This is a genomic window from Parvibaculum sp. (assembly GCF_046297875.1).
Taxonomy (GTDB): Bacteria; Pseudomonadota; Alphaproteobacteria; order Parvibaculales; family Parvibaculaceae; genus Parvibaculum.
Window position 1 is genome coordinate 334772 of record NZ_JBKBHD010000001.1, and the last position, 55689, is coordinate 390460.

Consider the following 55689-nt stretch of genomic DNA (forward strand, 5'->3'; position numbering starts at 1 on the left):
AGACCAGTTCGGCGCGGTCTCGGTCAATTTCGCACTCTAGGGCGGCGCAGGAATCATCTTGTCTTTGCGGCGGCAGGCCGCATGATGGGCCGGACAGCCCTTCATTGCGGAACAAGAAAAACATGACCCTGCCGCTCATCTCCGCCGACAACATGTTCGGCCTGATCTTCGTCTTTCTCGGCCTTGCCGCTTTCGGCTTCTGGTCGGAACGGACGAAGCTCGGGCAATGGCTTTCGGGCGTGGTGCTGACGATCCTTGCGGGCACGGCGCTTGCCAATCTGCGCATCGTGCCTTTCGCCTCACCCTTCCATGACATGGTCTGGGTCTATGCGGTGAGCCTCGCCATTCCGCTGCTGCTCTTCCATGCCGATATTCGCAAGCTCGTCAGCGAGGCCGGCATGATGATTGCTGCCTTCGCGATCGCAGTCGCCGGCACGGTGGCGGGCGTGCTGGCGGGCTTCTGGCTCATCGACCTCGGACCGGACGCCAACCGCATCGTCGCGACGCTCGGCGCAAGCTGGATCGGCGGTTCGATGAATTTCGCCGCCGTCTCCCAGGCGCTCGGCCTCAACGAGAACGGCTCGCTGATCGCGACGATGGCGGCGACGGATGCGGTCGTCATGGTGATCTTCATGGCGGCGATCCTCTTGATGGCGGGTTCGCGCGCGCTGCTGCGCTTCATCCCGTCGAAGATCATCGCGGCGGGCGATGACGGCGTCGAACACAAGGAAGAGGAAAAGCCGGTGCTCGACATGGGCGCGCTCGCAACGCTGCTTTTCCTTGCGGCGGGGTGCGCCTTTGGCGGGCGGCTCATCGGCGAGGTGCTCGGCATGCAAGGCTATTCGGTGCTGTTCATCACGCTGCTGGCCCTCGCGCTCGCCAATATCTTCCCCGCCTGGCTTGCGAAGCTCCGTGGCGGTTTCGATCTCGGCATGTTCTTCATGTATGTCTTCTTCGGCGTGATCGGCGCCGGCGCCGACATCGTGCTGATGGTGCAGACGGCCATGCCGATCTTCTTCTTCGTCGTGGTGATGGCGACGGTGCATCTCTGCGTCGTGCTGGCGGGCGCCAAGATTTTCCGCATCGATCTTGCCGAAGCCCTGATCGCGTCGAACGCGGTGGCGGTCGGCCCGGCGACGGCGGCGGCGATGGCGGCGAGCCAGCGCTGGCGCCTCCTCGTCACGCCCGGCATCCTGCTCGGTGTGTTCGGTTATGCGGTGGCGAATTTCATCGGCGTGGGGCTTGCGGGGCTCTTGGGGTAGGCCCGTTTGCCCCCCTACCCGCGACCGGCTAGAACAATCGCAAAAGAAATTTCATTTCCGGGAGGAAGCCCCATGTCCGAACCTGTGATCCATGTCGAGAAGTCCGGCGCCGTTGCGACCGTCACGCTGAACCGCCCGACCGCCATGAACGCGCTGTCGCGGGAACTGCGCACCGCCATTGCCGAGATGTTCGAGGCGCTGGAAGCCGACAAGGATATTCGCGTGGCGATCCTCACCGGCGCGGGCAAGGCCTTTTGCGCCGGGCTCGACCTCAAGGAACTCGGCTCCGACACGGGCGGCATCAATGCGACAATCGGCGACAAGGATCCCGTGACCTCGATCGGGCAATTCTCAGGCCCCGTCATCGGCGCGATCAATGGCGTTGCCATCACCGGCGGCTTCGAACTCGCCATTGCCTGCGACGTGCTGATCTGTTCGGAGAATGCGCGCTTTGCCGACACGCATGCCCGCGTCGGCATCCTGCCGGGCTGGGGCCTCAGCCAGAAGCTCTCGCGTGCCATCGGCATCTACCGCGCAAAGGAACTCTCGCTCACCGGCAATTTCCTCTCCGCGCAGCAGGCCGCCGACTGGGGCCTCGTCAACCGCGTGGTGCCGGCAGACGAACTGCTCCCCACGGCCCGCAAACTCGCCGACGACATGCTCTCCGTCGTGCCGGAATGCCTGCCCGCCTACAAGAAACTCATCGATGACGGCTTCGCCGAAGATTTCGGCACCGCGCTCAAGACCGAACGCCGCACCTCAAGCGCCGCCAACGAGGCGGTGACGCCCGACGCCGTCGCCGAGCGCCGCAAGGGCATTCAGGAACGCGGGAAGCAGCAGGCGGGGTGAGGCTCTAGATGAATCATCGATCACAGTTCGCAAATGATCTTGCCTTTGGCTTGAGCGGATGGTTGCAGCTACAAGTAGCGCAAAAGCTCGGTGATTTATCCGGCGAAGATTCGGCCCGGCTCGTTGCCGCCCAGATCGTCAATGCACAAGGACAATTTCGACCTGAAATTAGTCAGGCACCTGCAAATTGGGGAAGCGACAGCAAAAAGCGTGTCGATATTGCTCTCAAAGCTAGGTCGGAAAATGCATCGACATGGTACGGGGCAATTGAAATAAAGTGGCCGGGTAGAGCGTTTGACGTGGCGCAGACACGTACTCAGATCGTTCAAGATGCCATGAGGGTTGCATTGGTGCCTACCAATGGGACGAACGCCCATTTTCTGGTGTTAGGAGGATCATCTGAATCGCTATACCGACTTTTCGACAAGCCGCACAAAAAGAAAGAATTGGAAGCCGGAAGGTCAGATTTTTCAAACCTTCTGGTCCGCAATAAAATTGATGAAACCGGTGAGATGCCTTACGACATCTGGTCGTCAACGACATGGTGTGCCGCTGATCGCGTTCCAGTCGCTATGAGATCCAATATTAAGGGCAAATTGACGGCAACACTTCTTGCTGCGGCGCAAGCAAGCATTGGCAACAAAGTCGAAGGGCACGTTTTCGTTTGGCAATGCAACCGGACAAGGGGCCCCAAAGCCTCTTAAGGTTCGTTCTTTCTTTGATGCCCCTCCCCCGCCTGCCCCTTTTCCGCTATCCTCCCTCCCAAAGCCATTCAGAGCATTTCCGGGAGGGAGACCCATGAGCCATGACATCGTGATCCGCGGCGGGACCGTGTTCGACGGGACGGGGGCGAAGCCGCAAGAAGCGGATGTCGCCATTTCGGGCGGGCGGATCGTGGAAGTCGGCAAGGTCGCGGGCGCGGGCGCCGAGGAGATCGACGCGAAGGGTCAGATCGTGACGCCGGGCTTCGTCGACGTTCACACGCATTATGACGGCCAGGTCACCTGGGACCCCTATCTCCAGCCCTCGACCTTCCACGGCGTCACCACCGCCATCATGGGCAATTGCGGCGTGGGCTTTGCGCCCTGCAAGCCGGAGCAACGCGAATGGCTGCTCGGCCTGATGGAAGGCGTGGAAGATATTCCGGGTACGGCGCTTGCCGAAGGCATCAAGTGGAACTGGGAGAGCTTCGCCGAATATATGGATGCGGTGGAGGCATCGCCGCTCGCGCTCGATGTCGGCCTGCAGGTGCCACATGCCGCCGTGCGCGCCTATGTGATGGGCGAGCGGGCGCCCGCGCTCGAGCCTGCCACCGAAGCGGAGACCGCCGAAATGGCGAAGCTCGTGGTCGAGGCGCTCGAGGCCGGTGCGCTCGGCTTTTCCACCTCGCGCACGGTGAAGCACAAGGACGTGAAGGGCGGCTCCACACCGACGCTCAAAGCCGAAGCGATGGAACTCCACGGCATTGCCCGCGCAATGGGCAAGGCCGGAAAGGGCGTGCTGCAGCTCATTGCCGATTTCAAGCAGACGGATGAGGAATTCGCCATGCTGCGCGGCATGGTGGAGCTTTCGGGTAGGCCCATGTCGATCACCATCGAACAGGACGACCGCTGGCCGACTGTCTGGAAACGCGTGCTCGACAATATCGCCGCCGCCAATGCGGACGGGCTGCCGATCCGCGGCCAGGTGCCGCCGCGCGCGACTGGGCTGCTGCTCGGGCTCACGGCCTCGCTCAACCCGTTCATCATGCACCAGACCTTCCGCCAGATCTGGGGAGCGCCGCTTGAGAGTCAAATGAAGGCGCTCCGCGATCCCGAATTCCGCGCGAATCTCCTCGCCGAGGAGCCCGCCTACCCGGCGGGCGAGATCATCGAGATGCTCTGCGTCGCCTATCACAAGATGTTTTCGCTCGGCGAGCGGCCGAACTACGAGCCGTCGCCGGAAGAAAGCGCGAAGGCGGTGGCGGAGCGCACCGGCAAGCATCCGCGCGAAGTGGTGCTCGACTGGATGATGGAGCGCAACGGCAAGGCGCTCATCTATTTCCCGCTGATGAACTACACTCACGGCAGCCTCGCCGATGTCGAGACCATGCTCACCCATCCGAATACGGCGTTCGGCCTGTCGGATGGCGGCGCGCATTGCGGCATCATCTGCGATGCGAGCTTCCCGACGACGCTCTTGACCCATTGGGGCCGCGACCGGACGAGGGGCCGAAAGCTCCCGCTCGAATGGCTGGTGCATGGGCTTACGGGCCGCAACGCCGCGCTGGTCGGGCTTCAGGACCGGGGCGTGATCGCGCTCGGCATGAAGGCCGATCTCAACGTGATCGACTTCGACCACCTCACGCTCTATTCGCCCCATATCGTCAACGACCTGCCGGCGGGCGGAAAGCGGCTCATCCAGAAGACGGATGGCTATACGGCAAGCATCGTTTCGGGCGCCGTCGCCTTCCGCAATGGCGAGCCGACGGGTGCGCTTAACGGCAAGCTGGTGCGCGGCGCGCAGAAGCGGCCGGACGGCGTGCGGATTTCCGCGGCGGCGGACTGACGCCCGGGTTCCATCCCGGAAATATTTGCGGCCGGTCCCGGCATTCCGGAACATTGCCCTAATTTTGTCATGGTGCGAGACGAGAAGGGCAGCGTTCCGCCGGGCTCCCGATGCGGGACGGGCGGGGCTGGGCCGCCTGCACAACGCATTGTCGCGCCGTATTCCCAGTTTCTTCCCGACGGACCGGTAAATGGACAATAGCGAGAGCCCGACACCCGAACCCGAGACCAATGGTTCCGAGGCGAAGAAAAACCCCCGGTCCTGGCAGAACTCCACCTTTGTGCGCCAGGCGATCTTTCTCTTCATCGTGCTGCCGATCGTCATTGCGGCCAATCTGGCGGTCTGGGCGGCGCTGAACCGCCCTTATGAACCCGAGGCCTGGACCGGCGAAATCGTCGGCCTTTCCTACAGTCCCTACCGGCAGGGGCAGGACCCGCGCATGAACCGGCACCCCTCCGCCGAGCAGATCGAGGAGGACATGAAACTCCTCTCAGGCACGGTGCAGGCAATCCGTACCTACAGCATGGTCTATGGCCAGCAGCAGATTCCCGAACTTGCCGCGAAATACGGGCTGTCTGTGGCAGCGGGCGCATGGATCGGCCCCAATCTTGAACGCAACGAGGTGGAACTCGAGCGGCTCATTCAGGCCGCGCCGCGGCGCAATGTCGTGCGTGTGCTGGTTGGCAATGAAACGATCCTGCGCGACGACATGCCGGTGGATGAACTCATCTCCTATATCCGCCGCGCCAAGCAGAAGATCTGGAAGCCGGTCTCGACGGCGGAACCGCCGCATATCTGGCTCAATAATCCTGAGCTCGCCAAGGAAGTGGACTATATCGCCGTCCACCTGCTTCCCTATTGGGAAGGCATTCCGATCAACGAAGCGGTGAACGCCGTGTTCGAGCGGCTCGCGGAACTGGAAGCCGCTTTTCCGGGCAAACCCATCGTCGTCACCGAAGTCGGCTGGCCGAGCCGCGGCAAGGTGATCCCGCGCCGCCCCTATCCCGGTATTGCCGAAGCGGAACTCAGGACCGAAGCCGTCGCCTCGCTCGTCAATCAGGCGACCTTCATGCGCGGTTTCCTCAACCGCGCCAAGGCCGAAGACCTCACCTATTACGTGATGGAAGCCTTCGACCAGCCGTGGAAGGCGTCCGAGGAGGGTGCCGCAGGCGCCTTCTGGGGGCTCTACAATGCCGACCGGCAACCGAAATTCCCGATGGCGGGCAGTATCAACGAGGCGCCGGAATGGCGCTTCTGGGCGTCCCTTGCGGCGGGCCTTGCGCTCGTGCCGGCCATGCTCTTCATGCTCAGGCAGCGCCATGTGCGACCGATGGGCGTCATCATATTTGCGGTGCTGACGCAGGTTGCGGGTTCTGCCATCGCCTGGGCAGGGCTCTCGGTCACCGGGCTCTATTTCACCTGGGTCGGCATCACGATCTGGAGTTTCCTCTTCTTCGCGCAAGGGCTGCTGCTCATCGTGCTATTGGCCGAGGCAGTGGAATTCGTCGAGGTGATCTGGACGCGGCGTGGCGAACGCCATTTCGAGCCGTTCGACGAACATGCCGTCATGCCGGGCCGCAAGGTCTCGATCCATGTGCCGATCCATAACGAGCCGCCGGAAATGGTGCGCGAAACGCTGGCCGCGCTCGCAAAGCTCGACTACGAGAACTTCGAGGTTCTCGTGCTCGACAACAACACGACCGATCCTGCCGTTTGGGAGCCAGTGCGCGATGCCTGCGCGCAGCTAGGACCGAAGTTCCGTTTCTTCCATCTCGAAAACTGGCCTGGCTTCAAGGCGGGCGCACTCAATTTCGGCCTGGAAAAGACGGCGGAAGATGCCGAGATCATCGCCGTCATAGACAGCGACTATCAGGTGGCGGCGAACTGGTTGCGCACGCTCATCCCCTATTTCGACAAGGAAGATGTCGGCTTCGTGCAGGCGCCGCAGGATTATCGCGACCGGCACGAGAGCATGTTCAAGAATATGACCTATTGGGAATATGCCGGCTTCTTCCATATCGGCATGGTGCAGCGGAACAATTTCAATGCCGTTATCCAGCACGGCACCATGACGATGGTGCGCAAGACGGCGCTGAAGCGCGTGGGCGGCTGGGCGGAGTGGTGCATCTGCGAGGATGCGGAACTCGGCATCAAGCTCTATCGCGCGGGCTATGACAGCGTCTATGTGAACCACTCCTTCGGCCGCGGCCTTACGCCGGACACGCTGTCGGGTTATATCAGCCAGCGGTTCCGCTGGGCCTATGGCGCGGTGCAGATCGTCAAGCATCACTGGGATGCGCTGGCGCCCTGGGCCTCGTCGAAGCGCGGCCTTTCAGGCGCGCAGCGCTATTACTTCCTTGCGGGCTGGCTGCCCTGGTTCGCGGACGGGCTGGCGCTGCTCTTCACCACCGCGAGCATCCTGCTTTCCGCCTGGGCGCTTTATCAGCCTCACGCGGTGGCCTTGCCTGTCGCGGCCTTCCTCATCCCGACCATCGGCAGCTTCGCCTTCAAGTTCATCCGCTCGCTCTGGCTTTATGCCGTGCGCGTGCGCGACTGCAGTTTCATCGAAAGCCTTGGTGCGGGCGTCGCCGCGCTCGGGCTCACGCACACCGTTGCGAAGGCGATGCTCAACGGCATGATCACGACGAGCAAGCCCTTCATCCGCACGCCGAAATGCGAGGACAAGCCGCCGCTTGCCGCCGCCTTCATTCAGGTGCGCGAGGAGACGGTGATGCTGGTGCTGCTCTGGGGTCTCACTGCCGGCTTCCTGATGAGCGATCATTTCGCCGACAGCCATTCGCGGCTCTGGGTGGGCGTGCTGCTGGTGCAGTCCGTGCCCTACGCCTCGGCGGTGCTGCTCTCGCTCATCAACGTGCTGCCGTCGCTCTTCCGCCGCGACCGCAAACCCGGACCGGCGGGCGCCCTTTCGCCCGCCGAGTAAGGCCCGTCAGAACCAGAAGCGGATGCCGATGCGTAAGGCGGCCTCGTCGGTGCTTTCGCCTGCGGCGCGCGCCTGCGACGCCGTTTCGCCAAGGGCGCGCTCCCATGTGAGCGCCGCATAGGGCGCGAACTTGCGCGTGATCTCGTAGCGAAGCTTCAGGCCAAGCTCCACGTCGGAGAAGCCGGCGCCGATGCCGCGTTCGGGCATGTCCTGCGCATAGGCGTTCACCTCGATGTAAGGTTCGGCGATGAGCTTTTGCGTCAGGGGAATATCGACGCTCTGCTCAATGCGCAGCGCGGCATCGCCATCCGTTGACAGGAATGCCGTTACGTCCGACTCGAAGAAATAGGGCGCAAGGCCGGTGACGCCCGCCGCCGCCCATGTCTTGCTGTCGGGCTCCAGATCCTGCCGGACACCGACGAGCACATCCCAGAAGGGATGCACATTGCGCCCATAGAGAAGCTGCAGCTCCGCCTTCTCCACATCTCCATCCTCGATCTTGCCGGCGGAGCGAATCCAGACGCGCTCCACATCGCTGCCGATCCAGCCGTCAACATGCCAGCGCCACTGGTCACCATCGCGCGCCGCGTAATCAACCTCGGTCACGACCTTGTGGAAGATACCGGGACCATGATCCATCGCAACGACCGTGCCGGGCTCTGCACTCGCGGCGACGAGCGAGGCCAGAAGCAAGGGAATCGAAAGAAACAGGGCTCGCTTCATCAGATGCCCCCATGCCCGGCATGGCCGCCATGATGCGCCGCGCCGCCTTCATGCGAAACAGCGAGTGGCACGATAGCGCCATTGCGCGTGACAGCGGCTTCGGCCGTTTCCGGCGGCTCGACGATCAAAGCGGTCATCATGCCGGAGACCATGTGATAGAGGAGATGGCAGTGAAGCGGCCAGGCGCCCACTTCGCGCGCCGTCAGGATCACGGAGACGGTTTTGCCAGGCGGCACGATCACCGTGTCCTTCAACGGGCGATGTGCGCCCGACCCGTTTTCCAGTTCGAAGAACATGCCGTGAAGATGCATCGGATGCGCCATCATGGTTTCGTTCACAAAGTTGATCCGTACGCGCTCGCCATAGCGCACGCGGATCGGCGATGCTTCCTGAAAATGCCGCTCGTTCAGTGTCCAGACATAGCGTTCCATGTTGCCCGTCAGGCGAAGCTCGACGGTGCGGTCCGGTGCGCGGTTGTCGGCATGGGCGTGATGGCGGCGCAAGTCCTCATAGGCGAGAACTTTCGCGCCGGTCGGAAAGCCGGACGCCCAGCCGATGGGACGAACCGTTTCCGGGGCGGTGACGCCTTTCGCTCCGTCATGCATGTGGCTGCGGTGATCGCCCTGCCCTTCATGTCCCTTGTGCTGGTGATGATCGTGACCGGGATGCTCTCCGGGGCCGTGGTCCATGTCGTGGCCATCGTGGCCATCGTGATCCTCCATCCTGTGACCATCGCCATGATCCATGTGGTGCCCGTCATGGTCTTGATGACCATGCCCACCCGTATCATGATTCATGTGGCCTTCATGAGGATCGCTCTTCGGCTTCCCATGATCGCCGTGGGAGCCGTGATCATCGCCATGCACCATCCCCATATCGGCCATGCTGAGGAGAGCACGCGGGCGGAGAGACGGGATCGCCGCTTCCATACCGGGCGCCGTGGCGAGCGTCGCGCGCGCATAGCCCGAACGGTCGATGGCTTCCGCAAACACCGTCAGCGGCTGGCCGTCCGCCGGTTCCACGATCACATCATATCGTTCGGCGACGCCGATGCGCAGTTCATCGACCGTGACGGGATGGACGTCGTTTCCATCGGCCGCGACGACTTTCATCTTCGCGCCGGGAATCCTCAGATCGAAGATCGTCATGGCGGAGCCGTTGATGAAACGCAGCCTCACCTTTTCGTCCGCCGAGTAGAGGAAGGTCTCGTTTTCCTGCGGCGTCTTGCCGTTCATCAGAAATGAATAGCCGGTGACGTCGGCAAGATCGGTCGGGTCCATGCGCATTTCGCCCCAATCGGCGCGGTCCCGCAGGGCGGAGCCCAGACCGTCGCGGCGCGCATCCCGGAACAGATCGCCAAGCGTACGCTTGCTGTAGTTGTAGAAACCGGGATCGGCCTTCAGATTGCGCAGCACCTGATCCGAATCTTCCGGCGTGATATCGCTCATCAGCACAACATAGTCACGGTCTGCCGCGACGGGTGACGGCACAATCGGATCGATGACGAGTGCGCCGAGGACGCTCTGGTCCTGCGTACCGGAATGGCTGTGATACCAGTAGGTGCCGCTCTGCCTTATGTCGAAGGTGTAGGTGTAGGATTCGCCGGGAGCGATGCCCATGAAGCCATTGAAACCCGGAGAACCGTCCATCATGCCGGGCAACAGCAACCCGTGCCAATGCACGGATGTCTTTTCGCTTGTTTCGTTGGTGACGGTGATCGTTGCCTGTTCGCCCTCGGTGAAACGCAGCACCGGGCCGGGGATAGTTCCATTGATCGTCATTTTGTCGGCGGTGCGGCCATCCACTTCGACAGCCGCGGTCGACACGGTGAGGTGATACTCGCCCGCATCGGCGGGTGCGATGGTGATAGCGGCGGTCAGCAGCGCGCCAGCGGCGGCAGCCAGATAGAAGCAATCAGACATGATCTCTCTTTCCTCTTTGCCGGAATAAAAGCGCACAAAGGCACCAGACTTCGGAGGAAGAGCGATCTAGATCAGCAGACGCGCGGAACGCCCGTGGATGCCGTCATAGAATGTAGTGAAAAGCGATTGCCGCTCCGGCGGTTGGCTCCGTTGGGCAATCTGGAATTGGGCAAGACCCGCGAGCGGTCCCGCGCTATCGGCTGCAAGCGCAGCGCCTGCCGATTCATCGCGCGGCTTTGCTACTGCCGACTGCAACTTGCCTGCAGCGCCTTCGCAGCCGCACAGGGCTTCGCCCGAATTACAGGGGGTCGCCGGAGTGACATGCGCGTCATGTTCACTGTGAAGCAGGTGGCCCTGATGCGCAGGGGCGGCAGCCTCATGCGTGGCGGCGTGGCTCGCACAGGGCAAGGCGCCCGCAAGCAGGATGCTTGCAAGATAGAGGACCGGCAGCTGTAGCCTGAGCCAACGCATGGGTGAAGTATGCACCTTCCAGCGGGTGGAAGGTCAAGCCCCGGTCCGGCAGCGCCTGAACCGGGGAAAGCCGTGTTACATCGGGCCGCCGCCGTCGATGTTGATCTTCTGGCCGTTCGCGTAAGGGTTTGCATCCGACACGAGATAGACGACGGCTGCCGCCACCTCCTCCGGTTCGCAGACATGGCCGAAGGGCTGGCGCGCGTCGAGCTCGTGGATATCCATGCCCTTCTTGCCGGCTCGGGCGGCGGCGAGGCGGGAGCCCATGTCGGTGGCGGTGAGGCCCGGCGCGACGATATTCGTGCGGATGCCATGCTGCCGCTCTTCCTTGGCGAGCGTGAGGGCGAGGGCTTCCGCCGCCGCCTTGCCCATATTGTAGGGACCGCCATTCGCCGAGTGGGTAAGCGTTGCAACCGACGAGATGATGATGATGTCGCCGCGCTTTTCCTTGCGCATATGCGGCAGGACGAGCTTCGACATGAAATGCGGCGCCATGGCATGGACGCGCAGCACTCGCTCAAGCTCCAGCGGGTCGGTGTCCGCCACGGTCTGGCCGCGCGAGGCGATGCCCGCATTGTTGACGAGGATACCGATGGAGCCGAAATCCTTCAGCACGTCCGCAACCATTTTCTGGTCTTCCTCGAAATTTTCGACCGATGCCGAATAGGCGCGCGCCTTGCGGCCGAGCTTCTCGATGGCGGCAACGGTTTCCTGCGCGGCGTCTTCGTCGCGGCGGTAGTTGACGGCGATGTCCGCGCCGGCTTCGGCGAGTGCAATCGCAATGGCGCGGCCGATGCCGCGGCTTGCGCCGGTGACAAGCGCCACGCGGCCTTCCAGTGAAATCATCATGGGGCGTCTCCTCGGTCGTTCTATGGAGTGTTTTTGTGACGCCGAGCATAAAGAAGCCGTCCGGGATTTCCATGCCCGGACGGCTTTTTCAGTTTCGGCCACGCTGACGCTGCGGCAGATCAAGGCTAAATCAGGCCGCGTCTTTCGAGTATTTCTTCATGTCCTCGCGGAGTACGGTTTTCAGGATCTTGCCGTTCGGATTGCGCGGCAGCGGCTCGTGGCGCAGCTCGATCTTGACCGGCACCTTGAAGGCGGCCAGCAGCTTGCCGACATGGGCCTTCAACTCTTCCTCGCTCACCTGTTTGCCGGGTGCAACCTGCACGATGGCGCCGACTTCCTCGCCCAGCACCTTGTGCGGAATGGCGACAACGGCAGCGTCCATCACGGCGGGATGCGCATAAAGCGCGTCTTCGACTTCGACGCAGTAGATGTTCTCGCCGCCGCGGATCAGCATGTCCTTGGCGCGGTCGAGAATATAGACGAAGCCTTCATCGTCCATGCGCACGAGGTCGCCCGAATGGAACCAGGCGCCTTCGGTAATGGCGGCGGCGGTTGCTTCTGGCTTGTTCCAGTAGCCCTTTACGACATTCGGGCCCCTGATCCAGAGTTCACCCACCTGGCCGCGCGGCAGCTCGTTGCCCTTCTCGTCCACGACCTTGATATCGCAGACCGGCACGGCGACACCGGCACTATCGGGCCTTGCCACATAATCTTCGGCGAGGTTTTGCGTGGTGATGGCCGACGTTTCTGTGAGGCCATAGCCGTTCGAAGGCTGACACTTCGGAAACTGCTTCTTGATGCGCGCGACGAGATCGGGCGCGGACGGCGCACCGCCATAGCCGATCGACTCGACGCTCGATGTGTCGCGCGTGGCGAAGTCGGGCGATTCCAGCACCTGCCAGACCATCGCCGGCACGCCGCCAAAGCTCGTGACCTTTTCGCGCTCAATGAGTTCGAGCGCCTGTTCGGGATTCCATTTGTGGATGATGACGAGCTTGCCGCCGCTCGCATAGGTGCCGACGAGGATCGAGTGGCAGCCTGTCGCATGGAAGAGCGGCACGGAAAGAAGCGTCACGCGCTGCGGCGCATTGGGATCGGCCGCGGGCGGCACTTCGCCCCGGCGCAGAAAGGATCGCGCGCCGCCAAGCAGCGCGTTCATCAGGTTGGTGCAGATGTTGCGCTGCGTGCCGAGCGCGCCTTTCGGCTTGCCCGTCGTGCCCGACGTATAAAAGATCGTGGCATCGTCTTCCGGCTGGAGACCCGGATCGGGCAACGCATCGGCGGGGAGATTTGCATAGTCACCCGGCTTGCCGACCAGCGTTTCAAAGGCTTCTGCAACGCCGAGTTCGGCATCGGGGGTGCGCACCGCGACGAGGCCATTGAGACCCAGCGCCGCCAGATGCGGACGGATGCGATCAAGCCGATCATGGTCAACGATGACGACCTTCGAGCCCGAATCCGTGATGCCATATTCGAGTTCCAGGCCCGTGCCCCAGGCATTGAGCGGCACGATGACGCCGCCGATGGCCGCAATCGCCCAGAAGACGACCGACCATTCGGGGAAGTTGCGCATGATGAGGGCGACGCGGTCGCCCTTCTTCACGCCATATTTCTCCTTCAGCACGCGGCCGAACGCTGTGGCGGCGCGATAATGATTTTCGTAAGTGAGGCGCTCGCCCTCATAGACGATGAATTCCTTTTCACCGTGGGCGCGGCCGAGGTCGAAAATCGCACGGAGCGAAGGCGGCGTTCCCTTGTAGGTGCGGATGGGAACACCGCGGATATTCACAGTCTCCATCTCGAAGGGCGTGCCCGGCGCAGTGAGGAAGGCATGTGCCTCCTCGATGGTCATGGCGGGCCATTTGCTGGCGTTCTCGGCCATTTTTCGTCTCCCTGAATATCATTATGGACGGCGCTTGCCGTCGCGTTTTCCGACACATAGCCCTTTTCCGGGCGGACGGGAAGCGGGAGGCTCAGAGGCCGAATTTCTTGAGGAGCCCGGTCTCTTCCTCGATGCAGGCGGCGAAGGAGGGGCGCGCATGGATCGCGGCGAGATAGCGGGTGAGGTTCGGGTAGGCCCCGGCGTCTGGCCGGTAGCCCGCATGGTTGAGGTTCACGAAATGGGTCGCGACCGAAATATCGGCAATCGAGAAGGCGTGGCCCGCTAGGAACTCCTTCTCGCCGATTTCCTTTTCGAGCCAGGCGAAATTGCCGGAGAGCTTTTCGGTGAAGGTCTTGTCGGCGGTGGCCTTGTCGGCCTCCTTGCCCATCAGCCGGCTCACGACCATCGGCCGGAAGACGCCCATGCCGACGGCGCCGGCGAGGTCGGAATCGGCATATTCCTCGTACCAGAGCGCCTTGCCATTGGCGAAGGCCTCGGCCGGATAAAGCGCGGGCGAGGGAAACTTCTTTTCGAGATAGCCGCAAATGGCGGAGGAATCGGGGAGTGTTGCATCCGCGCCGACGCTCTCGTCGCGCAGCACGGGGATGCGCTTCAGCGGCGAGATTTCGACGAACCAGTCCGGCGCGGGAAAGATGTTCACCTGCTCGAGCTTGTAGGCCTCGCCCTTTTCGGCGAGGAAGACGCGCACCTTGCGCACGAAGGGGGAAAGGCTTGCACCATAGACCGTGAGCGTCATCGTCGTTTCCTTCCGGGCAGTCTTGCCGGTTTCTTGGGGGAACCCGTTTTCAATGGCGCAAGAAAACACCGCCGCCCGCGCAGGGGCAAGGGCGAAAGGAAGGACCGGAGAAAAGGGGAAAATGGTACAGCCGCCCCGGATCGAACGGGGGACCTCTAGATCCACAATCTAGCGCTCTAACCAGCTGAGCTACGGCTGCACGGGGACCGCGGCGAGGAAAACCACCCGCGATGGCCGGGAACCTAGTGCAGCGCCGGGCGAATGACAAGCCCGCGAAAGCACCCCCGGCAAATTTCCGGGAGGCTCCCAAATCCGCGTTACATCAAGACGTTAGCCACGAAGATCGAGACCACGCCGAAGGGGGCGATGTAGCGGAGCGCAAAGCGCCAGAGGCGGAACCAGGGCTTGTCCCCGGCATGAAGCGCTTGCGCGACCTGCGGCCCCGAAAGCACCCAGCCGGCAAAGAGCGCGATCATCAGGCCGACCGTCGGCATGATGAGGTTCGCGGTGGTGAAATCCAGCACATCGAAGAGCGTCATGTTCTCCATCACGCCGAAACGGGCGAGCGGGTGGAACTCCGACCAGAGGTTGAAGGAGAAAACGGTGCCGAGGCCCGCGACCCAGGCGAGCGCGCCGATGATGACGGCAAGCCATTTGCGCGAGATATTCACTCCCTCCTCCACCCAGGCGACAATGGGCTCCAGCAGCGAGATGGCGGAGGTGACGGCGGCCACCGAGAGCAGCACGAAGAAGGCGCCGCCGATCAATATGCCGCTGCCGATAGTGCCGAAGGCAATGGGAAGCGTGATGAAGGTGAGGCCGGGGCCGGAAGACGGTTCGAGCCCGTAGGAGAAGACGAGCGGGAAAATCGCGATGCCCGCGAGCAGCGCCACCACCGTGTCCAGCACGGCGATGAAGACGGCGGACTGGCCGATGGAGACATCCTCATCGAGATAGGCGCCATAGGTCATCATGGCGCCGAGCGCGATCGACACGGAAAAGAAGCCCTGGCCGATGGCGGCGAGAACCGTATCCGGTTTCACTTCGGAAAAATCGAAAGCGAACATGAAGCGCATTGCGTCGCCGAAGCCCGGCATGGTGACGGCATAGGCGGCCATCGCCGCAAGCAGGACAAAGAGGAGCGGCATCAGCATCACGACCGCGCGCTCGATACCGCCGGTGACGCCTGCCGCGACGATGAAGATAGTGAGGGCGAGGAAGATCGTCTGCCAGAGGATCAGCGTACCGGGATTGCTCACCACCGCCGTGAAATGTTCGGCCGCAGCCGCTTCCGTGTCGCCCGCGAAGGCGCCCGTTACAGCCAGCTCGATATATTTCAGCGCCCAGCCGCCGATCACACTGTAGTAGGAGAGCACGATGAAGGCGCCGACGATGCCGCCCCAGCCGATCAGCAGCCAGAAGCGCGCGGCCTTGTTTTCCCTGACCAGCGCCTTCATGGCATTGATCGGGCTTTGCTTGCCCATGCGGCCTAGCATGATTTCCGAGATGAGGATGGGGAGCGCGATGGCGAGCGTGGTCGCGGCATAGATCAGGATGAAGGCGCCGCCGCCATTTTCGCCCGCGAGATAGGGAAATCGCCAGACATTACCCAAGCCGACGGCGCTGCCCACGGCGGCCATCAGAAAAGCGAAGCGCGACGACCAGTGACGCGGCGCAAACGGAGTAGTCATTCGGCTTTTCCCCCTGTCACGGAACGGCCCGGACCCCCGCCCTGTCGGCCGCCTGCCCCGGATTGTGCTGAGACAATACGGAAATCGTCAGCTTCTGTCAGGCCCGGCTGGCGGAAATCCGCCGATCCGGGGCTCACTATGCGCCGGAATCGCCTATAGTCGCGCGCAAGAACAAAAACGGGGTTCCCCATGAGCGGCAATGAAATCAGCACGGCTTATGTCGAGGCGAACGGCCTCGCCTTTGAAGTCGATATGTGCGGCGAGGGCGAAAAGCTCGCCCTGCTTCTGCATGGCTTCCCGGAGAGCAAGTTTTCCTGGCGCTTCCAGCTGCCGCTTTTCGCCCGGCTCGGCTATACGGCCTGGGCACCGAACCTGCGCGGCTATGGCGGCACCTCGCGGCCCCAGGGGCGCGACGCCTACAGGCTCGACCTGCTGCTCGACGACGTGGCGGCACTGATCGACGCGGCTCGCGCGCGTGGCGTGACGGGGCCCGTGACGCTTGTTGCGCATGACTGGGGCGGCGTCATCGCCTGGACATTCGCGCTGAAGAAAGTCCGCCCGCTCGAACGCTTCATCGTGATGAACCTGCCGCATCCGGCCTGCTTTGCGAAGCGCGGACGCACATGGGCGCAGCTGAAGAAGAGTTGGTATGTATTCTTCTTCCAGATCCCGTGGCTGCCCGAAAAGCTGTTCCTCGCGCGCAATGCCGAGGCGATTGCCCGTGCCTTCTACAACATGGCGGTGGACAAGAGCCGCTTCCCGAAAGATGTGCTCGACCATTACAGCAAGAATGCGCAGCTGCCCGGCGCCATGACGGCGATGATAAACTATTACCGTGCGCTGATGCGCGGCGAGCGGCCGAAGGAATGGGACGAGCCGCCGCAGCTCGACACGCCGACGCTGATGATCTGGGGCGAGGAAGACGCCGCACTCGGCAAGGAACTCACCTATGGCACGGAAGAACTGGTGGACGATTTCACGCTGCGCTATCTGCCGCAGGTTTCCCACTGGGTGCAGCAGGAAGCGCCGGAGACCGTGAACGCCATGATCCGCGCCTGGATCGAAGGGCGGCATGTGCCGATGGCCGGGCTTGGCGGACGGCTGCTGCTGCCCGACGCCGACTAGGACTGCAATTCCGGCAGATCGCGGTAAAGCGCCAGCGCCTCCGGGTTTGCCAGCGCCTCCCGGTTCTTGACTTCGCGGCCATGCACGATGTCGCGCACGGCAAGTTCGGTGATCTTGCCTGATTTGGTGCGTGGAATGTCCGCCACGGCGACGATCTTCGCAGGCACATGGCGGGGCGAGGCACCTGAGCGGATCCTGTCGCGGATGCGCTTTTCCATTGTCTCGTCGAGCGTATGGCCTGCGCGCATCACCACGAAGAGCACCACGCGGACATCGCCCTGCCAGTCCTGGCCGATGGCGAGCGCCTCCTGCACTTCCGGCAGATGCTCCACCTGCGCATAGATTTCCGCCGTGCCGATACGCACGCCGCCGGGATTGAGCGTGGCGTCGGAGCGGCCATGAATGACGATGCCGCCATGCGGCGTGATTTCCGCGAAATCGCCGTGGCACCAGACGCCGGGGAAACGCTCGAAATAGGCACCGCGATATTTTGCGCCGTCCGCATCGTTCCAGAAGCCGATGGGCATGGAGGGGAAAGGGCGGGTACAGACGAGTTCGCCCTTCTCACCGGTGACGGGGCGGCCCTCCTCGTCCCAGACCTCGACCGCCATGCCGAGACCCTTCGCCTGTATTTCGCCGCGCCAGACGGGAAGCATTGGCGAGCCGAGCACGAAGCAGGACAGGATGTCCGTGCCGCCGGAAATCGAACAGAGGGCAGCGGCGCGCTTCAGATCGTCGTAGACGAAATCGAAACTCTCCGGCACGAGCGGCGAGCCTGTGGAGAGGATCATGCGCATGGAAGCGAGAGAATGCGTCTCGCGGGGCTTGAGGCCAGCCTTCTTCACCGCGTCGATGAATTTCGCCGATGTGCCGAAGACATCGATCTTCACAGCGTCGATATAGTCGAAGAGAACGCGCTCCGAAGGATGGAAGGGCGAGCCGTCATAGAGCGCGAGCGTGGCGCCTGCGGCGAGACCTGAAACGAGCCAGTTCCACATCATCCAGCCGCAGGTCGTGAAGTAGAAGAGCGTTTCGCCCCGCTTCAGATTGCAGTGGAGCCGGTGTTCCTTCAACTGCTGGAGCAGCGTGCCGCCCGCCGAATGGACGATGCATTTCGGAATGCCGGTCGTGCCGGACGAATACATGATGTAGAGCGGATGGGCGAAGGGTAGCCGCGCGAAGGAAAGCTCCGCATCCGGTGCGGTGGCGAGAAGAGAGGTCCAGTCTTCTGCTTTTGCGAGTCCTTTTAGACCTTCGCCGATGAACGGCACGACTGCCACATGTTCGAGACCGGGGAGTCCCTCAATGATCTCCGCAAGCTTGTCATGCGCCGGGAGTACTTTCCCCGCGTAATGGTAACCGTCGCAGGCGACGAGGACCTTCGGCTCGATCTGACCGAAGCGGTCGAGTACGCCCTTGGCGCCAAAATCGGGCGAGCAGGAGGAGAAGACCGCGCCGATGCTGGCCGTGGCGAGCATGACGACGATCGTCTCCGGACAATTCGGCATGAAGGCGGCAACGCGGTCGCCCTCGCCCACGCCCCATGATTTCAGTACGGCGGCAAAACGTGCGACATCGCGGCGGAGTGCGGCGCGCGTTACGGGTTCGCGCATCTCGCCTTCATTGTTGAAATGGAGTGCGATATCGCTGCCTTCGCCGCGCAGCAGGTTTTCCGCGAAATTCAGCCGCGCATCGGGGAAGAATTTGGCGCCCGGCATCTTGCCGCTATCGGCGAGGATGCGGGTGCCCTTCTCGCCGATAACGCCCGTGAAATCCCAGACCGCGTCCCAGAAAAGTTCTGGATGGGCGACGGACCAGCCATGCAGCGCGTCATAGGTGTCGAGCGCGACGCCGTGGCGCTCCCTCGCGAGCGCCGCGAAGGCCGCCATGCCGGAGGCGGCAACGGCCTCCGGCGACGGCGCCCAGAGCGGCTTCTCGTTCTTGTCGTCATGCTGCATGGGGCCGCTCCTCCTCCGCCGGAAACGGCGGAACCTTAGGAGCGGCCCGGCAGCGGTTCAAGTGCCCGATCGGGCTATGCCCTGTCGGCCAGCACATTGCGGGCGGTGGAGAGCTGCGTCGCCTGCAGCCGGCGGAAGACGCCTTCCTTCCGTGCCATCAGTTCTGCATGGCTGCCCTGCTCCACGATCCGGCCGCGCTCGAACACCAGAATGCTGTCCATGCGGCGGATGGTGGAAAGGCGATGCGCGATGACAAGCGTCGTGCGGCCCTCCATCAGCCTTTCGATGGCATCCTGGATATGCGCCTCGGTGACGGAGTCGAGGCTCGAGGTTGCCTCGTCCAGCACGAGGATCGGGGCATCGGCGAGGAAGGCCCGCGCGATGGCGATGCGCTGGCGCTCGCCGCCCGAGAGCTTCACGCCCCGCTCGCCGACCAGCGTGTCGAAGCCTTGCGGCAGGCGGGCGATGAACTCATCCGCATGGGCAAGGCGCGCGGCCTCGACGATTTCCGCCTCCGTCGCATCGGGCTTCGCATAGGCGATATTCTCGCCGATGGAGCGATGGAAGAGCACCGGCTCCTGCGGGACGAGTGCTATGGCCCGGCGCAGGCTTGCCTGCGTGACGCCTCCGATATCCTGACCGTCGATCAGGATGCGGCCGCCATCCGCTTCGTAGAGCCGCTGCAGCAGCTTCACGAAGGTCGACTTGCCGCTGCCCGACTGGCCGACCAGCGCGAAGCGGGCGCCCGCCGGTATGTCGAGCGAGAGTCCGCGATAGAAGGCCCCATTGCCGTTCGGATAGCGGAAATCCACATCTTCGAAACGTACGGCGCCGCCCGAGACGCGGAGGGCGGGAAGCCCGGCATCGGCACGTTCCTCGGGTTCGGTGTCGGCATAGCGGATCACGTCCTCGATCTCGTTCATGCCCTGTTGCAGGTTCTGCATGTGGAAACCGATGTCGCGCAGATAGCCATTGATGAGCAGATAGCTCGTCATGGCATAGGCGACATCGCCCGCCGTCGCCTCGCCCCGCGTCCAGAACAGGATGACGAGGCCGATAAGACCCGCCTGCATCGCGAGCAGCACGCCGACCTGCGCGAGCATGGAGAGGTCCATGGCCCGCCAGGCGCGGCGCGCTTTCCGCGCCCAGTCGAGCGTGAGGTGCGAGAGGCGGATATCCTCCCGCGCTTCGGCGCCAAATGACTTCACCACCGGGTTGCAGGTGATGGCATCAGCGATGGCGCCGCCCATGGCGCTGTCGGCGGCGACGTTCAGCCGGTTCTTCGGCGCAACGTAATATTTCACGAGCAGGACGGTGAGCGTGAAATAGAGAACGATGTCGGCGAAGACATAGAGCCCTACCAGCGGCCAGTGGAAGGCGATGGAAATGACCACGCCAATGAGCACGAAGACCGTCGGGAAGATGCCGATGAAAAGCGTATCGGCGAGTGTGTCATAGGCCCACATGCCGCGCGTTATGCGCCGCACCGTCGCGCCTGCAAAGCTGTTCGAGTGCCATTCCGCCGAATAGCGCTGCACGCGATGGAAGGCCTCCGTCACGATATTGCGCATGACGCGCGAGGCAAAACCCGCCCAGACAAGCATGGCGGCGCGGCGGGAGACGTGAAAGCCAACGCCCTGACCGAGAAACAGGAGCAGAGCGAGAACGGCGAGATTCACGTCTTCCGGGGCAGGCGGGAAGCCGGCATTGGCCACCGCATCGACCAGCCTGCCCGAGACGATCGGGAAGGCGACGTCGAAGGCCACCGACAGAAGCATGAGAAATATCAGCAGCGCCACAAGGCCGGGAAAGCGCCGCCAATGGGTCCAAAGGAACGCAGCCGTGCGCCGCGCGGTGATTTGTTCGTTCATCTGACTATGACCGCGCGGGCGCGCCCGTCGCGGTATCCCTGAAAAGTGCTGGAAACAGGCGCAATGCGCCGCAACCGGTTGTTCGAGGAACCGGGACCATCGAAATGACGTCAGGGCGGCGCACGGGGCGCGGCATGACGGCGTCTTTTCGGATGAAATATTGCCCGGCGGGTTACCCGGGCGCGGCGTTCGGCTTAACAGCGGTCCGGGAGAAGGTGCGGATATGAAGGCATTGCTACGATATGCATTCCGCTCTCCCTGGTTGCCTTTGTGCCTGAGACTAAAATGAAGTCCTGAAACGGACGCGCGCCGACTCATGCGGCCCGCGACCGGCACTATTGATACATCGGTTTTTCGGAGCTGAAAACCCCCGGTTGACGCTGCGGCAGCCGAAGGCGAAGATTTCAGCCTGTCCTGTTGCCGAAAGCCCCGGCGCGTACCGGCCCGGCGGCCTGTCCGTCTCGCGCATTTATCATGCTGCGGCCATAATTCAAGTTCAGTTTCGAGACACACAAAACTGCCGGAGCGCGCCCATGTCCCGCCTGATTGCCATTCTTGCCGGTCTTCTCATCCTGATCGTCGCAATTATCGTCGCGGTGCCATTTCTCATTCCGATGGAGACCTACAAGAATCAGGTCGCCAGCATCGTGAAGGAGCAGACCGGGCGCGACCTGCGCATCGAAGGCGATATCGGCCTTTCCTTCTTTCCGAACATCGCGATCTCCATCGAGGATGTGGGCCTTTCCAACGCCAGCTGGGCGAAGGAAAAGGAAATGGCCGCGATGAAGGAAATGCGGGCGGCGCTGAAGCTGCTGCCGCTGTTCAGCGGCAATGTGGAGATCGACAGTTTCGTGCTGATCGATCCGGTGATCCGTCTGGAGGTGCGGCGCGACGGGACGCCGAACTGGCAGTTCGAGACGGCCACGGCGGCAGCCGCGCCCGCCGAGCCTGCCGCTGGCGGCGGAAGCGGCAGCAGCGGTGCGGGCGTGAGCGGCTTCAGCCTCGGCGAAGTGTCCATCAAGAACGGCAGGGCGAGCTATACCAATGCGCAGACGGGCTCCGCCTTTGAGGCCAGCGAGGTCAATGTCGATCTCGCCTTGCCGGGGCTCGACCAGCCATTCCTCGCCGACGGGTCGCTGGTCTGGAACGGCGACCGGATCGCCATCGATCTCAAGGCCGACCGGCCGCGCGCGTTGACCGAAGGCGGCGAGACGCCGGTGGTTCTCGCCGTCCAGACGCCGAAGCTCAAATCCAACTATGCCGGCGCGCTGAAGGCACTGGGCGGGCTCGCTTTCGCGGGCGATGTGAAACTGGATGTGACGTCGGTGCGGGAGCTTGCGGCCTGGGCGGGCAACCCGATGCCAGCCGGTGACGGCTTCGGCCCGCTTTCGCTTGCCGGCAAGGCGAGCGGCAGCGGCAATACCTACCGATTCACGGATGCGAGGATCGCCTTTGACGGAATGAACGCGACGGGCAATCTGACCGTCGACACGGGCGGTGCGCGACCGAACCTCAGGGGCAATCTCGATGTCGACCGGATAAATGTGAACACCTATCTCGGCGAAAGCGCCGGCGGCGGCTCGGGCGGCGGAAGCGGCGGCGGCGATGAAGGCTGGAGCACGGAGCCGATCGACCTTTCGGGGCTCAAGGCCGTAGACATGGATTTCGATTTCTCGACGAAGGAAATCCTTTTCCAGCAGATCAAGATCGGCGAGAGCGCGCTGAAGCTCAGGCTCGCGAACGGTGTTCTGAACGCCAATCTCTCCAGGCTCAATCTCTATCAGGGTGCGGGCGCGGGCACGCTGACCGTGAACGGGGCGGGCGCGACGCCGCAGATCGCGGCGAACTTCAAGCTGGCGGGGCTGGCCGCGGAACCCTTCCTGACCGATGCGGCCGATTTCAAGCGGCTTCAGGGGGCGACGGCGCTCGACCTCGCGGTGACGGCGGCCGGCCGCTCGCAGCGCGACATGGTATCGGCGCTCAACGGCAATGGCAGCGTCAAGTTCACCGATGGCAAGATCAAGGGCATCAACATTGCGCAGCTTGCGCGCAATGTGTTCAGCGCGGCGACCACGGGCTGGCAGTCGGGCGGCGCGCAGGACACCGACTTCTCGGAAATGGGCGGCACCTTCACCATCACCAATGGCGTGTTGAAGAATGACGACCTCCGGCTTCTCTCGCCGCTGATCCGCGTGACCGGCGCGGGCACAGTGAACATGCCGCCGAAGACGCTCAACTACCGCGTGGAGCCGAAGCTCGTCGCCTCGCTGGAGGGACAGGGCGCGAGCGGCGCGGCACAGGGCATCGAAGTGCCGATCCTGATTACCGGCTCGTGGTCGACCCCCCGCTTTGCGCCGGACCTCGCCTCGATGATCCAGAACCGCGACAATATCGAGAGCACCATCAAGTCGATCCGGGAGGATGGCGGCAGGGGCCTCATTCGCGGGCTGATGGGCCAGCCGGCGGAAAGCGGAACCGGCACGGACGGCGAGACCACCACCGAGGGCGAAACGGCACCTGCGGAATCGCCGCCCGCCGAAACGAAGCCCCGGCCGGAAGACGCGCTGCGGCAGATATTCGGCCGCTGAGACTTCGGCCCGGCCTTTGTGCCGGGCCCCCGTCCCGTCTAGACTGGCGGCAACTGATTCGCCGGGGACCGGACGGGCGCCTTCATGATCCTGAACGCCTTGTCGACGCTGCTGAAATTCTTCATCGGGGCAGTCGCCGTGGGGGCGTTGCTCAGCGCGTTCGACATCACAGCCGAAGAAGTGCTGAGGGATATCGGGTTCACGCCCGAAGCGATCCTCGCCTTTGTGCGCGAGGGGATCGGCTGGGCGCTGCCGCATTTTCTGCTCGGCGCGCTGGTGCTCATTCCCATATGGCTGGTGATCTTCCTGCTGAAGCCGCCGGGATTCCGCCGCTGACGGCACACCGCCACCCTGCCCTTGCGGAAGGCCCATCCGCCCCATAGAGTTATGGTTAACGGCGACGGGATGACTCTTTCGCCGTTCTGTTTTTCCCTGGGGAGGTATCAATGAAAAAACTCGCAATTGCTGTCGCTTTCGCCGTTTCGACCTTTGCCGGTGCCGCATACGCCAATGTGGGCGCGGGCCTTGTCGGCAACACGGTGACGCTGACCGGCGCCGATGGTGGCGTGATGAAGATCTATTACCCCGATGCGTCCAACATCGTGGTGAAGGGCGCCGATGGCGCGGAAGTCGCCGGCACCTGGCGCGTCGACGGCAACAAGATCTGCACGACGGTCGGCAGCAACCCCGAAAACTGCACCGACGCCGTGGACGAAGCGCCGACGGTGGGCGCCTCGGGCACGATCGAAGGCGAACAGGGTGCCGTGCAGTGGGCGGTGAGCGAAGGTAAGGGTTTCTGATCCGGCCGCAACGCCGCTTTTCATCTGTTCCCGGCGCATTTCCCTTCCTAAGATCGCGCAACTGAAACGCGAAGCGGGAGATGCGGCATGGGACGGCTTTCTGGAAAGCGGGCAATCGTTACGGGCGCTGGCAGCGGCATTGGCCGGGCCAGCGCCCTTCTCTTTGCGCGGGAGGGGGCGAGCGTCGTCGCCGTCGACCGCGTGGAGGACGCGGTGGACGAGACGGCCGCGATGATCCGCGAGGCGGGGGGCAAGGTTTCCTCCGTCGCTGCCGATGTGAGCGACGAGGCGGCCGTGAAGGGCTTTGTCGATCACTGCATCAAGGAATTCGGCGGGCTCGATGTCGTCTATGCCAATGCAGGCATCAGCGGCGGGATGGTGCCGCTGCAGGAGCAGACCGTCGCCTATTGGCAGGAAATCCTCGCCGTCAACCTGATCGGGCCGTTCCTCGCCATCAAGGCGGCGAGCCCGCACATGATCGCCCAAGGCAAGGGCTCGATCATCTGCACGGCATCGGTCGCCGGGCTGCGCGCCAATGCTGGCGGGACGCCCTATAGCGCGAGCAAGGCCGGCGTCATCAGCCTCGTGCAGACCGTTGCCAACGAACTCTACGGCACCGGCGTGCGCGTGAACGCCATCTGCCCCGGCCTCATCGAGACCGGCATGACGAAGCCCATTTTCGACGGGGCGCGGGCGCGCGGGAGCGACGACAAGATCGGCCAGTTGAACCCGCTGAAGCGATACGGGCTGCCGCCGGAAATCGCTCAGGCGGCACTTTTTCTCGCAAGCGACGATGCGTCCTATGTGAACGGCCAGGCGATTGCCGTGGATGGCGGGCTGTCGAGCACGCATCCCTTCGCCGGGCGCCGGTAAGCCCGCCATCAGATACGCGCCGAAATGCTCGTGCCCTCGCCCGCTCCCGCAATCGTTGCGCGGAGGCGGCAGGGGCCGAGCGCGAAGGCGGCAACGCCCTTCTCCGTGAAGTGGACAGCCTCGCCGACGGCGAACCATGTGTCGCCATCGGGGCTTGCCTCGAGCGCGACGCTGGCGCCGCCGAAATCGCCCCAGGCCCAGAAGGTGCCCGTGCCGCCCTGCCACTCGACGGGGGCGGAACTGCCGCTTTCGGCGGCCTCATCGAAAAACCTGCTCATGGAAATCTCCCTTTGTCCGGTTACGGAGGGAGAGCATCACCCCGCTACAGGGGGGCGGGGATAAGTTGCCCGAAAATACGCAAAAAAGGTCGGTTTTCTGCCAATCCAGAAGCCAGTGCTTGGCCTATCGAAGAAGCCTCGATCATACGGTTCAGGCTTATGATTTCTCGGACGAGAATGAAAAGACTATGTATCCGACGCTTTAGGCGTTAATGCATCGCGCGGTCGTCACGCGTGCGAATGCTCGACGGACTTTATCACCTCAAATGGTGATTCAGGTTCGGTGACAACATCGGGCCGAAACGCCCAATGAATTCAAATGCCGAAAAAGGGAATGGTGCCCAGGGGCGGGATCGAACCACCGACACTGCGATTTTCAGTCGCATGCTCTACCAACTGAGCTACCTGGGCGGAAGCTCCGGGACGGGCGAAAGAGGCGCCGTTCCGGCGAGGCCCGCGGTTTATAGGCAATAGAGTCCGGCCTGTCCAGAGGGGCTGGGCCTTGCGGTAAAGATCAATTCTGACCGTGGGTTAGGCGGGAACGGCTGGTGGGAAAACTCCCGTATCCCCTGATCGTCATGGCCCGGTTCAGCCGGGCCATGACGGGTTTTGTGTGATGGATGTCTTGCGACCCGTGTGGCCGCTTCTGGATGGCCGGGTCAAGCCCGACCATGACGTGCTTTTGGGGAGAGCGTGGCTCTAACGCTCGCCGTCGTCATCCGGGGGGCGGGACTGGGAGGCTTCGTCCCATTCGTCCGGTGGCTCAACGGCGGGGATGGCGTAGGTGCCTTTCAGCCAGCGGTTGAGGTCCACATCGGCGCAGTGCTTCGAGCAGAAGGGGTGGAACTTCTGCTGCGAGCGCTGACCGCAGATGGGACAGGGGCGCGGCGGCTTCAGCGTCACGACCTTTGCGGCATCGTCGCTCATGATGCGGCCTCGACGCTATTGCAGCGCGCCGACATCGATCTTCTCGCGCGAATAGGCGGGCTCACCGATGAGGCTCACCTCCGCCGGCACGCGGCGGCGCAGGCGCTCCACGAGATAGGGATTGCCGCGCTCAAGCCAGTCCACCACTTCGGGCGAGGCGCGGCCGACAAGAGCGCGGCCGGGCGCGGCGGCGGCCTCGCGCGCGATCTTGCGCAGGAGATCGTTCGCCACGGTGGCGCAGGTTTTCCGCCGCGGGCGGCCATGCGGGAAGGCGGGCTCGGTGAGCAACTTGTCGAGCGGCTCGCGCACGCGCTTTCGCGTCATCTCGACAAGGCCGAATTCCGACATGGCGGAGATCTGCGTCGGCACGCGGTCCTTCGCGAAGCCGGTGTTGAGCGCATCCAGCACCTTCTGGATGTTCTCAGGATTGTTCAGATGGATGAAGTCGATGACGATGAGGCCGCCGGTGCCGCGCAGGCGAAGCTGATAGACGATCTCTTCCACGGCTTCGAGGTTGATCTTGACACTTGTTTCCTCAAGGCCGGTTGCCGCCGTGTAGCGGCCGGAGTTCACGTCGATCGCGGTCAAGGCCTCCGTTGTTTCGATAGTGATCCAGCCGCCCGAGGGAAGCTCGGCGCGGGGCTCGAGCGCAGCCTCGATCTCGCCGTCCACATCGTAAAGCGAGAAGAGATCGCCGGGGCCGTTGAACAATTGCACACGGTCCAGCATTTCCGGCATGGCGCGGCGGCAATAATTCTGCGCTTCGCCGAAGGCATCGGCGCAATCGATCAATACGCGGGAGGTCTGCGAGCTGACGCAATCGCGCAGCGTTTTCGAGACGGGGTCGAGGTCGTGGAAGACGACGCTGGGCGGCACGGATTTCTTTTCGATCTCGCGGACCTTCCGCCATTCCTCGGCAAGCTGGCGCGCATCGGCGGCGATGTCTTCCGACGTTGCGCCGATGGCGGCGGTGCGGACGATGAAGCCTGCGGGCTCGCCGGTGACGCCCATGGGATTGAAGCGCGCGACCATTTCCTCGACAAGGGCGGTGAGCCTTGCGCGCTCATCCTCATCCTCGATGCGGCGCGACAGCGCGACGCCGGACTGGTTCGGCACCAGCACGAGCAGGCGGCCGGGGATGGTGACATTCGCGGACAGGCGCGCGCCCTTGTCGCCGATCGGATCCTTCACGGCCTGCACGAGAATGGCCTGACCTTCATGGACGCAGGCGCTGATAGGCGGCAGCGTGCCTTCATCGAGGCCCGTCAACTCGCAGAGGCAGCGCGCCTCGCGCGCGCCGAGGAAGCCCGCGCGCTCGAGCCCCACTTCGACGAAGGCGGCCTGCATGCCCGGCAGCACGCGCTGCACGCGGCCGAGAAAGATATTGCCGATGAGCGAATGGCCGGCGCGGCCCGTCTTCGCCTTCAGGTCGTCTTCCATGGTCCGTTCAAGGAACAGTTCCACGGGACGCCCATCCTCGACGATGGCCACCCGCGTTTCGCCGGGGCCTACATTGATAAGCACTTCTTCGGACATAGAACCCCTGGCTCGCAATCGCCGCGCCCCCACGCAGACGAATGCTCCCTTTTCACCCTCGATCGCTCCGGATCACCTTGTTGATGAGCGATCCTAACACTGTTGTAAGCGATGATGATAGGCGCGTCAGCCCGCCGAGGCGAGGCTATATCCCGCGCCTGCGAGTAGCTGGCCCACCTCAAAGAGCGGCAGGCCGACCACGGCGGAGTGGGAGCCGGAGAGCGCGCGGACGAAAAGCGCGGCGCGGCCCTGAATGGCATAGCCGCCGGCCTTGCCCTGCCATTCGCCACTTGCGAGATAGGCGGCGATTTCAGCGTCCGAGAGGCGCTTGAAGGTGACGCGAGTTTCGCTGATGCGCGAGATGGCGCGGCCGGGCGCGACAAGATGAATGGCGGTGAAGACGCGGTGCGCGCGGCCCGAGAGCAGCGCGAGGCAGGCGCGGGCCTCGGCCTCCGTTTCCGTTTTCGGCAAGATGCGGCGGCCGCAGGCGACCACCGTATCGGCGCCGAGGACGAGCGCGCCGGGATGCAGCGTGGCGACCGCCTCCGCCTTTTCGCGGGCGAGGCGCGCGGCATGGAGGCGCGGCAGCTCGCCCTTGAGTGCCGTTTCGTCGATTTCGCTTGCGATGACCTCGTCCGGCTCGACGCCGATCTGGCGGAGCAGGGAGAGCCGGCGCGGCGAGGCGCTGGCGAGAATGAGGCGGGGTTTCGCGCCCTTTACCGGCACCGGGGCGTCACTTGAACCGGTAGGTGATCCGGCCCTTTGTCAGGTCATAGGGCGTCATTTCCACAAGCACCTTGTCACCCGCAAGCACACGGATGCGGTTCTTGCGCATCTTGCCGGCGGTGTGGGCGATGATCTCGTGTTCGTTCTCGAGCTTCACGCGGAACGTGGCGTTGGGCAGCAGTTCCGTCACCACGCCCGGAAACTCGAGCATTTCTTCCTTGGCCATTCACTATCCTTTGGAAATTTGGCCGGAAGAATGGTCAGAAAGCGCCGGGAAATCAAGAGCCCGGCCCGCGAAAAGACACGCGGACCGGGCCCAAATGTTTGATTTTCCGGCCTTTTTGGCTCAGTCGACCAGCAAGTAATCCACGGTCGAGACGACGCGGACGGTTTTCATGATCTGCTCGCTCTCCTGGGCGCCCGGCGTGTCGTCGCGCGGCAGGATCGAGAACTGGCCCTGCCAGGCGCGGCGGATGCCGCCCAGGCGGGAGCCGGAATCGGCGGCGAAAGTTTCCGCCGCCTCACGGGCGCGCAGCGTGGCCTCCTCGAGCATTTCGGGCTTGATGTCCGCAATACCGGTGAAGAGATAGGAGGGGCGGACCGGGCCATATTCATTGGAGAGGACCACGCCCTGCTCCACCAGCGTACTGGTGCCGCGATTGGCGACGGCGACCTTGTCCACATCTGTGGTGCGCAGCACGATCTGCTGGGCGATGATGAAGCGGGTATTGAACTCGCCGCTCGAATACATCTGGGCGAGGCGGTCTGTTACCTGCGGCGCCTGCAACTCGATCTCCTCATCGGCGAAACCGTGGCTCTTCAAGAAGCCGTTGACGATATCGGCGTTGCGCTTCACATCGGCCTGGGTAGTGGCGAGATCGTTGCCGGTGACGACGAAGCGGAGCGCCCAGAGCGCGAGATCGGCTTTCACCTCGCGTTCCGACAAGCCCTTCACGGAAATGGAACGGTCGCCGAGACGGGACTTTACGAGCCCGTCGCCCGCGAGATAGCCGCCAAGCGCGATGCCGAGGCCGAGAACCAGCGCAGCGGCCAGTGCGAATATGGATTTCATGGGCAATGCCCTCCCCGTCAAATGTTGCGGCACTCTTATATCATCCAGATTGCGGCAGATTGATGGACGATCCGTCCCCGCACGGAAGATCAGCCGGTGGCGGCGCCCGCGCGGCCGAACCGGGCTTCAATATAGCGGCGCAGGGTATTCCTGAGCTCCCGGTAGGCGGCGAGACGGCGATCACGATTGCCGCCAGTGGGGGCGGCGAGCGGGTCTTCGACCTCCCAATATTCGACATCGGTAGCGGAAGAACGGGTCAGCACCTCGGCCTTGGCGCGGGCTTCGGGCGTCAGCGCCACGATGAGATCGAAGCTCGTTTCGTCGAGATCGTCGAAGCCCTTGGGGCCGCTTGCGGACGGTGTGAAGCCTTCCTCGCGCAGTACTTCGGCCGTGAAGGGATCGGGCTCTTCGGCGGGGGCGACGCCCGCCGAATCGACATAGATGCGATGGCCGTGGAGTTTCTTCAGGATCGCCTCGGCCATAGACGAGCGAACCGTATTGAGATTGCAGGCAAAGAGAACGGAGCCCGGCAGTACCGGCTTTCGCTCCGCGTTGGCGCCCGGCTTCGTCACGTCGCTCATCCCTTGATATGCAATACGCAGATCAGCGTGAACAGACGCCGCGCCGTGTCGAAATCCATTTCGATCTTGCCCGCGAGGCGGTCCTTGAGCGTTTGCGAGCCTTCGTTGTGGAGGCCGCGGCGGCCCATGTCGATCGCCTCGATCTGGGCGGGGGCAGCCGTCTTGATTGCGTCGTAGTAACTTTCGCAGATCAGGAAGTAGTCCTTGATGATCTTGCGGAAGGGCGTCAGCGAAAGCAGCACCTTGCCATGCGGTACATCGCCTTCGAGGCGGATGTCGAAGACGAGGCGGTTTTCCTCGATGGCGAGATGAAGGACATAGGGACCGCCGTCGCTGCCGACCGGGGCGAATCGGTTTTCTTCCAGGAGATCGAAGATCGCCACTTTCCGCTCATGCTCGACATCGGGGCTGCGGCGAACGACGGAATGCTCGTCCAGCACGAGATCGGCAATGCGGTAATGCTCGCCTTCCGGCATCGCCGGGGCGCCGCTTGCTTCATCATCTGCTGCACGGTCTGACATGGTGGCGCAGTTTAAGCCGATTTGGGCGAAGGAAGCGAGCGCTTGAAAAGCTGAGACGGCACGCGTTCTCGACAGCTTTTCCCTTCATCCCCCGACATGTCACCCCCGGGCTTGACCCCGGGGGTCCAGAGCGGGAAGCCCGGAGCGACAGCACATCCAGAAGATTCTGTGAGACGAGACGCCGCTTGCGCGGCTTCCGGATTGCCGGATCAAGCCCGGCAATGACATTTTTGATTAGAGATTCAGTCTGATCGCCACCGAGCGGAGATGGGCGTCGAGGCCTTCGGCTTCGGCAAGCGCGATGGCGGCGGGGCCGATGGCGCGGAGCGCATCGGCGTCGCAGCGGACGATGGAGGTTCGCTTCATGAAGTCGAGCACATTGAGGCCGGAGGAGAAGCGCGCCGAGCGGGCGGTGGGGAGAACGTGGTTAGAGCCCGCCACATAATCGCCGATCGCTTCGGGCGTGTAGCGGCCGAGAAAGACGGCACCCGCATTCGCGACTTTCGCAAGCAGGGCTTCCGCATCATCGACCGCGAGTTCGAGATGTTCGGGTGCGAGACGGTCGACGAGCGGCGCGGCATCGTTGAGCCTGTCCACGACGATGACGGCGCCGAAATCGGCCCAGCTTTTCGTGGCGGTCGTCTCGCGCGGCAGGGCCTGCAACTGGCGCGCAACTGCCTCTTCGACGCGGGTAGCGAATGCGGCATCGTCCGTTATCAGGATCGATTGCGAGCTTTCATCATGCTCGGCCTGCGACAGGAGATCGGCGGCGATCCATTCGGGATCGTTCTTGCCATCGGCGACGACGAGAATTTCCGACGGGCCCGCGATCATATCGATGCCGACCTGACCGAAGACCTGGCGCTTGGCGGCGGCAACATATGCATTGCCGGGGCCGACGATCTTGTCGACGGGCGCAATCGTCTTCGTGCCGTAGGCGAGCGCGGCGACGGCCTGCGCGCCACCGACGCGATAGACCTCGCTGACACCGGCAAGTTTCGCGGCGGCAAGCACCAGCGGGTTCACAATGCCGTCGGGCGTCGGCACCACCATGACGATGCGCTTCACGCCCGCGACCTTTGCCGGGATCGCGTTCATCAGCACGGAGCTTGGATAATTCGCGGTGCCGCCCGGCACATAAAGGCCGACGGCGCCGACCGCCGTCCAGCGATGGCCAAGCTCGACGCCTTGCGCATCGGTGAAGCGCGCATCTTCGGGGCGCTGGCGGATGTGATAAGCCTCTATGCGGGCGGCGGCGAGCTTCAGCGCATCGAGCGTTTTCGGCGCGCAGGACGCGGCGGCGGCATCGAGATCCCTTTGCGGGATGGCGAGCGTTGCCGCCGTCAGATCGGGAAGGCGGTCGAAGCGGCGGGTGTACTCGACCAGCGCCTCATCGCCGCGCGTGCGCACATCCGCCACGATCTTCGCGACGGTGTCGTTGACATCGACGGAGGCCTCGCGCTTGCCGGTGAGCAGCGCGGCGAAAGCGTCCTCGAAATTTGCGTCTCTTGCGTTCAGGCGAATGGGCATTTCAATCAGTCCAGATCGTGCTCGGGTCTGTTGGGGGTTTCCCAGACGAGGCCGAGATCGGAGAGATGGGCTTCGAGCGCCTCGACCTCAAGGCGGAGTTCGGCGCCGCCGGAAAAGACCAGCGTGACGAGGCCGGAGGGCGCGTTCAGCTCGTCGAAGCGGATGGCAAGCAGGTTCAGCACGCCTTCCGGGCGATCTTGAGCGATGTTGCGCGCGCGGGCGGCGAGCACATTCTCGAAATGGAGGCCGGCGCGCACGCGCTCATGGGGCGCGCGCCGGGCAGCGTCCCAGCGAAAGCGGTTCACCACGCAGGCGAAGCGGCGCGTCGACGGCAGGAAGGCGAGATCGCGCACCTGAAGGACCGCATCCTGAAGCGCGGCGGAGATCACTTCGAGATCGGCGGCATCTTCGGCCAGAAGGCGAAGCTCTTTCTTCATGGTGCTCTTTATCTACTGCTTTGCCTTTTCGCGCCAGATATCGGCGCCGCAGGCACTGAGCTTCGCCTCGATGCGCTCGAAGCCGCGATCGAGATGATAGACGCGATTGACGGTGGTTTCGCCCTCGGCGGCGAGACCTGCGATGATGAGCGCGGCGGAGGCCCGAAGATCGCTCGCCATGACGGGGGCGGCCTTCAGCTTGTCCACGCCATGCACCAGCGCCTTGTCGCCATGCAGCGAAATATTGGCGCCGAAGCGGGCCAGCTCCTGCACATGCATGAAACGGTTTTCGAAGATCGTTTCGGTGATTTCGGATTCGCCTTCGGCGACCGTCATCAGCGCCATGAACTGCGCCTGAAGATCGGTGGGGAAACCGGGGAAGACCTGCGTCACCACATCGACCGCCTGCAGCCGCTCGCCATTGCGCGCGATGCGGACCGCGCCCTGCTCGCTCTCGACTTCCGCACCGGCGGCACGAAGGACGGAAAGGGCTGCCTCGAAATCCTCGGCGTTCGCGCCTTCAAGCGTCACCTCGCCGCCCGTCATGGCGGCGGCGATGGCGTAGGTTCCGGCCTCGATGCGATCCGCGATGACGCGGTGCGTGGCGCTGTGCAGCTTTTCCACACCTTCGATGCGGAGCGTTGAGGTGCCGATGCCTTCGATCTTCGCGCCCATGCTGACAAGGCAGCGAGCGACATCGCCGATCTCGGGCTCGCGGGCGGCGTTTTCAAGCACGGTTTCGCCTTCGGCGAGCGTTGCCGCCATCAGGAGCGTGTGCGTGGCGCCGACAGAGACGATGGGCGAGCGGATGACCGCACCTTTCAGGCCCTTCGGCGCGGAAGCATGGACATAGCCTTCGACGAGGTCGATCTCGGCGCCCATCTTCTGGAGCCCCTTGATATAGAGATCGACGGGGCGGGCACCGATGGCGCAGCCGCCGGGCAGCGACACCTTCGCCTCGCGGCAGCGCGCCATGAGGGGCCCGAGCACCCAGAAGCTCGCGCGGATCTGCGAGACGATCTCATAGGGCGCGGTGGTGGACTTGATGTCCTTCGCATGGAGCGTCATCACATCCGAATCCGTGCCGCTCTCGACCGAAATATCGGCGCCTATGACGCCGAGGAGTTTCGAGAGCGTGCGGACATCGGCAAGGCGCGGCATGTTGGTGAGCTTGACCGGCTCATCCGTCAGCAGGGCAGCCGTCATCAACGGCAGGGCCGCGTTTTTCGCGCCGCTTACAGGGATCGAGCCCTTGAGGCGGCGGCCGCCGCGAATGTGGATACTGTCCATGAATACGTCCGATCAGGCGTTTGGCGGTTTATAGGGGCCCGGCGCCCCCGAGTCACGACGGGGGGCGCGGGGCGGCCCCTTCTCGCGCCGGATCCAGGCGTTTTCGAGGGGCCAATCCGGCTATTTCGCGTCCTTGCGGGCGCGGGTCTGGGATTTCCGCTTCTTGAGGTTGTCGCGGAGCGCCTCGGCGAGGCGGGCCTGCTTGGCCTTGGCCTCCTTGGTCTGGGCCGCGCGGTCTGTGCCCTTGCCGCCGGGGGTGCGGGAATCGAAGCCTGTGCCTGTCTTTTTCATCAATTTCACTCGGATTGGGGATTCACGTTCGGGGGGAAGATAGTGCGTTGCGGCATCTTGCGCGAGGGGGGTTGCTATGGCACTTTCCGCGCGCTTCGGAAAGACCGGCCCCCGCGCTGAGCCCCAAGGGTTCATTTACCATTCGGAGCGAGACTTCCAGCGCCTTCAAGGCGCGGTTCGGCGGCGGGTTTCACCGCTTCCCGGCATGCTGTTGTAGCTCAGTGGTAGAGCACTCCCTTGGTAAGGGAGAGGTCGAGAGTTCAATCCTCTCCAACAGCACCATTTTCTCCTCAAAGACACTCATATATCGCCGCGAGCAGCGCCCTGTTGCGGTGGTTTTGCCAACGGGGGCCCATGTCGTTGGTGACGTAGCCGAAGGCGATGCGGGCGACCGGGTCGCAGAAGCCGAGGGAGCCGCCGGCGCCGAAATGGCCGAAGGCTTGCGCGTTCGGCCCGAGGGGGCGTTCGGCCTGGGGGAGCTGGAAGCCGAGGGCGAAGCGCGACTCGCGCTCGAGAATCCGGTCGGGGCCGAAGGATTGCTCCTCGGTGGCGGCGACGAGCATTGCGGGAGAGAGAATGTCCACACCATCGATGCGGCCGCCCGCGGCGAAGGCCGAATAGACTCGGGCGATGCCGCGCGCAGTGCCGTGGCCATTGGTCGAGGGGATTTCGGCCTCGCGCCATTCAGGGCGGTTGACCCAGCCGGAACCGGAAATGCCCGGCGGGTTCCAGTAGGTGTTCCATTTCATCAGCGTGTCGTCATCGAGCGGGCCCGGCGGGCGCTCGGGCAGGATGGGCGGCCAGAGGAACTCGGCGGCGCGGTGATGCTCCGCGGGCGGAAGGCCGATATGGACATCGGCACCGAGCGGGCCCGCCACCTCGTCGCGCAGGATCTGCCCGACTGTGCGCCCGGAAGCGCGGCGCACAAGCTCGCCCACGAGATAGCCGAAGGTGTTGACGTGATAGCCATGCGCTGTGCCCGGCTGCCACCAGGGCGTTTCGGCGGCGAGTGCTTCCGTCATCCGCTTCCAGTCGAGCGCGGCGCCATCCGGCAGTTCATCGCGGATGGCAGGGAGGCCAGCTTGATGCGACAGCATGTGGCGGAGCGTGATCGTCTCCTTGCCGCCCATACCGAATTCCGGCCAGAGGCGGTGGGCCGGCGCATCGAGATCGAGCACACCCCGCTCCACCAGCCGCAGGGCGACAAGGGCGGTGAAGGCCTTGCCGACGGAAAAGAAATTCACCAGCGTGTCGCGCGCCCAGGGCCGCTCGCGCGCGGCATCGCAGAAGCCGCCCCAGAGATCGCAGACGAGGCGGCCATCGACCATGAGCGCCACCGCGCCGCCGGGCTCGCCGCGCTGCGTGAAATTCTCGGTGAAGGCCTCGCGGAGCCGCGCGAAGCGCGGGTCGCAGGTGCCGTTGATCGGAATGGCGCTCATTTCGTCAGCAGCATGAGAAGCGGCAGGGCCATCAGCACCTGACCGCCGTAATAGGTCGTCCAGACAAGGATGCCGCGATAAGGGATCGGCCCACGAAACTTGTCGAGGGCGATGATGCTGTCGGAAAACATGAAGAGGATCGCGCCGAGGCCGAGGATGGGGGCGGCTTCCGGGATCGCCAGTGCGGTGAGCACCATGACGAGGATGACCGCGAGATAGGCGCCGACGGGAAGTTTCATCGAGCCGAGGCGGGATGCGAGCGACCAATAGACGGCGAGCGCGGCAAGGCCGACGGCAAGCGAGACGGATTTCAGGGCGAGCGTGTCCGGCCCTGTGGCGATGGGCGCCATGACCGCGATATAGAAGAGGTGGCTGACGAGAAATGCGCCGAGGCCGCGCATGAAGTTGCGCTTGTCGCCCTTCATGGCGAGGAAGAGATCGCCCGCGCTGGAAAAGAGGAAAGCTGCGGCGAGCAGCAGGAGCGGCAATGCGGGGCCCTGCCCCAAGACCAGAAGCGGCAGCGGCACGAGAAGGCCGATCGAGGCCGTTTTCAGGCCGGTGCGAAGGGCCGAAGGCGGCTGGCGCTCGATCAGCTGATAGGCAATGGCGGCGGCGAGAGAGGCGAGTGCCAGCGCGATGCGGAGCCAGTCGAGCCCATCGCCCACCATGAATATATTTGCGATCATTTTCCGCCCCTTCCCTTTTCTTCTTCCCACCCCTCCCCGAAAAATTCTTCGCAGGCTCGAATTTTCGACCTTCCCTCAAGGGGAGGGTGGAGTTCTTTGTGTTATTGCTTTTCTGCCACCATGATCGGCGAAGAACGGCAGACACAAAAGGACCAAATATGAACAGCGGCGCACGCGCCATCGACAGCCCGCAAAATCCGCGGGCGAAGACATGGCTGTCGCTGACGGAAGCGCGCGGCATTCGCAAGCATGGGGCATTCCTGCTGTCGGGGCGGAAAACCGTGCCGGAGGCGCTCAAGGCGCATGGGGAACGCTTTACGGCGGCGCTGGCGCGGACGGAGAGCGAGCTCAACCGGCTGTCGCTGCCCGCCCATGTGGAACGCTATGTGCTGGCGAAGCCGCTTTTCGAGGCGCTGGACACGAACGGGACGGGATTTCCGCTGCTGCTGGGCGAGGTGCCGGAATTTGCGGCTCTGGATTTCGCGGTGGCGCCGAAGGGCCTCGAACTCGTACTGGCGCTGGGCGACCCGGCCAATCTCGGCGCCGTGTTGCGGAGTGCGGCGGCCTTTGGCGCGAGCCGCATCGTGCTGATGGAGGGGGCGGCACATCCCTTTCACCCCAAGGCGCTGAGAGGCGGAGCCAATGCGCAATTCGCCCTCACCTTCCTCAAGGGCGGGAGCTGGGAGGCGCTGGCGGCGGCCCGTGGGCCGGTGGCGGCGCTCGATGGCGAGGGAACCGATATCGAGGCCTATGGCTGGCCTGCAAATCTGCGGCTGGTGCTGGGGGAAGAGGGACAGGGGCTGCCCCAAGGCCTCAAGGCGGAGCGGCTTGCGATCCGCACGACCGGCGCTGTCGAATCCCTCAATGCAACGGTGGCGGCGAGCCTTGCGCTTGCGGCCCGGTTCCGGGATCTCGGAGACAGGTGATCCACCCGGCGCGGGGGTGCGTAGCAAGGGGGTGAGAGCTGGAATGTGAGCCAGCGGTTCAACTCCCCCCGGAGAAGGCCCCCTGACCGTGAATTCGCTACTCAAGATCGTTGCAGCTTTCGCAATCGTGATGCCCGCCCTGACTGTCGGCGCGGATGCGACAGCGCCGGCTTCCTCCCCCGAGCCGGCGCTGTCTTTCCGTGTCGAGCGCGGCGGCACCCCCATCGGCACACACACCATCCAGTTCACGCAAGTGGACGACGAACTTCATGTCGCCATCGACATCAACCTTGCCGTGAGCTTCGGGCCGATCACCGTGTTCCGCTATGCGCATACGAACCGCGAGACCTGGCGCAACGGCAAGCTCGTCGCCATCGAGACGGAAACGAACGATGACGGACGGCAATTCAGCGTCAGCGCGAAGATGACCGATGAGGGGCTTGAAGTGACGAGCTCGGAGAACGGCACCTTCATTGCGCCCGAAAACATCATTCCGACAAGCTACTGGAACCCGGCAACGATCGATCAGACGCAGCTTCTCGATACGCAGCGCGGCCGCATCATCAATGTTGAGGTGAACGAGACGGCGAAGCGCGAGGCGCTTGTCGACGGTGCGCGCGTGGCGGTGCGGGAATATGAGATGACGGGCGATCTGAAGCTGAAGCTCTGGTATTCGCCGCAGATGGAATGGCTGAACGTGATCTTCCGGGCGCGCGGCGCGGATGTCGATTATCACGTGGAACGCTTCGACCGCGAGCGCGTGCAGAGGCTGGCACTCCAATGAGCAATATCGTCTGGATCACGGGCGCAAGCTCCGGCATTGGGCGGGCGCTGGCGCTGCGCATGGCCAGCGAAGGCTGGCGCGTGGCTGCATCGGCGCGGCGGGCGGAAGAGCTCGAAAAGCTGCGCCAGGAGGCGGCGGGCGAGATTGCCGTCTATCCGCTCGACACGACGAAGCCGGACGATGTGAAAAACGTCGTGGCGAAAATCGAGAGCGAGATGGGGCCGATTGCGACCGCTGTGCTCTGCGCGGGCACCTATGAGCCGGTGCTGGCGCGCGAGCTGACGGCCGAGAAGGCGCGGCCCGTCTTCGAACTGAATTTCATGGGCACGGTGAATTGCCTTGAGGCGCTGATCGCACCGATGCGCGCGCAGAAGGCGGGGCGCATTGCGGTGGTGGCGTCACTCGCCGGCTATTTCGGATTGCCGACTTCGGCGATCTATGGCGGCAGCAAGGCAGCGCTCATCAACATGGCGGAAGCGCTCAGGCCCGATCTCGCGCTGGACGGCATCAAGCTGCAGATCGTCAATCCCGGTTTCGTGAAGACGCCACTGACGGACAAGAACGAATTTCCGATGCCCTTCCTCATGGAAGTGGACGATGCGGTGGATGCCCTCTATCGCGGACTTCAGTCGGACCGGTTCGAGATCACCTTTCCGCGGCGCTTTTCGCTGATCCTGCGGCTGGTGCAGATGCTGCCCTACCGGCTGTCGCTTGCGCTGACCGCGAAGACGATGCCGAAGCAGGCAAAACTCACTTCCTGAATTCCTCATAGGCCGCGAGCGCACGGGCGCGGGCAACGCCATGATCGACAATCGGCTTCGGATAGGACTTGCCGAGCGTCACGCCCGCTTTTGCGAGCACGTCGGACGGCGCCTCCCAGGGGCGGTGGATGTGGCGCGCATCGAGCATTGCTAGTTCAGGCACATAGCTGCGGACATATTCGCCAGCGGGATCGAATTTCTCGCCCTGCAGCACAGGATTGAAGATGCGGAAATAGGGCGCGGCGTCGGCGCCGGAGCCCGCCACCCATTGCCAGCTTGCACGGTTCACCGCGAGATCGGCATCGACCAGCGTATCCTCGAACCATTCCGCGCCGCGCCGCCAGTCGATCATGAGATGCTTGATGAGGAAGGAGGCGGCGACCATGCGCACGCGATTGTGCATCCAGCCTGTCTGCCAGAGTTCGCGCATGCCCGCATCGACAAGCGGATAGCCGGTCTTCCCCTTGGTCCAAGCGAGGAAGGCGGCATCGTCCGATGCCCAGGGGAAGGCATCGAATTCGCTTTTCCAGTTTTCGCTGACCATGCCCGGCCAGTGGAAGACGAGATGAAAGGCAAAGTCGCGCCAGCCGACTTCGCGCAGGAAAGATTCCGCCGCCGCGGCACTTCCGGTTTGTGCCTCGGCAGCGGCGCGCGCAACATGCCAGATGCGGCGCGGCGAGACCTCGCCCCAATGGAGATGCGGCGAGAGGCGCGAGGTGCCTTCGCGGTCCGGCAGGTCGCGCGCATCGCGATAAGCGGACATGCGTTCGTCCACAAATGCAGCGAGGCGATCCTGCGCGCCCTGCTCGCCCGGCTGCCATGTTTCGCGCAGGCCGCCCGCCCAGTCCGGCTTTACGGGCAGGAGATTCCAGTCATTGAGTGCGTCGGAGGCTGCCGGCGTGGCGCCTGTGAATTTCTCCGGTGCGGCGAGCGGTGCATCGAAAACCTGCTGCGAGAGCGAGCGCCAGAATGGCGTGAAGACCTTGTAGGGGTCGCCATTTCCCGTTTTCACCTGCCAGGGCTCGGCCAGTAGCGAGCCGTTGAAGCTCGACACTTCGACACCCTCTTCTGCCAGCACGGATTTCAGTGCCTTGTCGCGGGCAACCGCGTGCGGCTCGTAACACCGGTTCCAGAAGATCGCTTTTGCACCTGTCTCGGCTGCAAGGCGCGGCAGGATGTCCGCCGGACGGCCGCGACGGAGGATGAGCGGCGCGCCGCGCCTTCGCAGCGCGTCCGACAGCGATGTAAGGCTGTGATGCAGCCACCAGAGCGAAGCGGCGCCGGGCATTTCATCCGGGTCGAGGATGAAGACGGGAAGCAGCGGCGCGCCGGAACGGGCTGCCGCATCGAGCGCCGGATTGTCATCGATCCGCAGATCGCGGCGGAACCAGACGATGGCGGGAGGTGCGTTCCGGTCGGTGGGTTTTTCCCGCGGCATTTCTATCCCGTGGCGGCGATGTTGCTTTCTATCCGGTACGGTTTTCGCCGGCGGGTGGATCAGCGGCGTGGATGCGGCGTGAGGAAAAGCCTGTCAGCCGCCAGCCGGGCGCCGCAAATCCGCCAACCGGATAATGATGCGCGATGCGGCAGTCCCAAAGCACGAGCATCCCTTCGCACCACGGAATTCTTATCTGGTTTTCCGGCGTGTAGACATGGTTGCGGAGCAACTTGAGGATCAGGCGGCTTTCCTCTTCCGGTACGCCGCCGATCTGCGACGTGAAGTCGGGGCTGAAATCAAGGCAGGCTTCGCAGGTGACGGGATGAGGGGCAACAAGCGGGCGCCAGATCTCCATTTGGCCTTCGGGGCAGACATGCGCTGCATTGAGCGTCGCCAGATAGCGGCGCATGGGCGCGGAGAGACTGCGATATGCGGCGTGAAGGGAAGACCAGATGCTTTCTCCACCCTGTGCAGGCACCTGCTCGGCACGCACGAGAATGGCAGCGGGTCTTTCGTCATGCCAGGCGGGGTCCATCGCCTCGGAGAAACGGGCAGGCGGCAGACCGCCCGATGCGGCGCAATGAAACCGCGCGTCCTGCGAGAACAGCCGGCCGAGAAATTGCTCTTCCTCGAGCGGGATATTGCCTTCGCGGCAGACCAGCACACCATATTCCGACAAGGCACAGGCCAAGGCGCGCCCGACGCCGGCCGCAGGGGCGGAGAGATCGATGCCGAGCACCTCGCCCCCCAGAATGCCGCCCAAGGGGCGAACGATTACCGGCTTCAAAGTCATGTTTCCCCCGATGAGCCGTCTCGTTTTTCCGTCTATTTCCCTTCACTAAATCAATGTCACGGGACTTTGCCTTTTTCCAATTGAAATTTGGAATGGTCAAGTATTCATAAAATGAATTTAAGACGCATCGACCTCAACCTGCTGACCGTGTTCGACGCCATCATGGCCGAGGGAAGCATTACGAGGGCCGCGATGCGGCTCGGCATGACGCAGCCCGCTCTCTCCAATGCATTGACGCGGCTGCGCCGCCAGATGGACGATCCGCTGTTCGTACGCACGGTCGAAGGCATGGAGCCGACCGAACGGGCGATGCTCATGGCAGGGCCGGTGAGGCAGGCGCTAGATATTGCCAGGCAGGCCTTCGCGGCGATGCCGGATCTGCCCCCCGGCACGGGAAAGAGGCGCTACACGATCGCGCTCGGCGAAATCGGCGAGGCGATCGCGCTGCCCGCCGCCATTTCGGCACTCGACCGCGACATGCCGTTCCGGCTCGTGCTCGAACGGCCGCAGGAAAGGCCCAATCTCGAGATCGCCTTGCTGGAGGGCAGCCTCGATCTTGTCTGGACACCGCTCGCCATGCGCTCGCGCGACGTCGCCATTGAGCCGGTGATGAAGGATGAGCTTGTCTGCCTGTTGCCGCCGCCTCTGGCCGGGCGGACGCTGACGCCTGAACTCTATTTCGGGCTGCAGCATGCGGTGATGCGCGGCACACTCTATGAACGAGAACTCGACCGGGGCGGGCGCCGCCGCGACATCGTCATTGGCGACTGCCATTGCGGGGCACTTCCGGGGCTCGTCGGCGGGTGCGGGTTTGCGGCGGTGCTTCCGAAACGGCTCGCCGAAGCGATTGCCGCAAGCCACGGGCTCGCCGTGGCGGCGCTGCCTTTCGACATGCCGGATCTGCTGCTCCATCAAGCCTGGCCACGCCATCTAGACAATGACCCGCAGCACAGGCGCCTCAGGCGTGCGCTCAAGGCGGCGGCGCAATAGTTCGCAGGCGCAAAATGCATGGTCCATCTGGTTCATTTGATCGAAGGGCTACTTACGGTATTGTTTGCAAGGAGCGGAGAGGATCGGCGGAGGAGGAACCCCATGACGACCCGGACATCGAGCGACATCACCAAGGACAGCGCCTATAACGCCGTCGCGCCGGACGATTTTCCCGCGATGATGGAAGTGGACCGCTATGGCGCACGCTCGACCGCCTTCGACAAGATCATCTCGGCGACGCATGACCATTTCTGGGACCCGCTCGACAAGAAATATATCGATTTCGACCAGCCCTTCGACATGAAGAGTACGACCGTCATTCCGATGGATTTTGTGCTGGAGCTGCAGACGCCGATTGCCGACCGGCTGTCGCCGGAAGCAAAGATCGCGCTGTCAAACGAAAGCGCGCGCTGGATGCTTTCCTCCATCCTGCATGGCGAGGCGGGCGCGCTCGCCCTTTCGGCAAGCCTCTGCCACATATTGAAAGACCCCGGCGCACAGGAATATGCCGCGAACCAGACGCGCGAAGAAGCTCGGCACGTGACCGGCTTTTCGAAATATATCGAGGCACGCTGGAAGAAGCCGCTGCCTGTGGGGCCGACGCTTGGCAATCTTCTCACCGATATCGTGAACGCACCGGAAGTCTACAAGAAGGTCGTCGGCATGCAGATGCTGGTGGAGGGGCTTGCGATGGGCGCCTTTGCCTCGCTCTACACCTATTCGAACGATCCGCTGCTTCGCCATCTCTGCCAGCTCGTGATGACGGACGAGGCCTTCCACCACAAGTTCGGCAAGATCTGGGCGGACCGCACGGTGCCGCACCTGACGCAGCAGGAGCGGCACGTCATCGAGGACTGGGCCGCCGAGTGTTTCCAGACGCTGCTCTTCAATCTTGCGAACCCGGAACAGAAGAAGGTCATCTATGCGCAGTTCGGCCTCGACTGGGAGGAAGTGCTCTCCGAGGTTCTGAAGAGCCGGACGGACGACAAGCGCCGCAAGGCCATGTCGAACCAGAGCAATATTTTCCGTGTGCTGACCAAGACGCTGCTTAAGGCCGGCATCATCACCGACCGCACCAAGGGCTTCTATGCGACCTATGTTGACATGGACGAGCTTCGCAAGGAAGGCGACGAGATGGTGGGCGATGCGATTGCCGAGGACGGGATCGAATATCTCAAGCGCGTGAATTTTTCCGGGCGCGGCGCGGCGGTGAGCGCGGCGGAGTAAGGCTACTCCGCGCGCCGGAGCGGCAGCACGAAGGGCTCGCCGCCCTCGCCTATTTTCGCCTCGATTCGATAGGTTTCGCGCAGGTTCGCGGGCGTAAGGACTTCGGCGGGTGTGCCGTCGGCCTTCACCCTGCCATCATCGAGCAGGATCAGCCGGTCGCAATGGCGCGCGGCGAGCGTCAGATCGTGCAGCACGGCGATGATGATGCGGCCTTCATCTGCATAAGCGCGCAGCACTTCCATGATGCGGAGCTGGTGATAGGGATCGAGCGCGGCGACGGGCTCGTCCACCAGCAGGAGCGGCGCCTCGACCGCGAGCGCGCGGGCGAGCAGCACACGGGCGCGCTCGCCGCCCGATAGCGTCAGCACATCGCGGCCGATGAATTCTTCCACACCTGCAAGATGCATGGCGCGGGCGATGGCGGCTTCGTCCCCGGCGCTTGCACGCGCGAAAGGCGGCAGATGCGGGAGGCGGCCAAGCGCGACGAGGCGCGAGACCTCGAGCGGCCAATGGCTGCCTGCCCCTTGCGCGAGATAGGCGATGGCGCAAGCGCGGGCGCGTGGCGGCAGCGCGGCAATCGGCCTGCCATCGAGCGTGACCGACCCTTCAAAGGGGATAAGGCCGGCAATGGCGCGGACAAGCGTCGTCTTGCCGACGCCGTTCGGGCCGATCAGGCCGATAAAGGCCGCGCCTTCGGCGGCGAAGGAGGCACCGCGAATGACGCGGGCACCGCCGAGAGAGGCATGAATGTTTTCGACCGCGAGACGCATCAGGGAGCCTCGCTTCGTGTGCGCATGATGAGCCAGAGGAAGAAGGGGGCGCCGAGAAGCGCCGTCACCACGCCGAGCTTCAGCTCCGGCCCGTCGACCGGCAGACGCACCATGAGATCGGCGGCGAGTACGAGCGCCGCGCCGCCAAGGGCGGATGGCAGCAGGAGCGAGGCCGGGCGCTGGCCGACGAGCGGGCGCATGAGATGGGGCACGACGAGGCCGACAAAGCCGATGACGCCGGTGACGGATACGGCGGCGCCGACCGCAAGGCCGGTGCCGAGAACGGCGCGAAGCATGACCGAGCGCATGGAGAAGCCGAGCGTTGCCGCCGTGTCCTCGCCGAGCGCCAGCGCATCGAGCGCGCGCCATGTGGAAGCGACGAGGAACCAGCCCACAATCATGAATGGCAGGACGAACCAGACCTGCGCCATGCTGCGATCCGTCAGTGATCCCAGCATCCAGAATACGATTTCGAGCGCGGCATAGGGGCTTGGCGAGAGGTTTAGCGCAAGCGAAGTGAGCGCGCTGGAAAAGGCGGAGATGGCGACGCCTGCGAGAATGATGGTGACGATGGCGGGATTGCGGCCGGCAAGCAGATAGAGAAGGCCAAGCGCCGCGATCGCGCCGAGGACGCCGCCGACGGGGACGAACATCGCCGTGCCCGCGGCAAGACCGGAATAGAAAACGAGAACGGCGCCGAGGGCTGCACCGCTCGATGCGCCGACGAGGCCGGGCTCCGCCAACGGATTGCGCAGGAGCCCCTGCAGCGCCGCGCCGGAGAGGCCGAGCGTTGCGCCGACGAGAAGGCCGAGCAGCGCGCGCGGCAGGCGCACCTCCATCAGCACGAGACGGGCAATCTCCGGATCGGTTTCGGCGATGAGTGCGAATTTCTGCGCCAGCAATTCGCCGCCGCGGCCGACATAGATGGAGGCGATGAAGAGGAGTGCGGCGAGCGCGGCGAGAATGGCGTTCACCATCCACGATTTCATTTGAATTTGCATCAGAGCCCCCTCCCCAAACCGCCTTTGGCGGTTTGACCCTCCCTCAAGGGGAGGGTGGAAGTGACATATGCCTCGTTGTCCCGATTTTGCTTCATCTCATCATAGGCAGCGGCAAGTTGCGCGGCGGTGCGGGCGACATAGCGCGTGCTGCAGGTCCAGTCGCGGGCGGTGAGATGGACTTCCTCAGCATGGCGTGTGCGATAGAGGCGCAGCGCCGGATGAGCGAGAAGTGCGCTGGCCTGCGACGGTGCATCCGGCCGGTAGATACCGAGCGCGATCAGCTCCGGGCGGAGCGCGATCACATCTTCGATGCCGGGATAGATGAGGCCGACCGCATTGTCGCCCCTGATGACATTCCGGAAGCCGGTATGGCCAAGGATGTGCCCGAGGATGGAGCCCGGCGTCGCCGCGCTGCCGAGATCCTGATAGAGAATGGTGCGGGCGCCGCCGCCCGGCGGGCGGCGCGCGGCCTCCATGTCCGCATCGAACTCGGCGATGAGTGCCTCGCCTGCCGCATCGCGCCGAAGCGCCGATGCGACCACGCGGATATTCGCGCGAATATCATCGAATCTCCGCGCATCCTTCACCATTGCAACCGGGATGCCCATGCGGTCGAGAAGTTCGAGCGTGAAGGGCGATGACCATTCATGCGCGAGAACGAGATCCGGCGCGAAGGGCAGCACATCCTCGATGCGCCCGTCATTCGGCGGGATGGAAGCGAGTTTTTCGGCGACGGGCGAATCCGCCGGGTCGCGGCCGAGGCGGAAGACAGATTTGAGCGTGCCCGGGGCTGCGATGTCGGCGGCGATGATATCCGAGCAGAGATTGATCGAGACGATTCTGGCAGGCGCATCGGCGCGCGCTGCCTGCGCAAGCGCGACGGCGAACAATGCCACCATGCCGATCAACAAAAGTTTCATCCCAAGGCTCCGCGCAACGCATCAAAAAGATGTCGTCTCGCGGGACACCCGCTCCTCCCGGCACACCCCGGCCAGAAGGGGACGACAGCTCGCGGCAGGTTTCCTGGCTTTGCGGGTCTATGCCTCTTTCCACCTTCCCGGCCATTCGGGCCAGTGGCGACAATGAAAGAGACTCACCACAGACAGTTGCGGGGGCAGCCGCTTTCTACGCCGGTTTGCAACGGCGCTTCTGCGTTCCCTTTTAACCCCGGCCTTGCTGCCGGGGCACCGTGAGCGGGCGGCAGTCTAGACTCTCAATCCCCGCGGGGAAAGAGCGGCGCATGTTCGAGTTTCGGCAGGACATAGCGGGCAAACCGCCCGCATTCTTCCAGATGCGGGTAACCCGAGAAGATGAAGGCATCGAGGCCAAGAGCGCGATAGCCCTCGATCTTCCTCAGCACCTGATCCGGATCGCCGACGATGGCGGCACCGCAGCCCGAACGGGCGCGGCCGATGCCCGTCCACAGATTGTCCTCGACGAACCCCTCATCATCCGCCTCGCCGCGCATTTCGGCCTGACGGCGCACGCCGAAGGACGCGGCGTCCAGCGACTTCTTTCTGATCTCCTCGCCTGCCGTGTCGTCGAGCTTTGACATGAGGCGGCGGGCGGCGGCGCGAGCTTCCGCCTCCGTCTCCCGAACGATGACGTGAACGCGGTAGCCGAAACGGAGTGTGCGGCCAAAGGTAGCGGCGCGGCGGCGCATGTCGTCCAGCACCGCGCGGATGTTTTCGACCTTGTCCGGCCACATGAGAAAGACGTCGGCAGCTCTTGCGGCGACGTCGCGCGCATCATCCGACAGACCGCCGAAATAGAACGGCGGGGGCGCGCCATTGGTACAAGCAATGCGCGGCGGGTCGAGATCGAACTGATAGAACTCACCCTTGTGAGACAGGTGCCGGCCCGACAATAGCGTCCGCAGAATTTCCATTGCTTCAAGCGTGCGGCGATAGCGCGGGCCGCTTTCAAGCGTCTCGCCGGGCAGGTCGGATGAAATGATGTTCACGGTGAGGCGGCCATGCAGCATATGGTCCAGCGTCGCGAGCTGGCGGGCGAGCTGCGGCGGCCACATCTCGCCGCAGCGGACGGCGACGAGAAGTTGCATATGGTGGAGGAGCGGCGCCACGGCGCCCGCGAAGGCAATGCTGTCAATGCCGAGCGCATAGCCGGATGGCAGGAGAATATTGTCGAAGCCGTTTCGCTCGGCGTGCTCGACGATGTTGCGGCAATGATCGAGCGAGCTGGCGAGCGCGGGATCTGACACACCGAGAAAATCGTAGTCATCGTCGCAGAGCGCCGAGAACCAGGAAATTTCCGCAGCGCCGGTCATGGCAGACGCGCTCCCATGGAGGCCTGCAATATGCCGTACCAGTCGCCGCGGGAGAGATTGACTTTCAATGCGTCGGCGGCCCGGGCGATACGGGCGGGCTGCTGCGAACCAATGATAGGAACGATTTTTGCCGGATGAGCGAGGATGAAGGCGACGGCAACAGCTTCGCGCGTGACGCCTTCGCGCGCGGCAATCTCGTCGAGCTTCGCAATAAGGGCGACGAGGCGGGCGCCATCGGCTTCGCGCGCTGCCTGCGCGGCGGTCATGCCAAGGCGGCCGCCTGCGAGGGGGGACCAGGCGAGGACGCCAATCCCCCTTTCCATGCATTGATCGAGCGTGCCGTCGAAGAAAGGCGCGGTCGCCCAGCAGGAAAATTCGGGCTGCTGTGTTGCGATCGGGAAATCGAGGTGGGCCTGAAGCGCGGCGACCTGAGACGGGGTGTGGTTCGAAACGCCGATATGGGCGAACTTGCCTTCGGCGCGCAGCCTGGTCAGCGCCGCCGCCAGATCGGCCGGATGAGCTGCCAGGTCGGGGCGGTGGATCTGGAAGAGATCGACGCTTTCGACATTCATGCGGGCGAGAGAGGCACCGAGCGCCTTGCGAAGATATGTTTCGCTCGAGTCATAGGGCGTACCGGGCTCGATGCCGCATTTGGTGGCGAGGAGGAATTTGCTGCGCAAGCCCGGAGACTCCTTCAGCACATCGCCAAGCAGCGCCTCGGCCGCGCCGAAGGGGCAATTATTGTCGAGGCCGTAGACATCCGCCGTGTCGAAAAGGGTGATGCCAGCTTCGAGCGCGGCGTCGATCCGCGCACGGGCGGTCCTTACATCGACACCCGCAAAACGCCACATGCCCCAAGCGAGGGGAAAGACGTGCAAGCCGCTCTTGCCGAGAGGGCGCGGGTCAGGCGATATGGAGAGAGCGGTCATGGGAATGGGCCGTTTCCTGTTGTTCGAGGCCAGTCTAGCGGCAAGAAGGACGGGAGACGAGGGCCACCGGGTCAGGGAGCCAGGGATTGGAAGACGTCATTCGTTACGGGATCGTCGGGTCCGGCATGATGGGCATCGAGCACATCATGAACATCAACATCATCCCCGGGGCGCGGGTGACGGCAATTGCCGATCCGAACGAGGGATCGCGGGAATGGGCGCGCGCGACGGCGGAAGGCAAGATCGAGGAGTTTTCCGACCATCGCGATCTGCTGGGGAGCGGTGCCGTGGATGCCGTGATTGTCGCAACGCCCAACCATATCCACGCCCGAATTCTCGACGACATATTCGAGACGCCGCTCCATGTGCTTTGCGAGAAGCCGCTCTGCACGACGCTGGAGGATGCCCGCACGGCGGCGGCGAAGGCGAAGGAACACAAGGGTGTGTTCTGGGTGGGCATGGAATATCGCTACATGCCGCCGGTCACGCGCTTCGTGGAGGAAGTGCATGGCGGGACGGCGGGAAAACTCCGAATGTTCGCCATCCGCGAGCACCGCTATCCCTTTCTGCAGAAGGTCGGCGACTGGAACCGCTTCAGCCGCAATACCGGCGGCACGCTGGTGGAGAAAAGCTGCCACTACTTCGACATGATGCGGCATGTCGTGCAGGCGGAACCCGTGCGCGTCTATGCGAGCGGCGGACAGGACGTGAACCATCTCGACGAGAGCTATGACGGCGAGACGCCCGATATACTCGACAACGCCTTCGTGGTGGTCGATTTCGCCAATGGCGTGCGCGCCATGCACGACCTGTGCATGTTTGCGGAGGGGTCGCGCAATCAGGAGGAGATGTCCGCCGTTGGTGACACGGGCAAGATCGAGTGCCTGATACCAGAAGGAAATGTGGTGATCGGCAAGCGACAGCCGAAATCGGTGGAGACGGTGCATGTGCCGGTGCGTGAGGAAGTGCTGAAGGCAGGCTTCCACCATGGCGCATCCTATTTCCAGCATCAGGCCTTCCAGCGGGCGATCCGTGAAGGAAGCGCACCGCAGGTCAGCGCGGAGGACGGACTGCGCGCGGTGGCCATGGGGCTTGCGGCCCATCGCTCCATCGAGGAGGGGCGACCGGTCCTCATGAGCGAATTGGGATTGTAAGAAAACAAGAAAACGAGGAAGCAAGAATGCTCACACTCTATCATTGCAACGGTTCGCGCTCGATGCGCTCGCTGTGGCTGCTGCACGAAATGGGAATCGATTTCGAGCTGAAGGAACTGACCTTCAGCATGGAAGGCTTGCGGACGCCGGAATATCTGTCGATCTCGCCTTTGGGCCGCGTGCCCTGCCTTGTCGACAATGGCGTTTCCGTGTTCGAGTCCGGCGCGATCGCCCAGTATCTCGGCGAGCATTACGACCCGGATGGAAAGCTGCACCGGCCGGTGGGGCATCCCGAGCGTACAGAATGGCTCATCTGGCTGCACTATGCCGAGACGATGGCGGTCCACGGCGCGAGCCTCGTGCAGCAGAAAGTATTCATCGCGCGCGAGGAGCGCTCGCCAGTGGTGCAGAAGCTCGAATCCCGCCGGCTCGAAAAGGCGCTCGAAGTGGTGGACCGGCATCTCGCCGGCCGCGACTATCTGCTGAAAAGCGGCTTCAGCACGGTGGACACGAATGTCGGCTACAGCGTGCATCTCGCCAAGGGCTTTGTGAGCCTCGATCCGTTTGCGAACGTCGTGAAATATTACGAGCGGATTTCGACGCGGCCTGCCTTCAAAAAGGCGGCGGCGAGCGTTCCGCTCGACGAGCAGGCCTAGAGTTTCGGTACCACATCCATCACCGGCTTCGGCTTGCGGTTCTCCTTGAAGAGACCCCAATGGGCTTCTTCCGGGTGGGTGCCGGGCACGGGCGTTTCGTCATAGGCGCGCCAGGGTGCATCAAAGGCGGAGAACCAGGCGAAGGCGAGTTTGCGGGAGGGCGGGAACTGCACCATCAGCTCCCTGTAGAAGGCGGCCTGATATTCCTTCGAAAATCCTTCCGCCTCCGGCGCGGTGGGAACGCCCGTCTCCTTGACGAGAACCGGGCCGCAAAAGGCTTCCGCGCCGAGGCGGGCGCCGGCCTTCACGACGAAATCCGCCCAGTTGAAGGGCGGCGCATCGGCAAACCACGGCTCGAAGACCGGATGGATGTTCGCGGCAAGAAAATCGAGCTCCGCGAGGACGGGAGCGGCGGCCGGATCGTCGAGGAAGACGGCGAAAGGCTCCGTCACGGTGAGGGGAAGGCCCGGCGCCCGCGCGCGCATCGCGGCAATGGCTTTCGCATAATCGTCCCATGTGCCGCGGCGGCCGAAGATCATCTCGTTGCCAATCGACACGCCGACGACAAGGCGGGGATGCGCCTTCCAGGCGGCGAGCGCGGCTGCCACTTCCGCTTCGTCCGAGGGGTTCCAGATACCGATGACAATGGCGCGGTAGCCGAGTTCCTCAGCGATGGCGGGGATCCGCTCGCCGCCGCTATGGGCGCCATAGGTGATGAGGCTGTCGAACCAGGGGCGGAGCGCCTTCAGATCGTCGCGGATCGAGGCTTCGCTGGCGCGGGTGGGCACGCCGTCCCAGACCCTGAGTTCTGTCGGCTGATAGGCGACGAAGCGGCCTTCCGCCATTGCGTCCTGCAGGCGGGCAAGCGCGGTGGCGGCCTCCTTGCGCTCGGCGCATTGGGGGGCGGCGAGCGCGGGGGCGGCGAAGAGGGCTGCGGCAAGAAGGGCGAGAGCGATGCGCATAGGGCGATTGTAACACCCGAATTGCGACCCTTTTTCGCCGAAAAGACGGAAAAACAAAAGCCCAGCACCTCCCGGAGCCGGGCTTTCGAGACTTCGAAAAGCCTAAGGCAGCCTTAGATGGCTTCCTTGAGGTCCTTCGCGACGCGGAAGGCAACCTTCTTGGAGGCCTTGATCTTGATGGCTTCGCCGGTCGCCGGGTTGCGGCCCATGCGGGCAGCGCGCTTGCGGACCTGAAGGATGCCGAGACCCGTCAGACGGACCTTGTTGCCCTTCTTCAGGTTCTTCACCGTCAGTTCGACGAAGTCGCCGAAGAGTTCGGTCGCCGCCTTCTTGGACATGCCGTGCTTTTCGGCAAGTTCCGCGATGAGCTTCGACATCGGAATCGTCGGAGCCGTCGCGGTCTTCTTTGCGGCGGCAGGCGCCTTTGCAGCAGGCTTCTTGGCAGCGGGTTTAGTGGCCATGATTTGAATCCCCTCGGATATGTTCGAGTGGAGTTTCACTGAGTCGCGCGATTCGTCCAAGCGATAAGTGCATATCTGACGGGCATCGGCGCGAAAAACTGTTGAAAAGTGCCTGCGGGACAGGCCTTTTCGCAGATGCACCCGTCACGAACGCTCAATCGAAGGCTTCATCCCATGTGCCGCGCGTGGAGGCCTTGGAATATTCGGTGGCGCGATTCTCGAAGAAATTGGTGTGCTCGATGCCGTTCAGCATCTCGTCCATCCAGGGCAACGGGTTCCGTTCCGTGCGGTAGATGGGCTGGAGATTGAGCTGCACGAGGCGGCGGTCGGCGATGTAGCGGATGTAATCCTTCACTTCCTGCGCCGAAAGCCCCTCGACGCCGCCCATTTCAAAGGCGAGGTCGATAAAGGCATCCTCGTGATGGATGATGGTTTCGCAGGCCTTGTAGATGTCGTTGCGGAGCTGCTCCGTCCAGATTTCCGGGTTTTCGTCGATGAAGGTCCGGAAGAGCTTCATGGCGGAGACGGTGTGAAGAGACTCGTCGCGGGCCGACCATGTCACGATTTGGCCCATGCCCTTCATCTTGTTGAAACGCGGGAAGTTCATCAGGATCGCGAAGGAGGCGAAAAGCTGGACGCCCTCAGTGAAGCCGCCAAAGACGGCAAGCGTCTTCGCGATATCTTCCTTCGTCTCGACGCCCCATTCCTGCATGTAGTCGAACTTCGCCTTCATCTCATCATATTTGAGGAAGGCTTCGTATTCGGCTTCGGGCATACCGATCGTGTCGAGGAGATGGCTATAGGCCGAGATATGGACCGTCTCGATATTGGAGAAGGCGGCCAGCATCATCTGCACTTCGGTCGGCTTGAAGACGCGCGAATAATGCTTCATGTAGCAATTATTCACCTCGACGTCGGCCTGCACGAAGAAGCGGAAAATCTGCGTCAGCAGGTTGCGTTCGCTGTCGGTGAGATTTTTCGACCAGTCCTTCACATCGTCGGCCAGCGGCACTTCCTCCGGCAGCCAGTGAATGCGCTGCTGGGTGAGCCAGGCTTCATAGGCCCAGGGATAGCGGAAGGGCTTGTAGACGTGGCGTTCTTCGAGAAGGGACATGAACCTAATTCCTGCTGCCAAAAGCTATTGGACTATCCACTGTTCAAATTCTAGGCCCGACCATCCGCCCGCAGGCGTTGCCGGGATTGCAGGTGTCGCTGGTGTCGCCGGGGTCGCTGGAGTTGCCGGGATGGCCGACGTTGCGGGTGTCGATGATGTCGCTCCCGACCTCGGTTGATGCCCCTTAGCCAAGCTAACGCATTCCCTCGCCTGTCTTGAAACGTCATATCTCGAAATGACCCTAGCCAATGCGCTCGGGTTCCAAATACATGTCCGTTTCTCAAAAAGCCTACCCAATGCATTCTTGTATCAAAGATATTGATGTCGTTGTGCAGCCATCCGACCAATCTAGACCGCCGATCAAACATCGGTGTCATCTGAAGACTTCTCCTCACTGGCAGGCGAGGCATTCCTCGTATTTGTTTTCTTCCTGGGCGCTCGCCGCGACCTGATCGAGCGTCAGCACGTCGAGCTTCTTCGCGGGCACGAGCGAGACGACTTCGGCCTTTTCCGCGCGCTGGATCGAGAGCGAGCGGCAGTAATAGAGGCTCTTCACGCCATGCTTCCAGGCCATCATGTGGAGGCCGTGGAGGTCGCGCTTGTGGACGTCGGCCGGCAGGAAGAGGTTCACCGACTGCGCCTGATCGATCATCGGGGCGCGGTCGCCCGCATGTTCGATGACCCAGCGCTGGTCGAGTTCGAAGGCGGTCTTGAAGACGTCCTTTTCCTCGTCGCTCAGGAAATCTAGATGCTGGACCGAGCCGCCGCAGGTGACGATGGAGGACCATGTGTCGTCGTCGTTGCGGCCCTTCTGTTCCAGCAGTTTCGTCAGGTGACGGTTGCGGACGTTGAAGGAGCCCGACAGCGTCTTGTGCGTGAAGGAGTTGGCCGCGATCGGCTCGATGCCCGGCGAGGTGCCGCCGGTGATGATCGAGATGGAGGCGGTGGGCGCGATCGCCGTCTTGTTGGAGAAGCGCTCGTTGAAACCGTAGTCCGCCGCATCCGGGCAGGCGCCGCGCTCTTCGGCGAGTTTCCTCGAGGCGGCGTCGACGCCATCCTTGATCGCCTTGAACATGCGCTTGTTCCAGACCTTCGCCATGACACCCTCGAAGGGGATCATGTTGGCCTGCAGGAAAGAGTGATAGCCCATGACGCCGAGGCCAACCGACCGCTCGCGCATGGCGGCATATTTCGCCCGCGCCATATCGTCCGGCGCTCGGTCGATGAAGTCCTGCAGCACATTGTCGAGGAAGCGCATCACATCCTCGATGATGTCCGGATTGTCCTGCCACTCGAGATAGGTTTCGAGATTGAGCGAGGAGAGACAGCAAACGGCCGTGCGCTCCTGACCGAGATGATCCTTGCCTGTCGGCAGGGTGATTTCGGCGCAGAGGTTCGAGGTCTTGACCTCGAGGCCCGCCAGCTTGTGATGCTCGGGACGGGCGTTGTTCACCGTGTCCTTGTAGATGATGTAGGGCTCGCCGGTTTCGATGCGCGAGGTGAGAAGCCTGATCCAGAGCGAGCGGGCGGAGACCGTCTTCTGGACCGACTTGTCCTTCGGCGAAAGCAGCGCCCAGTCGTCACCGGCCTCGACGGCGCGCATGAAGGCGTCGGAGACGAGGACGCCGTGATGCAGGTTCAGCGCCTTGCGGTTCGGGTCGCCGCCAGTGGGGCGGCGCATTTCCATGAATTCCTCGATCTCGGGATGGTCGACCGGGAGATAGACCGCCGCCGAGCCGCGACGGAGCGAGCCCTGCGAAATGGCGAGCGTGAGCGAATCCATGACGCGGATGAAGGGAATGATTCCGCTGGTCTTGCCATTGCCGCCGACGGTTTCGCCGATGGAGCGCAGATTGCCCCAATAGGAGCCGATGCCGCCGCCCTTGGCCGCGAGCCAGACATTCTCGTTCCAGAGGCCGACAATGCCTTCGAGGCTGTCATTGGCTTCATTGAGGAAGCAGGAAATGGGCAGGCCGCGCTGCGTGCCGCCATTCGACAGCACGGGCGTCGCCGGCATGAACCAGAGGCGGGAAATATAGTCGTAGAGACGCTGGGCATGGGCCGCGTCATCCGCGTAGTAGGAGGCCACGCGGGCGAACATGTCCTGATAGGACTCGCCCGGCATCAGATAGCGGTCGCGCAGCGTCGCCTTGCCGAATTCGGTCAGAAGCGCATCGCGGCCGTGATCGACTTTCACGCGATGGCGGCCCTTCGTCTGGACGGCCTGATCCTGCTCGCCAAAGGGCATTTCAGGCTCGGCCAGAGGGCGCGCCTCCTTGCGCGCGCGGGGCACGGCCCGCTCGCCCGTGATGATTGCCGACAGGCTGGCCTCTACCTCACTCATATCTACCGCTTTCGACGTGTCGTTCAGCATGTTCTGGCCCCCGGTTTGCCCTGCTTCGCCGCATCGGAAGCGGGCAAAAGATCCCCATCCGGCGGGCAGATAGTCTCCCGCCGTCTTCCTGCCCCACACACCGGGCAGAACTCGCTATTTTCAGTGATTGCGCACCGCTCTGAGAAGATCCCCCCCGCGAAGCAGCGCGCGTCCAGATATAGTAGCTTTCTGTTTCCCGAGGTCAATCAGTAGTGTGAGACGAAAGACAAAAAAATGGTAAACGGCCTGACGCCCGGCTGGTGGCTGCGCCGATTTTCGATGATTATTCAATGAGTTGATTCCGACGCGCCAGGCGCGCCCAGGACACGCAAGGACCGGACATGCCCGACACGACCGCCGACCGGCGCCCCCTTTACCCCGAAATCGAGCCCTACCGGACGGGGACGCTGAAGGTTTCCGATTTGCACACGATCTATTTCGAGGAGTGCGGCAACCCCAAGGGCAAGCCCGTCATCATCGTGCACGGGGGGCCGGGCGGCGGCTCGAACCCGACCATGCGGCGGACGCACAACCCGGACGCCTATCGCATCATCCTGTTCGACCAGCGGGGCTGCGGGAAATCCACGCCGCACGCCGAACTGAAAGAGAACACGACCTGGGACCTCGTGGCCGACATGG

54 protein-coding genes, 3 tRNA genes and 1 riboswitch (2 of these 58 only partly in view) are annotated in these 55689 nt (G+C 63.5%); of the genes, 20 read left to right on the top strand and 37 right to left on the bottom strand.

Going from position 1 to position 55689, the window contains the following annotated elements; genetic code table 11:
• The 6 genes from ACK4FH_RS01690 to ACK4FH_RS01715 form a co-directional block, all read left to right on the top strand.
• Positions 1–40: the end of a lipid A deacylase LpxR family protein gene (locus ACK4FH_RS01690; RefSeq protein WP_409810620.1), read on the top strand. 1028 nt of this gene lie to the left of the window's left edge; the window shows 40 of its 1068 coding nt (coding positions 1029–1068); the start codon falls outside the window, past its left edge; the stop codon is at positions 38–40.
• Positions 41–122: 82 nt separating this feature from the next.
• On the top strand, positions 123–1262 hold the full coding sequence (locus ACK4FH_RS01695) for a DUF819 domain-containing protein (protein ID WP_409810622.1): 1140 nt from the start codon (positions 123–125) through the stop codon (positions 1260–1262).
• 72 nt (positions 1263–1334) lie between these two features.
• Complete coding sequence (locus tag ACK4FH_RS01700) at positions 1335–2111, top strand: enoyl-CoA hydratase (RefSeq protein WP_409810624.1); 777 nt, start codon at positions 1335–1337, stop codon at positions 2109–2111.
• Between the two features lie 8 nt (positions 2112–2119).
• Positions 2120–2815 (top strand): hypothetical protein, encoded by a 696-nt coding sequence (locus ACK4FH_RS01705; protein WP_409810626.1) that lies wholly within the window; start codon positions 2120–2122, stop codon positions 2813–2815.
• Positions 2816–2909: 94 nt separating this feature from the next.
• Positions 2910–4658 carry an N-acyl-D-amino-acid deacylase family protein gene (locus tag ACK4FH_RS01710; RefSeq protein ID WP_409810628.1) on the top strand — a complete coding sequence of 583 codons (1749 nt, stop codon included), beginning with the start codon at positions 2910–2912 and terminating at the stop codon, positions 4656–4658.
• A 190-nt stretch (positions 4659–4848) separates the two neighbouring features.
• Positions 4849–7599 carry a glycosyltransferase gene (locus ACK4FH_RS01715; RefSeq protein ID WP_409810629.1) on the top strand — a complete coding sequence of 917 codons (2751 nt, stop codon included), beginning with the start codon at positions 4849–4851 and terminating at the stop codon, positions 7597–7599.
• Between the two features lie 6 nt (positions 7600–7605).
• Here ACK4FH_RS01715 and ACK4FH_RS01720 read toward each other — a convergent pair whose 3' ends face one another.
• From ACK4FH_RS01720 to ACK4FH_RS01755, 8 genes are all read right to left on the bottom strand, one after another.
• Positions 7606–8322, bottom strand: coding sequence for a copper resistance protein B (locus ACK4FH_RS01720; RefSeq protein WP_409810631.1), 717 nt, complete (start codon positions 8320–8322; stop codon positions 7606–7608).
• Positions 8322–10244 carry a copper resistance system multicopper oxidase gene (locus tag ACK4FH_RS01725; RefSeq protein ID WP_409810633.1) on the bottom strand — a complete coding sequence of 641 codons (1923 nt, stop codon included), beginning with the start codon at positions 10242–10244 and terminating at the stop codon, positions 8322–8324. The genes ACK4FH_RS01720 and ACK4FH_RS01725 overlap by 1 nt, the downstream gene beginning before the upstream one ends.
• Positions 10245–10310: 66 nt before the next feature.
• On the bottom strand, positions 10311–10715 hold the full coding sequence (locus ACK4FH_RS01730) for a hypothetical protein (protein ID WP_409810635.1): 405 nt from the start codon (positions 10713–10715) through the stop codon (positions 10311–10313).
• A gap of 75 nt (positions 10716–10790) precedes the next feature.
• Positions 10791–11564 (bottom strand): SDR family NAD(P)-dependent oxidoreductase, encoded by a 774-nt coding sequence (locus ACK4FH_RS01735; RefSeq protein WP_409810637.1) that lies wholly within the window; start codon positions 11562–11564, stop codon positions 10791–10793.
• Positions 11565–11694: 130 nt separating this feature from the next.
• The gene (locus ACK4FH_RS01740; RefSeq protein WP_409810639.1) at positions 11695–13446 is read right to left on the bottom strand and encodes a class I adenylate-forming enzyme family protein; all 1752 of its coding nucleotides are present in this window, start codon (positions 13444–13446) and stop codon (positions 11695–11697) included.
• A gap of 91 nt (positions 13447–13537) precedes the next feature.
• Positions 13538–14203, bottom strand: a complete 666-nt coding sequence (locus ACK4FH_RS01745; protein WP_409810641.1) for a glutathione S-transferase family protein — start codon at positions 14201–14203, stop codon at positions 13538–13540.
• A gap of 122 nt (positions 14204–14325) precedes the next feature.
• Positions 14326–14402: transfer RNA gene (locus ACK4FH_RS01750), tRNA-His, on the bottom strand.
• 118 nt (positions 14403–14520) lie between these two features.
• Positions 14521–15894 carry a sodium-dependent transporter gene (locus tag ACK4FH_RS01755; protein WP_409810643.1) on the bottom strand — a complete coding sequence of 458 codons (1374 nt, stop codon included), beginning with the start codon at positions 15892–15894 and terminating at the stop codon, positions 14521–14523.
• 189 nt (positions 15895–16083) lie between these two features.
• Between ACK4FH_RS01755 and ACK4FH_RS01760 the strand changes: the two genes are divergently transcribed.
• A complete protein-coding gene (locus ACK4FH_RS01760) occupies positions 16084–17019 on the top strand; it encodes an alpha/beta fold hydrolase (RefSeq protein ID WP_409810645.1) in 936 nt (311 codons plus the stop codon).
• Here ACK4FH_RS01760 and ACK4FH_RS01765 read toward each other — a convergent pair.
• Both ACK4FH_RS01765 and ACK4FH_RS01770 read right to left on the bottom strand, forming a co-directional pair.
• On the bottom strand, positions 17016–18977 hold the full coding sequence (locus ACK4FH_RS01765; protein WP_409810647.1) for an acetoacetate--CoA ligase: 1962 nt from the start codon (positions 18975–18977) through the stop codon (positions 17016–17018). The genes ACK4FH_RS01760 and ACK4FH_RS01765 overlap by 4 nt on opposite strands.
• A gap of 74 nt (positions 18978–19051) precedes the next feature.
• Complete coding sequence (locus ACK4FH_RS01770) at positions 19052–20848, bottom strand: ABC transporter ATP-binding protein (RefSeq protein ID WP_409810649.1); 1797 nt, start codon at positions 20846–20848, stop codon at positions 19052–19054.
• Between the two features lie 533 nt (positions 20849–21381).
• Here ACK4FH_RS01770 and ACK4FH_RS01775 point away from each other — a divergent pair.
• From ACK4FH_RS01775 to ACK4FH_RS01790, 4 genes are all read left to right on the top strand, one after another.
• The gene (locus ACK4FH_RS01775; RefSeq protein ID WP_409810651.1) at positions 21382–23436 is read left to right on the top strand and encodes an AsmA family protein; all 2055 of its coding nucleotides are present in this window, start codon (positions 21382–21384) and stop codon (positions 23434–23436) included.
• An 84-nt stretch (positions 23437–23520) separates the two neighbouring features.
• The gene (locus ACK4FH_RS01780; protein ID WP_409810653.1) at positions 23521–23772 is read left to right on the top strand and encodes a DUF6460 domain-containing protein; all 252 of its coding nucleotides are present in this window, start codon (positions 23521–23523) and stop codon (positions 23770–23772) included.
• Between the two features lie 110 nt (positions 23773–23882).
• Positions 23883–24236 (top strand): hypothetical protein, encoded by a 354-nt coding sequence (locus ACK4FH_RS01785; protein WP_409810654.1) that lies wholly within the window; start codon positions 23883–23885, stop codon positions 24234–24236.
• Between the two features lie 87 nt (positions 24237–24323).
• A complete protein-coding gene (locus ACK4FH_RS01790) occupies positions 24324–25109 on the top strand; it encodes an SDR family NAD(P)-dependent oxidoreductase (protein ID WP_409810656.1) in 786 nt (261 codons plus the stop codon).
• A gap of 8 nt (positions 25110–25117) precedes the next feature.
• Here ACK4FH_RS01790 and ACK4FH_RS01795 read toward each other — a convergent pair whose 3' ends face one another.
• From ACK4FH_RS01795 to ACK4FH_RS01855, 13 genes are all read right to left on the bottom strand, one after another.
• Positions 25118–25387, bottom strand: coding sequence for a hypothetical protein (locus ACK4FH_RS01795; protein WP_409810658.1), 270 nt, complete (start codon positions 25385–25387; stop codon positions 25118–25120).
• Positions 25388–25722: 335 nt separating this feature from the next.
• A tRNA-Phe gene (locus ACK4FH_RS01800) sits at positions 25723–25798 on the bottom strand.
• Positions 25799–26086: 288 nt separating this feature from the next.
• A complete protein-coding gene (gene yacG / locus ACK4FH_RS01805; RefSeq protein ID WP_409810660.1) occupies positions 26087–26314 on the bottom strand; it encodes a DNA gyrase inhibitor YacG in 228 nt (75 codons plus the stop codon).
• A gap of 15 nt (positions 26315–26329) precedes the next feature.
• Positions 26330–27850: a ribonuclease E/G gene (locus ACK4FH_RS01810; protein WP_409810662.1), complete on the bottom strand. Its 1521-nt coding sequence runs from the start codon at positions 27848–27850 to the stop codon at positions 26330–26332.
• 126 nt (positions 27851–27976) lie between these two features.
• A complete protein-coding gene (locus tag ACK4FH_RS01815; RefSeq protein WP_409810664.1) occupies positions 27977–28576 on the bottom strand; it encodes a Maf family protein in 600 nt (199 codons plus the stop codon).
• A 7-nt stretch (positions 28577–28583) separates the two neighbouring features.
• On the bottom strand, positions 28584–28802 hold the full coding sequence (gene infA / locus ACK4FH_RS01820) for a translation initiation factor IF-1 (protein ID WP_293207917.1): 219 nt from the start codon (positions 28800–28802) through the stop codon (positions 28584–28586).
• A gap of 120 nt (positions 28803–28922) precedes the next feature.
• The gene (locus tag ACK4FH_RS01825; protein WP_409810667.1) at positions 28923–29648 is read right to left on the bottom strand and encodes an SIMPL domain-containing protein; all 726 of its coding nucleotides are present in this window, start codon (positions 29646–29648) and stop codon (positions 28923–28925) included.
• Between the two features lie 89 nt (positions 29649–29737).
• Positions 29738–30229, bottom strand: coding sequence for a low molecular weight phosphatase family protein (locus ACK4FH_RS01830; RefSeq protein ID WP_409810669.1), 492 nt, complete (start codon positions 30227–30229; stop codon positions 29738–29740).
• The gene (locus ACK4FH_RS01835) at positions 30226–30705 is read right to left on the bottom strand and encodes a UPF0262 family protein (RefSeq protein ID WP_409815104.1); all 480 of its coding nucleotides are present in this window, start codon (positions 30703–30705) and stop codon (positions 30226–30228) included. The genes ACK4FH_RS01830 and ACK4FH_RS01835 overlap by 4 nt, the downstream gene beginning before the upstream one ends.
• Before the next feature lie 279 nt (positions 30706–30984).
• Positions 30985–32280 (bottom strand): histidinol dehydrogenase, encoded by a 1296-nt coding sequence (gene hisD / locus ACK4FH_RS01840; RefSeq protein ID WP_409810671.1) that lies wholly within the window; start codon positions 32278–32280, stop codon positions 30985–30987.
• Positions 32281–32285: 5 nt separating this feature from the next.
• On the bottom strand, positions 32286–32717 hold the full coding sequence (locus tag ACK4FH_RS01845; RefSeq protein WP_409810673.1) for a DUF2948 family protein: 432 nt from the start codon (positions 32715–32717) through the stop codon (positions 32286–32288).
• Positions 32718–32729: 12 nt separating this feature from the next.
• Complete coding sequence (gene murA / locus ACK4FH_RS01850; RefSeq protein ID WP_409810675.1) at positions 32730–34007, bottom strand: UDP-N-acetylglucosamine 1-carboxyvinyltransferase; 1278 nt, start codon at positions 34005–34007, stop codon at positions 32730–32732.
• Positions 34008–34127: 120 nt separating this feature from the next.
• Positions 34128–34298, bottom strand: coding sequence for a hypothetical protein (locus tag ACK4FH_RS01855; protein WP_409810677.1), 171 nt, complete (start codon positions 34296–34298; stop codon positions 34128–34130).
• Between the two features lie 207 nt (positions 34299–34505).
• On the opposite strand from ACK4FH_RS01855, the gene ACK4FH_RS01860 reads away from it, so the two are divergent.
• Positions 34506–34580, top strand: a tRNA-Thr gene (locus ACK4FH_RS01860).
• A gap of 8 nt (positions 34581–34588) precedes the next feature.
• Here the strand turns inward: ACK4FH_RS01860 and ACK4FH_RS01865 are convergent.
• The gene (locus tag ACK4FH_RS01865; RefSeq protein WP_409810679.1) at positions 34589–35737 is read right to left on the bottom strand and encodes a serine hydrolase domain-containing protein; all 1149 of its coding nucleotides are present in this window, start codon (positions 35735–35737) and stop codon (positions 34589–34591) included.
• A complete protein-coding gene (locus ACK4FH_RS01870; protein WP_409810681.1) occupies positions 35734–36423 on the bottom strand; it encodes a lysoplasmalogenase in 690 nt (229 codons plus the stop codon). Before ACK4FH_RS01870 ends, ACK4FH_RS01865 begins: the two co-directional genes overlap by 4 nt.
• Positions 36424–36581: 158 nt before the next feature.
• On the opposite strand from ACK4FH_RS01870, the gene ACK4FH_RS01875 reads away from it, so the two are divergent.
• The 3 genes from ACK4FH_RS01875 (at position 36582) to ACK4FH_RS01885 (ending at position 38894) form a co-directional block, all read left to right on the top strand.
• Positions 36582–37349 carry a TrmH family RNA methyltransferase gene (locus tag ACK4FH_RS01875; protein ID WP_409810683.1) on the top strand — a complete coding sequence of 256 codons (768 nt, stop codon included), beginning with the start codon at positions 36582–36584 and terminating at the stop codon, positions 37347–37349.
• Positions 37350–37437: 88 nt separating this feature from the next.
• A complete protein-coding gene (locus ACK4FH_RS01880; RefSeq protein ID WP_409810685.1) occupies positions 37438–38133 on the top strand; it encodes a DUF6134 family protein in 696 nt (231 codons plus the stop codon).
• The gene (locus ACK4FH_RS01885; protein ID WP_409810687.1) at positions 38130–38894 is read left to right on the top strand and encodes an SDR family NAD(P)-dependent oxidoreductase; all 765 of its coding nucleotides are present in this window, start codon (positions 38130–38132) and stop codon (positions 38892–38894) included. Before ACK4FH_RS01880 ends, ACK4FH_RS01885 begins: the two co-directional genes overlap by 4 nt.
• Here the strand turns inward: ACK4FH_RS01885 and ACK4FH_RS01890 are convergent.
• Positions 38884–40332 (bottom strand): cryptochrome/photolyase family protein, encoded by a 1449-nt coding sequence (locus tag ACK4FH_RS01890; protein ID WP_409810689.1) that lies wholly within the window; start codon positions 40330–40332, stop codon positions 38884–38886. The genes ACK4FH_RS01885 and ACK4FH_RS01890 overlap by 11 nt on opposite strands.
• 28 nt (positions 40333–40360) lie before the next feature.
• Entirely contained in the window at positions 40361–41125 is a 765-nt protein-coding gene (locus ACK4FH_RS01895; RefSeq protein ID WP_409810691.1) for a TauD/TfdA dioxygenase family protein, read from the bottom strand.
• Positions 41126–41236: 111 nt separating this feature from the next.
• Here ACK4FH_RS01895 and ACK4FH_RS01900 point away from each other — a divergent pair, with 111 nt between their 5' ends.
• Positions 41237–42115, top strand: coding sequence for a LysR family transcriptional regulator (locus tag ACK4FH_RS01900; protein WP_409810693.1), 879 nt, complete (start codon positions 41237–41239; stop codon positions 42113–42115).
• A 102-nt stretch (positions 42116–42217) separates the two neighbouring features.
• Positions 42218–43342 carry a ferritin-like domain-containing protein gene (locus tag ACK4FH_RS01905; RefSeq protein ID WP_409810695.1) on the top strand — a complete coding sequence of 375 codons (1125 nt, stop codon included), beginning with the start codon at positions 42218–42220 and terminating at the stop codon, positions 43340–43342.
• Positions 43343–43344: 2 nt separating this feature from the next.
• On the opposite strand, the gene ACK4FH_RS01910 is transcribed toward ACK4FH_RS01905, so the two are convergent.
• The 5 genes from ACK4FH_RS01910 to ACK4FH_RS01930 all read right to left on the bottom strand — a co-directional run bounded on the left by ACK4FH_RS01910 (position 43345) and on the right by ACK4FH_RS01930 (position 48329).
• Positions 43345–44115 (bottom strand): ABC transporter ATP-binding protein, encoded by a 771-nt coding sequence (locus ACK4FH_RS01910; RefSeq protein ID WP_409815107.1) that lies wholly within the window; start codon positions 44113–44115, stop codon positions 43345–43347.
• Complete coding sequence (locus ACK4FH_RS01915; RefSeq protein WP_409815110.1) at positions 44112–45101, bottom strand: FecCD family ABC transporter permease; 990 nt, start codon at positions 45099–45101, stop codon at positions 44112–44114. Before ACK4FH_RS01915 ends, ACK4FH_RS01910 begins: the two co-directional genes overlap by 4 nt.
• An 11-nt stretch (positions 45102–45112) precedes the next feature.
• Positions 45113–46033, bottom strand: a complete 921-nt coding sequence (locus tag ACK4FH_RS01920) for an ABC transporter substrate-binding protein (RefSeq protein ID WP_409810696.1) — start codon at positions 46031–46033, stop codon at positions 45113–45115.
• 75 nt (positions 46034–46108) lie between these two features.
• A riboswitch (cobalamin riboswitch) is annotated at positions 46109–46320 on the bottom strand.
• 6 nt (positions 46321–46326) lie between these two features.
• Complete coding sequence (locus ACK4FH_RS01925) at positions 46327–47400, bottom strand: LLM class flavin-dependent oxidoreductase (protein WP_409810698.1); 1074 nt, start codon at positions 47398–47400, stop codon at positions 46327–46329.
• Positions 47397–48329 (bottom strand): aldo/keto reductase family oxidoreductase, encoded by a 933-nt coding sequence (locus ACK4FH_RS01930; RefSeq protein ID WP_409810700.1) that lies wholly within the window; start codon positions 48327–48329, stop codon positions 47397–47399. The genes ACK4FH_RS01925 and ACK4FH_RS01930 overlap by 4 nt, the downstream gene beginning before the upstream one ends.
• A gap of 86 nt (positions 48330–48415) precedes the next feature.
• Here ACK4FH_RS01930 and ACK4FH_RS01935 point away from each other — a divergent pair, with 86 nt between their 5' ends.
• Positions 48416–49483, top strand: a complete 1068-nt coding sequence (locus ACK4FH_RS01935) for a Gfo/Idh/MocA family protein (RefSeq protein ID WP_409810702.1) — start codon at positions 48416–48418, stop codon at positions 49481–49483.
• Between the two features lie 26 nt (positions 49484–49509).
• Entirely contained in the window at positions 49510–50139 is a 630-nt protein-coding gene (locus ACK4FH_RS01940) for a glutathione S-transferase family protein (protein WP_409810703.1), read from the top strand.
• Here ACK4FH_RS01940 and ACK4FH_RS01945 read toward each other — a convergent pair.
• The 5 genes from ACK4FH_RS01945 to ACK4FH_RS01965 form a co-directional block, all read right to left on the bottom strand.
• Positions 50136–51101, bottom strand: coding sequence for a hypothetical protein (locus ACK4FH_RS01945; protein WP_409810705.1), 966 nt, complete (start codon positions 51099–51101; stop codon positions 50136–50138). The genes ACK4FH_RS01940 and ACK4FH_RS01945 overlap by 4 nt on opposite strands.
• A 113-nt stretch (positions 51102–51214) precedes the next feature.
• Positions 51215–51562 carry an HU family DNA-binding protein gene (locus ACK4FH_RS01950; RefSeq protein ID WP_409810707.1) on the bottom strand — a complete coding sequence of 116 codons (348 nt, stop codon included), beginning with the start codon at positions 51560–51562 and terminating at the stop codon, positions 51215–51217.
• Positions 51563–51716: 154 nt separating this feature from the next.
• Positions 51717–52676, bottom strand: coding sequence for a ribonucleotide-diphosphate reductase subunit beta (locus tag ACK4FH_RS01955; RefSeq protein WP_409810709.1), 960 nt, complete (start codon positions 52674–52676; stop codon positions 51717–51719).
• A gap of 50 nt (positions 52677–52726) precedes the next feature.
• Positions 52727–53086: a 4-fold beta flower protein gene (locus ACK4FH_RS01960; RefSeq protein ID WP_409810711.1), complete on the bottom strand. Its 360-nt coding sequence runs from the start codon at positions 53084–53086 to the stop codon at positions 52727–52729.
• A complete protein-coding gene (locus ACK4FH_RS01965; RefSeq protein WP_409810713.1) occupies positions 53068–55050 on the bottom strand; it encodes a ribonucleoside-diphosphate reductase subunit alpha in 1983 nt (660 codons plus the stop codon). Before ACK4FH_RS01965 ends, ACK4FH_RS01960 begins: the two co-directional genes overlap by 19 nt.
• Before the next feature lie 341 nt (positions 55051–55391).
• Between ACK4FH_RS01965 and pip the strand changes: the two genes are divergently transcribed.
• Positions 55392–55689, top strand: partial view of a prolyl aminopeptidase gene (pip, locus tag ACK4FH_RS01970; RefSeq protein WP_409810715.1) — the 5' end (the start) only. It continues 671 nt past the right edge of the window; 298 of the gene's 969 nt are visible here — the first part of the coding sequence; it begins with the start codon at positions 55392–55394; the stop codon falls past the right edge of the window.

Coding starts and splice junctions, on each gene's coding strand:
- ACK4FH_RS01795 (WP_409810658.1), bottom strand. CDS start 25,387: ATGAGCAGGTTTTTCGATGAGGCCGCCGAAAGCGGCAGTTCCGCCCCC.
- ACK4FH_RS01900 (WP_409810693.1), top strand. CDS start 41,237: ATGAATTTAAGACGCATCGACCTCAACCTGCTGACCGTGTTCGACGCC.
- ACK4FH_RS01945 (WP_409810705.1), bottom strand. CDS start 51,101: ATGCGCATCGCTCTCGCCCTTCTTGCCGCAGCCCTCTTCGCCGCCCCC.
- ACK4FH_RS01925 (WP_409810698.1), bottom strand. CDS start 47,400: ATGACCGGCGCTGCGGAAATTTCCTGGTTCTCGGCGCTCTGCGACGAT.
- ACK4FH_RS01930 (WP_409810700.1), bottom strand. CDS start 48,329: ATGACCGCTCTCTCCATATCGCCTGACCCGCGCCCTCTCGGCAAGAGC.
- ACK4FH_RS01845 (WP_409810673.1), bottom strand. CDS start 32,717: ATGAAGAAAGAGCTTCGCCTTCTGGCCGAAGATGCCGCCGATCTCGAA.
- ACK4FH_RS01960 (WP_409810711.1), bottom strand. CDS start 53,086: ATGCCTCGCCTGCCAGTGAGGAGAAGTCTTCAGATGACACCGATGTTT.
- ACK4FH_RS01765 (WP_409810647.1), bottom strand. CDS start 18,977: ATGCAGCATGACGACAAGAACGAGAAGCCGCTCTGGGCGCCGTCGCCG.
- ACK4FH_RS01890 (WP_409810689.1), bottom strand. CDS start 40,332: ATGCCGCGGGAAAAACCCACCGACCGGAACGCACCTCCCGCCATCGTC.
- ACK4FH_RS01895 (WP_409810691.1), bottom strand. CDS start 41,125: ATGACTTTGAAGCCGGTAATCGTTCGCCCCTTGGGCGGCATTCTGGGG.
- ACK4FH_RS01955 (WP_409810709.1), bottom strand. CDS start 52,676: ATGTCCCTTCTCGAAGAACGCCACGTCTACAAGCCCTTCCGCTATCCC.
- ACK4FH_RS01725 (WP_409810633.1), bottom strand. CDS start 10,244: ATGTCTGATTGCTTCTATCTGGCTGCCGCCGCTGGCGCGCTGCTGACC.
- ACK4FH_RS01825 (WP_409810667.1), bottom strand. CDS start 29,648: ATGAAATCCATATTCGCACTGGCCGCTGCGCTGGTTCTCGGCCTCGGC.
- ACK4FH_RS01855 (WP_409810677.1), bottom strand. CDS start 34,298: ATGAAAAAGACAGGCACAGGCTTCGATTCCCGCACCCCCGGCGGCAAG.
- infA (WP_293207917.1), bottom strand. CDS start 28,802: ATGGCCAAGGAAGAAATGCTCGAGTTTCCGGGCGTGGTGACGGAACTG.
- ACK4FH_RS01695 (WP_409810622.1), top strand. CDS start 123: ATGACCCTGCCGCTCATCTCCGCCGACAACATGTTCGGCCTGATCTTC.
- ACK4FH_RS01885 (WP_409810687.1), top strand. CDS start 38,130: ATGAGCAATATCGTCTGGATCACGGGCGCAAGCTCCGGCATTGGGCGG.
- ACK4FH_RS01700 (WP_409810624.1), top strand. CDS start 1,335: ATGTCCGAACCTGTGATCCATGTCGAGAAGTCCGGCGCCGTTGCGACC.
- ACK4FH_RS01830 (WP_409810669.1), bottom strand. CDS start 30,229: ATGAGCGACGTGACGAAGCCGGGCGCCAACGCGGAGCGAAAGCCGGTA.
- ACK4FH_RS01965 (WP_409810713.1), bottom strand. CDS start 55,050: ATGCTGAACGACACGTCGAAAGCGGTAGATATGAGTGAGGTAGAGGCC.
- ACK4FH_RS01760 (WP_409810645.1), top strand. CDS start 16,084: ATGAGCGGCAATGAAATCAGCACGGCTTATGTCGAGGCGAACGGCCTC.
- ACK4FH_RS01785 (WP_409810654.1), top strand. CDS start 23,883: ATGAAAAAACTCGCAATTGCTGTCGCTTTCGCCGTTTCGACCTTTGCC.
- ACK4FH_RS01730 (WP_409810635.1), bottom strand. CDS start 10,715: ATGCGTTGGCTCAGGCTACAGCTGCCGGTCCTCTATCTTGCAAGCATC.
- yacG (WP_409810660.1), bottom strand. CDS start 26,314: ATGAGCGACGATGCCGCAAAGGTCGTGACGCTGAAGCCGCCGCGCCCC.
- ACK4FH_RS01705 (WP_409810626.1), top strand. CDS start 2,120: ATGAATCATCGATCACAGTTCGCAAATGATCTTGCCTTTGGCTTGAGC.
- ACK4FH_RS01780 (WP_409810653.1), top strand. CDS start 23,521: ATGATCCTGAACGCCTTGTCGACGCTGCTGAAATTCTTCATCGGGGCA.
- ACK4FH_RS01940 (WP_409810703.1), top strand. CDS start 49,510: ATGCTCACACTCTATCATTGCAACGGTTCGCGCTCGATGCGCTCGCTG.
- ACK4FH_RS01735 (WP_409810637.1), bottom strand. CDS start 11,564: ATGATGATTTCACTGGAAGGCCGCGTGGCGCTTGTCACCGGCGCAAGC.
- murA (WP_409810675.1), bottom strand. CDS start 34,007: ATGGACAGTATCCACATTCGCGGCGGCCGCCGCCTCAAGGGCTCGATC.
- ACK4FH_RS01790 (WP_409810656.1), top strand. CDS start 24,324: ATGGGACGGCTTTCTGGAAAGCGGGCAATCGTTACGGGCGCTGGCAGC.
- ACK4FH_RS01915 (WP_409815110.1), bottom strand. CDS start 45,101: ATGAAATCGTGGATGGTGAACGCCATTCTCGCCGCGCTCGCCGCACTC.
- ACK4FH_RS01720 (WP_409810631.1), bottom strand. CDS start 8,322: ATGAAGCGAGCCCTGTTTCTTTCGATTCCCTTGCTTCTGGCCTCGCTC.
- ACK4FH_RS01920 (WP_409810696.1), bottom strand. CDS start 46,033: ATGAAACTTTTGTTGATCGGCATGGTGGCATTGTTCGCCGTCGCGCTT.
- ACK4FH_RS01835 (WP_409815104.1), bottom strand. CDS start 30,705: ATGCCGGAAGGCGAGCATTACCGCATTGCCGATCTCGTGCTGGACGAG.
- ACK4FH_RS01770 (WP_409810649.1), bottom strand. CDS start 20,848: ATGAACGAACAAATCACCGCGCGGCGCACGGCTGCGTTCCTTTGGACC.
- hisD (WP_409810671.1), bottom strand. CDS start 32,280: ATGCCCATTCGCCTGAACGCAAGAGACGCAAATTTCGAGGACGCTTTC.
- ACK4FH_RS01740 (WP_409810639.1), bottom strand. CDS start 13,446: ATGGCCGAGAACGCCAGCAAATGGCCCGCCATGACCATCGAGGAGGCA.
- ACK4FH_RS01745 (WP_409810641.1), bottom strand. CDS start 14,203: ATGACGCTCACGGTCTATGGTGCAAGCCTTTCCCCCTTCGTGCGCAAG.
- ACK4FH_RS01875 (WP_409810683.1), top strand. CDS start 36,582: ATGAACAGCGGCGCACGCGCCATCGACAGCCCGCAAAATCCGCGGGCG.
- ACK4FH_RS01775 (WP_409810651.1), top strand. CDS start 21,382: ATGTCCCGCCTGATTGCCATTCTTGCCGGTCTTCTCATCCTGATCGTC.
- ACK4FH_RS01810 (WP_409810662.1), bottom strand. CDS start 27,850: ATGTCCGAAGAAGTGCTTATCAATGTAGGCCCCGGCGAAACGCGGGTG.
- ACK4FH_RS01865 (WP_409810679.1), bottom strand. CDS start 35,737: ATGAGCGCCATTCCGATCAACGGCACCTGCGACCCGCGCTTCGCGCGG.
- ACK4FH_RS01950 (WP_409810707.1), bottom strand. CDS start 51,562: ATGGCCACTAAACCCGCTGCCAAGAAGCCTGCTGCAAAGGCGCCTGCC.
- ACK4FH_RS01755 (WP_409810643.1), bottom strand. CDS start 15,894: ATGACTACTCCGTTTGCGCCGCGTCACTGGTCGTCGCGCTTCGCTTTT.
- ACK4FH_RS01870 (WP_409810681.1), bottom strand. CDS start 36,423: ATGATCGCAAATATATTCATGGTGGGCGATGGGCTCGACTGGCTCCGC.
- ACK4FH_RS01715 (WP_409810629.1), top strand. CDS start 4,849: ATGGACAATAGCGAGAGCCCGACACCCGAACCCGAGACCAATGGTTCC.
- ACK4FH_RS01905 (WP_409810695.1), top strand. CDS start 42,218: ATGACGACCCGGACATCGAGCGACATCACCAAGGACAGCGCCTATAAC.
- ACK4FH_RS01710 (WP_409810628.1), top strand. CDS start 2,910: ATGAGCCATGACATCGTGATCCGCGGCGGGACCGTGTTCGACGGGACG.